At 37.8% G+C, this 57671-nt stretch carries 53 protein-coding genes, 2 tRNA genes and 1 rRNA gene (1 of these 56 cut by a window edge); 34 read left to right on the top strand and 22 right to left on the bottom strand.

Translation table 11 applies throughout. The features are described 5' to 3' along the window. Positions 1-63: 63 nt before the first annotated feature. The 4 genes from ACJJVW_RS04645 to ACJJVW_RS04660 form a co-directional block, all read right to left on the bottom strand. A tRNA-Ala gene (locus ACJJVW_RS04645) sits at positions 64-140 on the bottom strand. Positions 141-314: 174 nt separating this feature from the next. Beyond that, a tRNA-Ile gene (locus ACJJVW_RS04650) sits at positions 315-388 on the bottom strand. A 213-nt stretch (positions 389-601) separates the two neighbouring features. After that, a 16S ribosomal RNA gene (locus ACJJVW_RS04655) occupies positions 602-2125 on the bottom strand. Between the two features lie 985 nt (positions 2126-3110). Beyond that, positions 3111-5057 carry a putative porin gene (locus tag ACJJVW_RS04660; RefSeq protein WP_405250899.1) on the bottom strand — a complete coding sequence of 649 codons (1947 nt, stop codon included), beginning with the start codon at positions 5055-5057 and terminating at the stop codon, positions 3111-3113. A 108-nt stretch (positions 5058-5165) separates the two neighbouring features. On the opposite strand from ACJJVW_RS04660, the gene ACJJVW_RS04665 reads away from it, so the two are divergent. Both ACJJVW_RS04665 and ACJJVW_RS04670 read left to right on the top strand, forming a co-directional pair. Next, a complete protein-coding gene (locus tag ACJJVW_RS04665; protein WP_379952799.1) occupies positions 5166-5804 on the top strand; it encodes a ribonuclease HII in 639 nt (212 codons plus the stop codon). Positions 5805-5897: 93 nt separating this feature from the next. Then, positions 5898-8354 carry a hypothetical protein gene (locus tag ACJJVW_RS04670; protein WP_405250900.1) on the top strand — a complete coding sequence of 819 codons (2457 nt, stop codon included), beginning with the start codon at positions 5898-5900 and terminating at the stop codon, positions 8352-8354. Positions 8355-8364: 10 nt separating this feature from the next. Here the strand turns inward: ACJJVW_RS04670 and lipB are convergent, their stop codons facing one another. The 3 genes from lipB to ACJJVW_RS04685 all read right to left on the bottom strand — a co-directional run bounded on the left by lipB (position 8365) and on the right by ACJJVW_RS04685 (position 11025). Continuing rightward, on the bottom strand, positions 8365-9090 hold the full coding sequence (gene lipB, locus ACJJVW_RS04675) for a lipoyl(octanoyl) transferase LipB (protein ID WP_339847002.1): 726 nt from the start codon (positions 9088-9090) through the stop codon (positions 8365-8367). 919 nt (positions 9091-10009) lie between these two features. Continuing rightward, positions 10010-10864, bottom strand: coding sequence for a hypothetical protein (locus ACJJVW_RS04680; protein ID WP_405250901.1), 855 nt, complete (start codon positions 10862-10864; stop codon positions 10010-10012). Between the two features lie 2 nt (positions 10865-10866). Further along, positions 10867-11025, bottom strand: a complete 159-nt coding sequence (locus ACJJVW_RS04685) for a YqaE/Pmp3 family membrane protein (RefSeq protein ID WP_013751129.1) — start codon at positions 11023-11025, stop codon at positions 10867-10869. A 183-nt stretch (positions 11026-11208) separates the two neighbouring features. Here ACJJVW_RS04685 and lysS point away from each other — a divergent pair, with 183 nt between their 5' ends. From lysS to ACJJVW_RS04710, 5 genes are all read left to right on the top strand, one after another. Continuing rightward, entirely contained in the window at positions 11209-12903 is a 1695-nt protein-coding gene (lysS, locus tag ACJJVW_RS04690) for a lysine--tRNA ligase (protein WP_405250902.1), read from the top strand. Positions 12904-13133: 230 nt separating this feature from the next. Further along, the gene (locus ACJJVW_RS04695) at positions 13134-14540 is read left to right on the top strand and encodes a T9SS type A sorting domain-containing protein (RefSeq protein ID WP_405250903.1); all 1407 of its coding nucleotides are present in this window, start codon (positions 13134-13136) and stop codon (positions 14538-14540) included. Positions 14541-14817: 277 nt separating this feature from the next. Continuing rightward, positions 14818-16785: a hypothetical protein gene (locus ACJJVW_RS04700; protein WP_405250905.1), complete on the top strand. Its 1968-nt coding sequence runs from the start codon at positions 14818-14820 to the stop codon at positions 16783-16785. A gap of 116 nt (positions 16786-16901) precedes the next feature. Next, complete coding sequence (locus ACJJVW_RS04705) at positions 16902-17168, top strand: hypothetical protein (protein ID WP_298329144.1); 267 nt, start codon at positions 16902-16904, stop codon at positions 17166-17168. Between the two features lie 16 nt (positions 17169-17184). Next, positions 17185-17988, top strand: coding sequence for a toxin-antitoxin system YwqK family antitoxin (locus ACJJVW_RS04710; protein ID WP_405250906.1), 804 nt, complete (start codon positions 17185-17187; stop codon positions 17986-17988). A 78-nt stretch (positions 17989-18066) separates the two neighbouring features. Here the strand turns inward: ACJJVW_RS04710 and ACJJVW_RS04715 are convergent, their stop codons facing one another. Beyond that, positions 18067-19110: a flavin-containing monooxygenase gene (locus tag ACJJVW_RS04715; RefSeq protein WP_405250907.1), complete on the bottom strand. Its 1044-nt coding sequence runs from the start codon at positions 19108-19110 to the stop codon at positions 18067-18069. Between the two features lie 283 nt (positions 19111-19393). Between ACJJVW_RS04715 and ACJJVW_RS04720 the strand changes: the two genes are divergently transcribed. The 10 genes from ACJJVW_RS04720 (at position 19394) to ACJJVW_RS04765 (ending at position 26460) form a co-directional block, all read left to right on the top strand. After that, the gene (locus ACJJVW_RS04720) at positions 19394-20416 is read left to right on the top strand and encodes an adenosine deaminase (RefSeq protein WP_405250908.1); all 1023 of its coding nucleotides are present in this window, start codon (positions 19394-19396) and stop codon (positions 20414-20416) included. A 146-nt stretch (positions 20417-20562) separates the two neighbouring features. Beyond that, positions 20563-21123 (top strand): hypothetical protein, encoded by a 561-nt coding sequence (locus tag ACJJVW_RS04725; protein ID WP_405250909.1) that lies wholly within the window; start codon positions 20563-20565, stop codon positions 21121-21123. Between the two features lie 192 nt (positions 21124-21315). Then, entirely contained in the window at positions 21316-21879 is a 564-nt protein-coding gene (locus ACJJVW_RS04730) for a TetR/AcrR family transcriptional regulator (RefSeq protein ID WP_013751120.1), read from the top strand. A 66-nt stretch (positions 21880-21945) separates the two neighbouring features. Then, the gene (locus tag ACJJVW_RS04735) at positions 21946-22497 is read left to right on the top strand and encodes a carboxymuconolactone decarboxylase family protein (protein WP_405250910.1); all 552 of its coding nucleotides are present in this window, start codon (positions 21946-21948) and stop codon (positions 22495-22497) included. Positions 22498-22568: 71 nt separating this feature from the next. Then, a complete protein-coding gene (locus ACJJVW_RS04740; protein WP_013751118.1) occupies positions 22569-23297 on the top strand; it encodes an SDR family oxidoreductase in 729 nt (242 codons plus the stop codon). A gap of 29 nt (positions 23298-23326) precedes the next feature. Then, positions 23327-23641 (top strand): EthD family reductase, encoded by a 315-nt coding sequence (locus tag ACJJVW_RS04745; RefSeq protein WP_405250911.1) that lies wholly within the window; start codon positions 23327-23329, stop codon positions 23639-23641. Positions 23642-23651: 10 nt separating this feature from the next. Continuing rightward, on the top strand, positions 23652-24473 hold the full coding sequence (locus ACJJVW_RS04750; protein ID WP_405250912.1) for a hypothetical protein: 822 nt from the start codon (positions 23652-23654) through the stop codon (positions 24471-24473). 13 nt (positions 24474-24486) lie between these two features. Beyond that, positions 24487-25155 (top strand): hypothetical protein, encoded by a 669-nt coding sequence (locus tag ACJJVW_RS04755; protein ID WP_405250913.1) that lies wholly within the window; start codon positions 24487-24489, stop codon positions 25153-25155. A 7-nt stretch (positions 25156-25162) separates the two neighbouring features. Beyond that, positions 25163-25807 carry a DsbA family oxidoreductase gene (locus ACJJVW_RS04760; protein ID WP_298329177.1) on the top strand — a complete coding sequence of 215 codons (645 nt, stop codon included), beginning with the start codon at positions 25163-25165 and terminating at the stop codon, positions 25805-25807. A gap of 269 nt (positions 25808-26076) precedes the next feature. Next, on the top strand, positions 26077-26460 hold the full coding sequence (locus ACJJVW_RS04765) for a thiol-disulfide oxidoreductase DCC family protein (RefSeq protein ID WP_298329179.1): 384 nt from the start codon (positions 26077-26079) through the stop codon (positions 26458-26460). 79 nt (positions 26461-26539) lie between these two features. Here the strand turns inward: ACJJVW_RS04765 and yiaA are convergent, their stop codons facing one another. Next, positions 26540-27001, bottom strand: coding sequence for an inner membrane protein YiaA (gene yiaA, locus ACJJVW_RS04770; RefSeq protein ID WP_405250914.1), 462 nt, complete (start codon positions 26999-27001; stop codon positions 26540-26542). Between the two features lie 330 nt (positions 27002-27331). Beyond that, entirely contained in the window at positions 27332-28471 is a 1140-nt protein-coding gene (locus ACJJVW_RS04775; RefSeq protein WP_405250916.1) for a hypothetical protein, read from the bottom strand. Positions 28472-28622: 151 nt separating this feature from the next. Between ACJJVW_RS04775 and ACJJVW_RS04780 the strand changes: the two genes are divergently transcribed. The 3 genes from ACJJVW_RS04780 to ACJJVW_RS04790 all read left to right on the top strand — a co-directional run bounded on the left by ACJJVW_RS04780 (position 28623) and on the right by ACJJVW_RS04790 (position 33316). After that, entirely contained in the window at positions 28623-30095 is a 1473-nt protein-coding gene (locus ACJJVW_RS04780; protein ID WP_405250917.1) for a hypothetical protein, read from the top strand. Positions 30096-30158: 63 nt separating this feature from the next. Beyond that, entirely contained in the window at positions 30159-32633 is a 2475-nt protein-coding gene (locus ACJJVW_RS04785) for a zinc-dependent metalloprotease (RefSeq protein WP_405250918.1), read from the top strand. Between the two features lie 233 nt (positions 32634-32866). Further along, the gene (locus tag ACJJVW_RS04790; protein WP_405250919.1) at positions 32867-33316 is read left to right on the top strand and encodes a hypothetical protein; all 450 of its coding nucleotides are present in this window, start codon (positions 32867-32869) and stop codon (positions 33314-33316) included. Between the two features lie 86 nt (positions 33317-33402). Here the strand turns inward: ACJJVW_RS04790 and ACJJVW_RS04795 are convergent, their stop codons facing one another. The 5 genes from ACJJVW_RS04795 to ACJJVW_RS04815 form a co-directional block, all read right to left on the bottom strand. Then, positions 33403-33909 carry a hypothetical protein gene (locus ACJJVW_RS04795; protein WP_405250920.1) on the bottom strand — a complete coding sequence of 169 codons (507 nt, stop codon included), beginning with the start codon at positions 33907-33909 and terminating at the stop codon, positions 33403-33405. A gap of 62 nt (positions 33910-33971) precedes the next feature. After that, positions 33972-35255 (bottom strand): glutamate-1-semialdehyde 2,1-aminomutase, encoded by a 1284-nt coding sequence (gene hemL, locus ACJJVW_RS04800; protein ID WP_405250921.1) that lies wholly within the window; start codon positions 35253-35255, stop codon positions 33972-33974. 76 nt (positions 35256-35331) lie between these two features. After that, entirely contained in the window at positions 35332-36165 is an 834-nt protein-coding gene (locus tag ACJJVW_RS04805) for a glucosaminidase domain-containing protein (protein WP_298329205.1), read from the bottom strand. A 4-nt stretch (positions 36166-36169) separates the two neighbouring features. After that, positions 36170-37078, bottom strand: a complete 909-nt coding sequence (locus ACJJVW_RS04810; protein WP_405250922.1) for a 1-aminocyclopropane-1-carboxylate deaminase/D-cysteine desulfhydrase — start codon at positions 37076-37078, stop codon at positions 36170-36172. Positions 37079-37081: 3 nt separating this feature from the next. Continuing rightward, positions 37082-37408 carry a hypothetical protein gene (locus tag ACJJVW_RS04815; protein ID WP_298329211.1) on the bottom strand — a complete coding sequence of 109 codons (327 nt, stop codon included), beginning with the start codon at positions 37406-37408 and terminating at the stop codon, positions 37082-37084. Between the two features lie 118 nt (positions 37409-37526). On the opposite strand from ACJJVW_RS04815, the gene ACJJVW_RS04820 reads away from it, so the two are divergent. The 3 genes from ACJJVW_RS04820 to ACJJVW_RS04830 all read left to right on the top strand — a co-directional run bounded on the left by ACJJVW_RS04820 (position 37527) and on the right by ACJJVW_RS04830 (position 40379). After that, positions 37527-37700 carry a DUF5522 domain-containing protein gene (locus ACJJVW_RS04820; RefSeq protein ID WP_162533589.1) on the top strand — a complete coding sequence of 58 codons (174 nt, stop codon included), beginning with the start codon at positions 37527-37529 and terminating at the stop codon, positions 37698-37700. 115 nt (positions 37701-37815) lie between these two features. Beyond that, positions 37816-39801 carry a urocanate hydratase gene (locus ACJJVW_RS04825; RefSeq protein ID WP_405250923.1) on the top strand — a complete coding sequence of 662 codons (1986 nt, stop codon included), beginning with the start codon at positions 37816-37818 and terminating at the stop codon, positions 39799-39801. Positions 39802-39812: 11 nt separating this feature from the next. Next, positions 39813-40379: a DUF4136 domain-containing protein gene (locus ACJJVW_RS04830; protein WP_339846927.1), complete on the top strand. Its 567-nt coding sequence runs from the start codon at positions 39813-39815 to the stop codon at positions 40377-40379. Positions 40380-40454: 75 nt separating this feature from the next. Here ACJJVW_RS04830 and ACJJVW_RS04835 read toward each other — a convergent pair whose 3' ends face one another. Further along, a complete protein-coding gene (locus tag ACJJVW_RS04835; RefSeq protein ID WP_405250924.1) occupies positions 40455-40964 on the bottom strand; it encodes a hypothetical protein in 510 nt (169 codons plus the stop codon). 118 nt (positions 40965-41082) lie between these two features. Further along, on the bottom strand, positions 41083-41832 hold the full coding sequence (locus ACJJVW_RS04840) for an enoyl-CoA hydratase/isomerase family protein (protein ID WP_405250925.1): 750 nt from the start codon (positions 41830-41832) through the stop codon (positions 41083-41085). Between the two features lie 161 nt (positions 41833-41993). Here ACJJVW_RS04840 and ACJJVW_RS04845 point away from each other — a divergent pair, with 161 nt between their 5' ends. Together ACJJVW_RS04845 and ACJJVW_RS04850 are read left to right on the top strand one after the other, a co-directional pair. Beyond that, the gene (locus ACJJVW_RS04845; protein WP_405250926.1) at positions 41994-43742 is read left to right on the top strand and encodes an aromatic amino acid hydroxylase; all 1749 of its coding nucleotides are present in this window, start codon (positions 41994-41996) and stop codon (positions 43740-43742) included. After that, entirely contained in the window at positions 43726-44037 is a 312-nt protein-coding gene (locus tag ACJJVW_RS04850; RefSeq protein ID WP_405250927.1) for a rhodanese-like domain-containing protein, read from the top strand. Before ACJJVW_RS04845 ends, ACJJVW_RS04850 begins: the two co-directional genes overlap by 17 nt. A gap of 7 nt (positions 44038-44044) precedes the next feature. On the opposite strand, the gene ACJJVW_RS04855 is transcribed toward ACJJVW_RS04850, so the two are convergent. Both ACJJVW_RS04855 and alaS read right to left on the bottom strand, forming a co-directional pair. Then, positions 44045-44992, bottom strand: a complete 948-nt coding sequence (locus ACJJVW_RS04855) for a GSCFA domain-containing protein (protein WP_405250928.1) — start codon at positions 44990-44992, stop codon at positions 44045-44047. A gap of 69 nt (positions 44993-45061) precedes the next feature. After that, positions 45062-47674, bottom strand: coding sequence for an alanine--tRNA ligase (alaS, locus tag ACJJVW_RS04860; RefSeq protein ID WP_405250929.1), 2613 nt, complete (start codon positions 47672-47674; stop codon positions 45062-45064). Between the two features lie 118 nt (positions 47675-47792). Between alaS and ACJJVW_RS04865 the strand changes: the two genes are divergently transcribed. Both ACJJVW_RS04865 and ACJJVW_RS04870 read left to right on the top strand, forming a co-directional pair. Next, entirely contained in the window at positions 47793-48764 is a 972-nt protein-coding gene (locus ACJJVW_RS04865) for a M23 family metallopeptidase (protein ID WP_298329244.1), read from the top strand. Then, entirely contained in the window at positions 48764-49093 is a 330-nt protein-coding gene (locus tag ACJJVW_RS04870) for a MerR family transcriptional regulator (RefSeq protein ID WP_108877080.1), read from the top strand. Before ACJJVW_RS04865 ends, ACJJVW_RS04870 begins: the two co-directional genes overlap by 1 nt. Here ACJJVW_RS04870 and ACJJVW_RS04875 read toward each other — a convergent pair. Beyond that, positions 49090-49263, bottom strand: coding sequence for a hypothetical protein (locus tag ACJJVW_RS04875; protein WP_013751097.1), 174 nt, complete (start codon positions 49261-49263; stop codon positions 49090-49092). The two genes, ACJJVW_RS04870 and ACJJVW_RS04875, sit on opposite strands and share 4 nt — an antisense overlap. Positions 49264-49455: 192 nt before the next feature. Here ACJJVW_RS04875 and ACJJVW_RS04880 point away from each other — a divergent pair, with 192 nt between their 5' ends. The 7 genes from ACJJVW_RS04880 (at position 49456) to ACJJVW_RS04910 (ending at position 55775) form a co-directional block, all read left to right on the top strand. After that, entirely contained in the window at positions 49456-50061 is a 606-nt protein-coding gene (locus ACJJVW_RS04880; protein ID WP_405250930.1) for a LemA family protein, read from the top strand. Further along, entirely contained in the window at positions 50062-50505 is a 444-nt protein-coding gene (locus ACJJVW_RS04885; protein ID WP_405250931.1) for a TPM domain-containing protein, read from the top strand. Beyond that, entirely contained in the window at positions 50505-51332 is an 828-nt protein-coding gene (locus ACJJVW_RS04890) for a TPM domain-containing protein (RefSeq protein WP_405250932.1), read from the top strand. The genes ACJJVW_RS04885 and ACJJVW_RS04890 overlap by 1 nt, the downstream gene beginning before the upstream one ends. 179 nt (positions 51333-51511) lie before the next feature. Next, positions 51512-51715: a dodecin family protein gene (locus ACJJVW_RS04895; protein ID WP_013751093.1), complete on the top strand. Its 204-nt coding sequence runs from the start codon at positions 51512-51514 to the stop codon at positions 51713-51715. A 146-nt stretch (positions 51716-51861) separates the two neighbouring features. After that, positions 51862-53901 (top strand): thioredoxin domain-containing protein, encoded by a 2040-nt coding sequence (locus tag ACJJVW_RS04900; protein ID WP_405250933.1) that lies wholly within the window; start codon positions 51862-51864, stop codon positions 53899-53901. Positions 53902-53967: 66 nt separating this feature from the next. Then, on the top strand, positions 53968-54813 hold the full coding sequence (locus tag ACJJVW_RS04905; RefSeq protein ID WP_298329265.1) for a mechanosensitive ion channel family protein: 846 nt from the start codon (positions 53968-53970) through the stop codon (positions 54811-54813). 143 nt (positions 54814-54956) lie between these two features. Continuing rightward, the gene (locus ACJJVW_RS04910) at positions 54957-55775 is read left to right on the top strand and encodes a mechanosensitive ion channel family protein (protein ID WP_298329268.1); all 819 of its coding nucleotides are present in this window, start codon (positions 54957-54959) and stop codon (positions 55773-55775) included. Positions 55776-55851: 76 nt separating this feature from the next. Here ACJJVW_RS04910 and tsaB read toward each other — a convergent pair whose 3' ends face one another. Then, complete coding sequence (gene tsaB, locus ACJJVW_RS04915) at positions 55852-56529, bottom strand: tRNA (adenosine(37)-N6)-threonylcarbamoyltransferase complex dimerization subunit type 1 TsaB (protein WP_405250934.1); 678 nt, start codon at positions 56527-56529, stop codon at positions 55852-55854. A 3-nt stretch (positions 56530-56532) separates the two neighbouring features. Next, positions 56533-57671, bottom strand: partial view of an efflux RND transporter periplasmic adaptor subunit gene (locus tag ACJJVW_RS04920; protein WP_405222497.1) — the 3' portion only. The gene runs 148 nt beyond the window's last position; the window shows 1139 of its 1287 coding nt (coding positions 149-1287); the start codon falls outside the window, past its right edge; it ends in the stop codon at positions 56533-56535.

The following is a 57671-nucleotide window of genomic DNA, read 5'->3' on the forward strand; positions in this document are numbered from 1 at the left end:
CTGTGTTTTTAAAAACTATATCCTTTATACCTAAGGATGATAATTACTATAAAGTAACTATCTTGGTGGAGAATATCGGAGTCGAACCGATGACCTCCTGCGTGCAAGGCAGGCGCTCTAGCCAGCTGAGCTAATCCCCCATTTTTATGAAATTCCGATGATGACATCAGTTTTCGAATGACGAAGTAATGATTCTCAACTTCTAAAATTTCCTTCAAAATGTAATAAAATGAACATCGCGATTTATTAAGCTTTCGCGAAAGCATAACTAACAATTAAACACATCTTTTAAAATATGTCTACTTATTAATTAGTAGTCTCAGGCAGACTCGAACTGCCGACCTCTACATTATCAGTGTAGCGCTCTAACCAGCTGAGCTATGAGACTGTAATTAAACAATCTATAGTCGTTAAGTAATAGTCTTAAGTATAAAACTATACACTAAAGTCTAACTACTATTTACTTGTTTTATTAAAATTAAATCGACAGCTATTGAAAACTAAAACTTATTTTAACCTTTCGGTCGTAAGTCGTTTGCTGTGTATTATTGGTATTGTTACATATAAATACATAACGCACAATAACAGGGACAAGCTCTAGAAAGGAGGTGTTCCAGCCGCACCTTCCGGTACGGCTACCTTGTTACGACTTAGCCCTAGTTACCAGTTTTACCCTAGGCCGCTCCTTACGGTGACGGACTTCAGGTACCCCCAGCTTCCATGGCTTGACGGGCGGTGTGTACAAGGCCCGGGAACGTATTCACCGGATCATGGCTGATATCCGATTACTAGCGATTCCAGCTTCATGGAGTCGAGTTGCAGACTCCAATCCGAACTGAGATAGGGTTTATAGATTCGCTCCTGGTCGCCCAGTGGCTGCTCTCTGTCCCTACCATTGTAGCACGTGTGTGGCCCAGGACGTAAGGGCCGTGATGATTTGACGTCATCCCCACCTTCCTCACGGTTTGCACCGGCAGTCTGGCTAGAGTTCCCGACATTACTCGCTGGCAACTAACCACAGGGGTTGCGCTCGTTATAGGACTTAACCTGACACCTCACGGCACGAGCTGACGACAACCATGCAGCACCTTGTAAATTGTCCGAAGAAAAAACTATCTCTAGTCCTGTCAATCTACATTTAAGCCCTGGTAAGGTTCCTCGCGTATCATCGAATTAAACCACATGCTCCACCGCTTGTGCGGGCCCCCGTCAATTCCTTTGAGTTTCATTCTTGCGAACGTACTCCCCAGGTGGGATACTTATCACTTTCGCTTAGTCACTCAGTCCGAAAACCAAACAACTAGTATCCATCGTTTACGGCGTAGACTACCAGGGTATCTAATCCTGTTCGCTACCTACGCTTTCGTCCATCAGCGTCAATATATTGTTAGTGATCTGCCTTCGCAATCGGTATTCTATGTAATCTCTAAGCATTTCACCGCTACACTACATATTCTAACCACTTCACAATAATTCAAGACATACAGTATCAATGGCAATTCTATGGTTGAGCCACAGACTTTCACCACTGACTTATATGCCCGCCTACGGACCCTTTAAACCCAATGATTCCGGATAACGCTTGCACCCTCCGTATTACCGCGGCTGCTGGCACGGAGTTAGCCGGTGCTTATTCTTATGGTACCGTCATCAGTCTACACGTAGACCTTATTCTTCCCATATAAAAGTAGTTTACAACCCATAGGGCAGTCTTCCTACACGCGGCATGGCTGGATCAGAGTTGCCTCCATTGTCCAATATTCCTCACTGCTGCCTCCCGTAGGAGTCTGGTCCGTGTCTCAGTACCAGTGTGGGGGATCTCCCTCTCAGGACCCCTATCTATCGTAGTCTTGGTAAGCCGTTACCTTACCAACAAACTAATAGAACGCATAGTCATCTTATACCGCCGAAACTTTAATGTCCAAATGATGCCATTCAAACATACTATGGGGTATTAATCTTCGTTTCCAAAGGCTATCCCCCAGTATAAGGTAGATTCTATACGCGTTACGCACCCGTGCGCCGGTCGTCAGCAAGTAGCAAGCTACCTCTGTTACCCCTCGACTTGCATGTGTTAAGCCTGCCGCTAGCGTTCATCCTGAGCCAGGATCAAACTCTTCATCGTGTATTGTAAATAAATTTAACTCCTCACGACTCGAAATATCTGGTCAATAATAAACTTCTAGTTTTCAAATTCTTTGTAATAATACCCGAAGATATTAATACGCGCTGTCAATTCAATAAATCNCGCCGGTCGTCAGCAAGTAGCAAGCTACCTCTGTTACCCCTCGACTTGCATGTGTTAAGCCTGCCGCTAGCGTTCATCCTGAGCCAGGATCAAACTCTTCATCGTGTATTGTAAATAAATTTAACTCCTCACGACTCGAAATATCTGGTCAATAATAAACTTCTAGTTTTCAAATTCTTTGTAATAATACCCGAAGATATTAATACGCGCTGTCAATTCAATAAATCAATGAACTTTCTCTACCACTATTAATAATAGAAAACTCTTGTAAATGCTAAGGATTCGAACCTTAAATTAGACTAACTAATCTTCCAAAACATCTCAATAAAAACTTTTGAACTTCGCTAGATATGTTACTGTTTCTCTAAGCGGGTGCAAATATACAACTGTTTTTTAAACTCACAACTTAATCTTAAAAATAATTGAAAATTTAATTTTCAACCCTTAAAAACTAAGCAACAATCGCAATGAACATAACTCCCAAATAACCTCCATTTGTTAGCGGCTGCAAAACTACAACCTTTTTCCTAATCACAAACTATCTTTTTAAAAATAATTTGAAGAAATAAAAACAAACTTTTTGAAGACATTTAAAAGAACAACCGCTTGCTGTTAAGCGGGTGGCAAAGATACACCGAAGTTCTAATCTGACAAGAATATTCTTAGGAAAATTTTAAGAAAAAATGCAACTCACTGTAAACTCAAGAAGTAGCTTTTAAAATAATTTCATTGACACCTCAACAACTATAAAAGAACCCTGTTTTACACCCCACAAACTCAGAGAAACTAGCAATTCCTACCTCAGCAACCATCAAATAGCTGCAAAAACCACCCTAGAAATTTTCGCGAAAGCGTAAACCATCTATAAGAAGAAGTTCCACACAATACCAAAACGTATATTAAAGTCTCTATATGGGTATCCAGGGGCACTGTAAAAGTCGCTTCCAGTAAAACTACTATTGAAATGTTCTGCTTTTATAAAAATTCGTGTTTGGCGGACTTTCATATTAATAAAGAAATCCAATAATGGAAAGTTACCTAGCTCCTCTGTGTTTTGCACATAAAACTCGGCTAAGATAGGATCATAGCCATTGAGGTTATACTTAGTAAAGTAGTTTGCTGTGATACCCGTCTGTAAAAACAATGCTTTCTTAAAGAGACGGTCTGTAAAGTAAAAACTACCTCTCCCTACGACATCTGGAACATTGAGCACACCCTCTGCCCCTGTTACGTTTTGATAGGTAGCCGTGAGATCAAGGTTGAATTTACCAAACTGGATATCTCTATTTGCACTTATCTTTAAATGATTTACCGCTTCTCCAGATTGACGAGACGCTACAAGCCCATCTTCCCCAAGTCCAAAATATGCGTAGTCCTTTATAGTAGACGCAGACGCCTCAAGATTTACAAGACTCTTTGCGTCTAGTTGTGCTGCTAGCGTATTTGTTTTTACAGTAGCATAGTTGTCTTGATTAGACCAGTTATAGTTTAAATAATTACTTTGAAACAGTAAGTGATTAAAACTAGCTTGTCTTGCATTACTAAGAATGCTTACAGAGAATCGCTTATCATCTGCTATCGAATATCCCGCTTCTCCATATATATTGTACCCATCAAAATCACCCACCACATTTACCTGCGCCTCTCCTTCTATATCAAATCCTCCAATCCTATTTTTGTAGGCTCCACCCACAGCAATATTTGTCCCCTGTAATCTATTAGGCACACGCTCAGAAACACCATCCCCATCTGCATCTTGAATAAGCACTGCGTTATATCCATAATCATAATACAAGGCATTTGCTTGAAACTTAAGTTGCCCTAGCTTTTTATCCTCATAAACAGCATTAATCTCATTGTAGGTTTCTTCATGATCTGTTCTATCTGAAAAACTGGTCTGACTAAACGCCTCACCAAAAATTGCATTTGCCGCATCTTGTCTATAAGTATAGAACTTATTCTCACTATTAAAAATATGCCCTACTCTAAGACTATAATCCTTGAGACTATCTTTTTTCTGTACAAGGTTATAATGATGATTCACATATATACGTGTGCCATCAAGTATATTTTCTGCATCCTCAAAGTTTACAGGTAATCTTGACCTATCACTAAAGTCTCCTTCACCACTATTAAACTGCTCTATACCTTGCTCTGTTAGTCCGCCGTTTTCTTGATTTAATAAATCTTGTGCAACCCAGTGTCCTCTTATATGATATCTATCGTTTTTAGTACGATAGCTACTTGCAAATCTAAAGTTACCAGAACTCGTTAAGGCATTTTGATATTTACCTAAACTACGCACTCCTTTATATGCAATAGACATATTAAGTCGTGGATGTATATTTAAGGTAAAGAATGCATCTAGCTGCTGCCCTTGCTCAAAGGCACTTCTGTAAAACAATTCTGTAAGCGGCGTAGGCAGATGATAGTAATTAATATCTTCTACCTCCATATATGCAAAATGTCTAGCCTGCGCTATATATCCTGGTGTAGTACGTCTATTATTAAAGTTATAGATGAGCGTGTTATTAGTTTGCCCAGTGTTTGCAAATGGCAATAAGCCATATCTATCTTTACGCAAGTAATTAAATTTGTAATCCTTCTTTATATTAAGTGTAGTATCTACATGCGTAGTATCTCTAGCAATTGATATGATTTTATAATCCTCGACGGGTGGTCTTTCAAACTTCTTGATGTTAGTAGAAGAAACCTCTCTGGCATTAAGAGGATCACTATTATCGTCTTGCTGTATAATACCTGTAGATGACCCTTTAGTAGGAATTCGAGAAATTTGTGCAAAAAGCATGGTTTGCAACAGGCAAAATAATAAAATCAAAACTCCTCTCATACAAAAAAATTATAGCGTCAAAATTACATTTTTATCCTCGAACCTCGTATTTTCAGATCCACAAAGATGCTTAAACTCAAATATCATACTCATCTCATAGAATGTGGCACGGACGAAGCTGGCCGTGGCTGCCTCGCAGGCCCTGTTACTGCTGCTGCCGTAATGCTTCCAGACAACTTCATTAACGAGATACTTACAGATTCTAAACTTCTCACAGAGAAGAAACGTGAATTACTCAAACCTATTATAGAAGAAGAAGCAATTGCTTACGGATTTGCTCATGTTATGATGAGTGAGATAGACGATATTAATATCCTTAATGCTTCCATCTTAGGAATGCACCGCAGTATTGAAAGTATGATAAGTACGCTTTCGCGAAAGCAAAAAAAACCTCAACACATTCTTGTAGATGGCAATCGATTTAAACCTTTCCCTAAGATTGACCACACCACAGTAATAAAGGGCGACGGAAAATACTTGCCTATTGCTGCTGCGTCTATTATTGCAAAAACTGCTCGTGATGAATATATGAATCTCATACACGAAGAGTTCCCTATGTACAATTGGAAGAAAAACAAAGGATACCCCACCAAGGAACATCGAGAGGCTATACGCAGATATGGTATTACAAAGTATCATCGCAAGAGCTTTAAGTTACTTCCAGAACAATACGAACTAGATTTTACGTTTAAGAATAACAGCTAATCCCTTGTTTAAAAAGTAGTCAATAACAATATGAGGTTCTCAAGAAGTTCTCAAGACTGAGGTTGTATTTTTGAACCCACCTTAAGCGCACTTATGAAATCTTTCTTTTACATACTTTTTAGCCTTGTTATTCTCGCTAGTTGCGATACTACACCAAAGGCATCATCTTCTCTTACTAAATATATACCTCGCAAAGCGGCGGTTGTCATAAAGACTAATGACTTTAAGGATCTTAAAAGTGCACTTGTAAATAATGACCTTATACAAGAGCTAGCTCCTACGGCACTTTATAAAACCCTAGTTAAAGGGCAGACATTGTTTAAAGACATACAGCCAGATGGCGAGACCTTATTATGTTATACAAAACTAGGTCGTAATGACTATGACATTAGTATGATCACAAAAGCGCATGCTTCTCTTTTTAAAGGAGACTCGTTACTAATGAAAGAAGCAGCACTTAAGGATCCTACTATTAAAACATTAGGCGGAACTGCACATTATCTTATATATAAAGACGTGCTCATTGCTAGTACATCAAAAATCCTTTTAGAAAATGTATTAAGAGAGGATAACACAGAGATCTATGAAGATGACCTTTTTGAAAAAGCATACACCTCTTCTAGCAATAGCGCTACGGCTTCTATATTTGTAAGAGGATCAGAAGGTGCTAGCTTGTATAAGAGTCTATTTCCTAATGCAACAGCAAATGCGCTTAAAAATTCGTTTTCTTGGACTGCGGCAGATGTTGACTTGGATAACAATGACATCAGACTGAGTGGTGTTGCGCTGGTGCAAGATTCTACATCACAAAGATTAAGCTTACTTAAAGACACACAACCGGTAGTGAATAGAATTGCATCTATTACTCCTACCGCTGCAATTGCTGTAGAGGCTATCACCTATGACGACTGGCAGCAGTTTAAATCTAGTAAAGCAGATTTTTTAAAACTAGACCTCTCTAAATACACGCTTGCACGTGAAGATCTTTTTGCTAGTTTCTCAGAGGTAGGAATGATTCATCTGCCTAAAGGAAAAGTAATAGTAGGAGTTTCTACAGATATTACGGTTACTGGCAATGAACTCGCGAGCGCTTCAGAAAAAGCTGAGTTTAGAAAGGTTTCCATCTATGCGATTAATATGGGTTCCGCTTTCGCGAAAGCGTACTCACCTCTACTCAATCTTTCATCTCCTACTTTATACGCATCTATAGATGACTTCTATCTTTTTGCCGAAAATCAAGAAGCGCTAGAAACTGTAATTGCCAACTATCAGAATAAAGCAACCTTATCTAACAGCGCTACCTTCCAGAACACGGAAAGCACTTTAAGTCGTGCGTCTAGTTATTTACATATTTCTAGTCTGAGCAGTAATGCATATAAAGAGCTCGCCTCAGAAGATGGTCAAAAAGTATTAAAAGATATCACTCTGGATGGCTATGATTATAGCGCGCTACAGCTCATACAAGAAAAGGACTACTTGCTACTAAATATGGCAATTCTCAAGAACGACGAGGCCACTACAGATGCAAATATTGCTCAAATTGCCAATGTGAAACTAAGTGCAGACATCACAATGACGCCGCAGCTAGTAACAAATCATCGTACTAATGGGAAGGATGTAGTGGTGCAAGACATAAACAACACGCTATACCTAATAAGTAATGCAGGAAAAGTATTGTGGCAAAAAGACCTAGATGGTCAAATACTAGGTAACGTGCAGCAGATAGATTTATATCGTAATGGCAGATTGCAACTCGCTTTTACGACGCCGTCTTCATTTTATGTGTTAGATCGTAATGGTAAAGAAGTGAGTCCTTATCCGCTCTCTTTTAAAGATAACATCACGCAACCGCTTTCTATCTTCGACTATGACAATAACAGTAATTACCGTTTTGTCATCGTACAAAACGATAAAGTACTGATGTATGATAAAAATGCAAAGGCTGTTTCTGGATTTACCTTTAGAGAAGCAGGAAGTACGATTTTATATCCTCCAGCACATATGCGCATAGGTAACAAAGATTATATCACAATTGCCGAAAATAGCGGGAAGCTGCATATCTTAAATCGCACAGGAAAAACGCGAATTGATGTAAAAGAAAAAATCAACTTTGGAGATACTCCTATATATAAGTATGGCAACAATTTTGAAACCTTTACAGTTAATGGTGAGAAAGTGAGCATTAATACCTCTGGGAAGCTTACCCAGAGTATTTCAGATTTTCAATCGGATTCAAAAATCGCTATTGAGGATAAATTGAAAGTAGGTTTGAGAGAAAACAAACTTGTGGTAAATGGTAAGAAGAGAGAAATTGCCTTTGGCACCTATACTTCACCTAGCATCTCAAGCACTGGAAAATCACAATACATTGCTATCACCAATACAGAATCTAGCGAAGTCTATATCTATGATAACAAAGGTGTATTACTACCTAACTTTCCTATCTATGGAACTTCTAAGGCAGATGTTGGCTTTTTACGAAGCAATAAGTCTCTAGGTTTTGTAACTCAAGGAGGCAGTAACTCGGTATTGATTTACAAGATTAACTAGCGCGTCGTCCTTATATATATTCCGCGCCCGCTTCTGGAGTTATAAAGTTGGCTTCAAAGAGCGCTGTAAAGTGTTTGAGTAATTTCTCTTTCACTTCGGCTTCGTTTACGGTTGCTTTACCTAGCTCTACATTGAGAGAAGTCACTGCTTTGTCTTTTATCCCGCAAGGAATCATAAGATCAAAGTAGCCTAAGTCTGCATTTACGTTTAATGCAAATCCGTGCATGGTTACCCAGCGGCTAGCGCGTACACCCATGGCACAAATTTTACGTGCAAACGGAGTTCCCACATCAAACCACACACCCGTTTCTCCAGGAGAGCGTTCGGCTTTGAGTCCGTATTCGGCTAGGGTGAGAATTACCATCTCTTCTAGCAATCTCAGGTATTTGTGAATGTCTCTAAAAAAGCTATCAAGATCAAGAATAGGATATCCTACAATTTGTCCCGGACCGTGATACGTGATATCTCCGCCGCGATTAATCTTATAAAAACTAGCTTTTTTCTCGGCAAGCTCCTTTTCGCTAACAAGCAAATTAGAAAGATCACCACTCTTGCCTAATGTAAAGACATGAGGATGCTCTACAAACAAGAAATGATTAGGAGTTACCAGTCCTGCGTTTTGTCTACGGTTTGCGATTTTCATATCCACCGTTTTCTTAAAAAGCGTCTCTTGGTAGTCCCAAGTTTCCTTATAATCTCGATTTCCGAGGTCCTGTAAAATGATATTTTTATTCACGGCGCAAAGGTACGCAGAAACATAAAAAAATATCTCAACTTTTAAAATCCCTTTTTCTTAAGAAGTGAATACAACGATTTTTCTTTTCCCCGCCCTGGAGGGTGGAAAAATCTTTATTTGACAAGAGCTGATTGTAAAAACCTACTCTAGCTTTCGTAGGTGTGTGTGAGTACTCTTGTGAAACATCTCCCCTAGCCCCTCTTCAAAGAGGGGAACACTCAAATGAGAATCGCAACGAAGTTGCAAAAAATGAAAGCCCCTCTTCGAAGAGGGGTTGGGGAGATGTCCGCGAGTTGTGAGAAATAAAAAGTCTCCCTTTAAATACGGGGAAAGCTTTTTGGAAAACAACGATTTTTCTTTTCCCCGCCCTGGAGGGTGGAAAAATCTTTATTTGACAAGAGCTGATTGTAAAAACCTACTCTAGCTTTCGTAGGTGTATGTGATTACTCTTATGAAACATCTCCCCTAGCCCCTCTTCAAAGAGGGGAACAATCTTGTGAAAAAAGCCACCCTTTAGGGTTGGGAAGGCTTTTTGAAAACATCTCCCCACAAACAGAAATACTCACATAAAAATTGCAACGAAGTTGCTAAAATTGAAGCCCCTCTTCGAAGAGGGGTTGGGGAGATGTTCGCGAGTTGTAAAAAAAGCCAACCATTAGGGTTGGGGAAAGCTTTTTGAAAACCCCTCCTCAAAAAGGGGAACACTCAAATGAGAATCGCAACGAAGTTGCAAAAATTGAAAGCCCCTCTTCGAAGAGGGGTTGGGGAGATGTTCGCGAGTTGTGAAAAATAAAAAAGCCACCCTTTAGGGACGGGGAAAACTTTAAAAATAAACCACCCTTCAGGGCTGGGGAAAGCTTTTAAAACATAAAAACCTCCTACCATATAGTAGAAGGTCTCTTATAAAAATTACCGTGACTTACTTATCCTCAAGAACCACCTCAAAGTTTTCTAAGGTTTTGTCTGTTCCTTCTAGTAGGGTTTTGTAATCTATAGAGAAGGTTACTGTTTTGCCATCTTCTGAGATTACTGCGTTTTCTTGAGATACGGAGATTACTTTTCTTGGGAATACGTATTCTAGTTGCATAGTAGATTGATCTAGTACTTCGTCCATACCTAGCACCATGTCTTTCATCATATTGTTTTCGGCTTCTCCATTCTCATCTTTAAAGACGGCATCCTCTACGTCTTGTCTTGTCTTTTCAGATAATTCGCTGCTGCCTTCTAGGTGTCTCGATAGCGCTTTAGGATCTGTTCTTCTAAAGGTATTATCGGTAAAAGTATAAATCACCTTGTTTGTACTTAGCATACTATTTGCTGGGCTACTACTCGCTTGCTCTCCGCCTGGTGTGGTTTTCTTTGCGCTTTCAAATACCTTATCCACATCATATGCGATGCGCTCTATCTCTTTAAACTCTTTGAAGTCTTTTATGACCGTGAGCACCATCACCCCATTCTCCTCGTCTATGTTCATATTCATAGCAAAGTCTTTAAGTGCTTTCACATTCTCCTGCTGTGCAGCTGGTAATGTGGCGATGCTATCCTTATAGATTTCTAGAAAGTCATTAAACACCATCGTGGTGTCCATTTTCTCCTTCTTCTTTTCTGGATTACTCGCTCCACTTTGAGCAGCGATTGCCATGATTTGTGATAGGTCAAACTTAGACTCATAACGACCTCCCATGTCTTCATTAAACACAATACGCTCATGCATACTACAACTTACTAGTAACACTAATAGCACTACTAGAAGTGCATAAACCTTTTTACTCATTCCTATTTTTTTGGATTATTTAATATTACGAGTGCTGCAATGACGCCAGGCACCCAGCCACAGAGCCAAAGTAAGAAAACTATTAATACAGACCCACATCCTTTGCCTATTACAGCTAGTGGTGGAAAAAAGATGGCAAGTAAGACGCGCCAGATACTCATAAGTGAAGTTTTTTTGATCCTCTCCTTCGGTTGGAAAGGTTGATTGATGTACTTAATAAGACGACATAATTTTCAGATTGTTACAATGTTGATTTCTGAGCGGGCTATTACTATCTTTGCGCCGCTCTACCGCTATTTATGCGTAGCGCTTATTTGCAAAAAATATAAAAGAATTATTACTGTATGCAACTGTCAGAACAAGAACAAGTACGCCGTCAAAAATTATCCCGCTTGCGCGAAATAGGAATCAATCCTTATCCAGCAGCACAATACCACGTTACTCATAGCTCTAAGAAAGCAATCGCAGATTATAAAGAGGGTGAGAAGGTAGTAATGGCAGGTCGCTTGATGCGAAAGAAGATTCAAGGTTCTGCATCTTTTGGAGAGATCCAAGATGGTGAAGGTCGCATACAACTATACTTTAACCGTGACGAGATTTGCCCGGGAGAAGATAAGTCTCATTATAACGAGGTATTTAAAAAACTACTAGATCTTGGTGATTTCATTGGTGTAGAAGGAACGTTATTCACTACACAAGTAGGTGAGATTACGGTATCACTTACTGGCTTCACGTTATTAAGTAAAGCACTTAAACCATTACCATTACCTAAAACAGATGCAGAGGGTAATACCTATGATGAATTTATAGATCCAGAAATGCGTTACCGCCAGCGTTATGCAGATCTTGCTGTAAACCCACACGTAAAAGAAGTATTTGTAAAACGCACCAAGCTTTTTAATGCGATGCGTAACTTCTTTAACGATGCAGGATATTTTGAAGTAGAGACTCCTATCCTACAGCCTATTGCTGGAGGAGCTGCAGCACGACCATTTGTGACGCACCACAACTCACTAGATATGCCATTATATATGCGTATTGCAAATGAGCTGTACTTAAAGCGTCTTATCGTTGGCGGATTTGAAGGGGTGTATGAGTTCTCAAAGAACTTCCGTAATGAAGGGATGGACCGCACGCACAATCCAGAATTTACCGCGATGGAAATTTATGTAGCTTATAAAGACTACAACTGGATGATGGAGTTTTGTGAGCAGTTACTAGAACACTGTGCGATTGCTGTAAATGGGACTACAAAGGCAACCTTTGGTGAGCACGAAGTAGATTTTAAAGCTCCGTATGCTAGAGTAACCATGGCAGATAGTATCAAGCACTTTACAGGATTTGATATTCTTGATAAAACAGAAGATGAGATACGCGCTGCGGCACAAGGCATGGGTATCGAGGTAGATGAGACTATGGGTAAAGGAAAACTCATCGATGAGATTTTTGGTGAGAAGTGTGAGGGTAACTACATACAGCCTACCTACATCACAGACTACCCTAAAGAGATGAGCCCGCTATGTAAAGAGCACCGTGATAACCCAGAACTTACAGAACGTTTTGAGTTGATGGTTTGTGGTAAAGAGATTGCAAATGCATACTCAGAGCTTAACGATCCTATCGACCAGCGTGAGCGTTTTGAGGCACAGCTAGAACTTGCAAAGCGTGGTGATGACGAGGCAACAGCTTCTATAGATTATGACTTCTTGCGTTCATTAGAGTACGGGATGCCTCCTACCTCAGGAATGGGAATAGGGATGGACCGTTTGATTATGTTCTTGACTAATAACCAGTCTATACAAGAAGTACTGTTTTTCCCTCAGATGAAACCAGAAAAGAAGGCACTTGATCTTAACGAGAACGAAAAAGCAATTTACGACCTCCTTAAAAAGGAAAGCCCACAAGAACTTGGCGCACTTAAAACGGCAGCAGGTTTAAGTAACAAAGGATGGGACAAAGGTCTTAAAGGCCTTACCAAACTAGGCGCTGCCAAAGTTTCTAAAACAGACGAAGGTTTATTTGTAACCATTGCAGACTAACCCCACCGTCTTACTATAAAAGACAACCTAAAAACCGACTATCAAATCCCTGCTTTTTAAGTGGGGATTTTTTTATGCGCTTTCGCGAAAATTTGAATTGGTTACTTCGAGGCTGTTAGCCCCCAAACTTATCTTCAAGACTCGAACACCACTTTTTAGTAAGATATTGATAAGAAAATAGCCTAATATTTTTCGTTGAATTTTAAATTATATTTGCCGAAAATCAAATTATGAAAATTACTTGCATTTTATTGTTTGCTATATTTTTTACAAATAATCTCATTGCACAAGAATGGGAAAGAATTGCAGAAGTTGTTGATACAAATGGTATGCTATTAAGCAACAATGGTGAAATTCTCCACGAACACAAGGGATCACCTTCACGCTACAATTTTTATAATGTATTAGATGAAGAAATTTCTTTTGATTATACCGTTGAAGTAGAACGTCGTGGTCAGTTTTCCCAGAGTACTGATGTGTTTGTGACATTAACAGAAAATGCAGAAGAAATTAATGTCTATTCTAACGATAATGGAAACCTAAGTCTTTCCCAGACTATAGAATATGAGTATTCTGGTCAATCTATTTATCATTTTTATCAAATATCTGGTGATGGCTCAAGTATTTTGGTTTTGAGTAATGTAGAATGGATTCAAAATGAATCACTTGAAAATAGAATCACCAAATATAGTCTTATAAATGACGAATATACTTTTGATGGTACGTTTACTTATACAATGGGAGATGTATATAACGCTGGCACTGAATTTTCGGTAAGTCATGATGGCAATCGAGTTTTGATAAGCTCTCCTGGACCAGGTTCCAATAATGGACTAAATGGAGAGACAAGGATTTATGAAAATATCAATGGAGCTTGGAGTCAGGTGGGTAATACGATAACTGCTTATGCTGATGAATCACGAGTAGCACGACAAGATTTAAGTGCTGACGGTAATAGAATTATTATGACATATTTATTCGACGATACTGTAGCAGAGGATGCGGGTGCAGCACGCGTTTTTGAATATGATAATAGTTCTTGGAACGAAATCGGATCATTTTTCGGAGAACAAGCTTTTGATGCCATGGGGCAACGTGTGCAAATCTCTAATGATGGAAAAACGATTGCTGTACAAGCACTTCAAAACAATAATATTGAAGATTCAAGAAGAGCTTACATTGAAGTTCACGAAGAAATTAATGGCACTTGGTCTCAAAAAGGGACTACATTTTATAATCCAGACATTAATAGATTTTATTTTTATGGCTTTGGCTTTACCCTTTCTGAAGATGGACAACGCTTAGGAATTGACAACTCTTTTGACAATACTGATCCGGATTACGTAGGCACGTACAATGTGTATCAATTTAATGAAAATCTAGGGATTAATAATACGTCTTCACTTAGCCATAGTGTACATCCTAATCCAAGTAGTGGGAATTTTAAAATTGAATTCAAAGAATCTCAAGAGTCAGCAACTCTAAATCTTGTTGATATTTCTGGGCGAATCCTATATACTTTTTCCATTACGCAATCTTCACATTTTACAGTAAACGAAACCCTTCCTGCAGGTATTTATTTTCTTAGTATAGAGAGTGGAGGATTATCATCTGTAGAAAAAATTATAATAGAATAAACTGGTTCCTAATTTGGCTCAAGTTAGAATAGCAATTTATCATACCTACAATTAGAACGCTTACTTTTTTTAAGCTTAAGTATATCCCTGCTTTTTAAGTGGGGATTTTTTTATGCGCTTTCGCGAAAATTTGAGTTGGTTACTTCGATGCTGTTAATTATACATATTTATTGCATTAATTAACCCAGAGTAAGGCAAACCGTAAATGAGGTGTGTTAAGATGTTGTATTTTAGATTTTCAATATTAGTTCCAAATCATTCCAAAACAGAAAAACTAGTGCATAGATCTGACTTAAATAGAGTTGTGTTTCACTCAAAAGAAGACTTGATGGGTGGGCATCAACTTCGTAAAGGAGAACCAATTTTAAGAGCCGAAATAAAATCAGAATACAGCGACATTAATGAAGTCTTAGAACTTTACAATATAAAGAAGTTTATTGACATTGATTATTTTTTAAATGACTGGACTACTGAAGATATTTTGGTATTCAAAAACAAAGCAACTGAATTTGGAAAAATTATTGGAAGATTTATATCACAAATTAATGACTTAAATGTTATCGACTTGTATCATAATACCCTCAGAAATTATATTAATTCATTTTGGGAATTAGTTAATAATCAAAATGTATTCAAACGTATTTCTGAAGAAAACTTTCAAAAATTATTATTAGACGAATCTCACTTAATTCATATTATTTTAAATCATAAAAATATTGTTGAAAGATACAATGTAACTATAAGAGATTTTCTTCTAACCTATCCTCAGTCTGCTGAGATATTACTTTCCATTTACGAGGTAAAGGATGATTTGAAAAAAAAACAAAAAACTCTTCCTAAAAGTCTCACAGCTATAGACAAAGAAGCTATAATCTTAAATTACTTAAATTCTAACGGAACAAACTTAAATTATGTCGAATTGATACAAAATTTCAGAAACAAAAATGACTTTAAAATTTTAGATAAAACTAGACTAAAAGCAAAACGTTTACTCAAAAAAGAAACTGATAAATTATTTGCAAACCAACAAGGACTAAACTACGGGGTAAAAATTAGTTTCCCTGAAAATCTTAATAAAATCAAAGATGGATTTGTTGATGATAATCTCATAGCTAATTATTCTTATAGTCTAGATTTTATAAAACAAAATAGAGGTACTTATCAATTGTTTCTTAATTTCAAATACTTATTCGAATATCTCGATAATCAAAATAGAATAAATCTTGTCAGTAAGAGAAGTGAAATGGGAGTATTGGAGCGTATAATGGGCGTTCATTCGCAAAATGAATATAGAGGTGGAACATCATTCTCGTTATCTGAAGTGACTTCACACAGCCAAATTTATACTTATAGCCAAGTTCTCAATAATTTAAGTAATTCATTAGAAAATATTCTTCACCTTATATTTACAAACGTATTTCAAAAAAAATACTCTTTTGCTGACAATGCCAGATTTTCAACTCCAACCGCAACATCATACTTCGAAAAAGTCAGATTATTAGCACCTGAGTTTGAATCCGCGTTGAAACAATTTAAACTCTATGTTGAAGACGGAATTATTGATTTTGAACTTCTGCAAATATCATCTTCACCATCAACCATAAAAGATATTCCCAGTCTAAATTCAAAAAAATATATTTATTTGAATGAAACTAGTGAAGTGATGGTTGGCTGTTCAAATATATTTTTTTCAGACCAGACTCTTTTAGCCTATGTTGAACCATTCAAGGAAGACAAGTACAGTAACTTTTTTGACCTACTAGCAAATGAAGAAGTGAAATTCACTAGTTACGAAGAATATCAAAAACCTAGATTGAACTATCTTATCAAAAACGGATTTATCAGAGTTGATAAAAATAATTTTATACAAATGGTAAATCCTGCTAGGGTTCTAATATTAAAAGATTTATATGAAAATGATGTTGGTTCATATTATAATTACCCAATAGATTTTCAACGAGAAGCTCAAAGAATGGATTTAGAGGATATTATCAATTTTGAAAATTCATTATTCTCAAAAACTGAACAAGATTATTTTAATTATTTTTTAAACAAAAGCCAGTTTACAAATGGATTAGATTTGAGAAATAGTTACCTACATGGAACTCAAGCCGACCCAAATGAAATCGAAAAGCACGAATACGCATATTTCACATATTTAAAATTAATCTTCTTAGCCTTTTTAAAAATAGATGATGATTTAAGTGTTTATCGTGCTACAAAAAAACAGAACGCAGAAGGCTAATTCGGAATTCAATGCTCATTTAAAAAGTTTGAGAAATTTTAAATTGGTCTTATTAAACGAAAATTACTTTAAGAAATTAGGATCAGTTTTAAACTAACGTTTATTTTCACCCAAAAATGAAAGCCATCAAACCCATACTATATATACTACTCATACTTTCAGTGTTCGCTGCAATTAGAGCCTTGCTAAGTCTTGGTTATTATGCACTAGATTGCACAAGTGCTGCTTGTAAGGAGTTTGGGATGATTTTTATCTATATCCTTAGCTTTGTAATTACTTTAAGTATCATTTACATAGCAGATAGACTTAAAGGTGATAAGCGTAAAACAACCTTTATCATTATAGCACTAGCGAGTATCGCTATCAATATAATATTCAGATAAAAAATATCACGTCATAATGCGTCCACCTTACTCCTACCTCATCATCTTCCTCCTACTCCTAAGCACTCACATCACCAGCGCTCAAGAAAAACAAGTAGTTGAGTATTTCAATTCAGGTGAGAAAAAAAGTGTAGGGCTTAAAAATGCTGCTGGCTTCCCTACGGGTGATTGGGTTTACTATAGAAAGGATGGAGCGATAGATACTAAGCTCAGCTTTAATGGCTCAGATAATCCAGTAGGCCCTTTTGAAATGTATTACCGCAATGGGCAGCTGCAAACTAAAGGTTCTTATGCGAGTGAAGGTTTCTATAGTATGGATGGCCCTTACGAGGATTATTACAGTAATGGCCAACTAAGATCTAAAGGAGTTTATAAAGAGAATCGAAGTGTTGGCAGTTGGATGGGGTATTGGGAGAATGGCCAACTCAAATCAAAAACCACCTATAGCAGCGAAGGTGTGATTATAAGTAATACAGAATATCACAACAATGGCAACTTGAGACTAGATGCTACCTATACTGATAAAGGCGACTTTACCGGCAACCTCAATATTTATTATGAAGATGGAACGCTATTTACCTCTCAAGAATTTGATACGCTAGGTAACAAGAAAGGCGTGTACACTTCTTTCTACAAAAACGGCAGTATCAAGGAGCAAGGTGAATATGCAGGCATTGATTACTTTAAGAAAAAAGGCGCCTGGAAATCTTTCTACAAAGATGGCACACTACAAATGATGGTTACCTATGACAATGAAGGAAATCGTCTAGAGATTAAACGCTATGACACTAACGGTGATTTGATTCCTGAGAAGGAATGATATAGGAGCTATTTTCGCGAAAGCGATATTAGTAGCTATCTACTAGTTATAACATTGCGATAAATGGAGTTAAGTTAGTTACCCCTTTGCATCAATTAAGTCTGCGAGATAAAGCGCATCCTTAGACACTCCGCCTAAGGTTGCAGATCCGCGAGTGTACATCCACGGTAGGCCTAAGAAGTACAAGCCATCGATGTTGCTTACACCTCTGCGGTTTTTTGGATAGCTATCTGCATCAAGCTCTAAGCCCTCTATCCATTGAAAATTAGGGCGATATCCAGTTGCCCATATGATGTTTTTAATACTAGCTACTTTCTTGTTTTCGAAGATGATTTCCTCATGCATGGCATCTTTAGTTCTACCGCTTATAATGACGTTCTCTCTAGAAAGAATTTCTTTAACATCTGTGCCTATAACGGGCTGCGTAAACGCGCTTATCCTCTTACCCATCCAGCTATACTTATTAAAACTTAGAAATCCAGTGATGGTAAACCACCACCATAATGACTTGCCTAAAATATGCTGCGGTAGGGATTTTACCGTAGTATCTCCAGAGAAAAAGACCGTCCTGCGACCATCTTTTGAGAGTTCGTTTAAGATTTGATAACCAGAATCTCCTCCACCTACTACAAGTGCATCGCCCTCTTGTAATTGATCGAGTCCTTTGTAATAGTTACTGTGCATCTGTGTGATACTGTCTGCAATTTTAGTATTACAAGGTGGCGTGTATGGCGTGTGAAAAGGACCTGTGGCAACCACTACATTTTTTGCCTCAAGATCACCATCCTTATGTGTGAGAGTAAATCCCTTTGCTGTCTTAGTTATAGAAGTAATTAATGTATTGAGTTTTACAGGGATCTCAAAAGTCGACACATAAGACTTAAAATAATCTGCTACTTCATATTTACTTGGGTAATGTCCTTTAGGAGTGTCAAATTTTAAACCTGGCAGATGATTGTATTCGGTAGGGGTAAATAGTTTTAAGGAATCCCATCTGTTTAACCACGACGCTCCTATTTCTTTATCACCATCTACCACCACGTAGTTCTTTCCCATCTTTTTTAAATGGTACGCCATAGATAATCCGGCTTGTGCTCCTCCTATTACTACATAATCTAACATCTGTTCCCCTTCTAATTTTTTGCAAAAATAGACATTAAGAATAGCTTTCCTCCTTTTTATAGCTTTCAATAAAATCAAACACTATAATCAGAATATTTTACCATAAATATTCCGCATCACAATCACTTTTTAGATTATTTTTCATTCGGGAAATGTACAATGTGGGTGGTTATGCTTTCGCGAAAGCGTACTTATCGCAAAGCTAGTTCACGTGTGGCTCAAGGAACATAAAACCACTTCTTACAAATAACCCTACCTTTGTAGCCACAAAAAAATAGCTACAATGAATAATACTCCCCTAAGAACCCTTGTACAAGGCATCCCAAAAACAGAACTTCACCTCCATATAGAAGGAAGTTTTGAGCCAGAATTGATGTTTGAGATTGCAAAGCGCAATAACATCACCCTTGCTTATGATTCTATTGAGTCACTTAAGAAAGCGTACACGTTTAATAACCTTCAAGAGTTTTTAGACATCTACTATACAGGTGCACAAGTACTCTTACACGAGCAAGATTTTTATGATCTTACGTGGGCATATCTTACCAAAGTACATAGTGAGAACGTGGTACACGTAGAGGTGTTCTTTGATCCACAAACACACACAGATCGCGGTGTTCCTTTTAAAACAGTAATCACTGGGATTTACAATGCGCTTGAGAAAGCAAAAAGTGAATACGGTATTACTTATAAACTTATCATGTCTTACTTGAGACACTTAAGCGAGGAAGCTGCTTTTAAAACGCTAGAAGAATCACAGCCATATAAAGCGTGGATAGATGGCGTAGGGCTTGACTCTTCTGAGCAAGGAAATCCTCCTAGTAAATTTAAAAACGTATTTGAAGCCTCGGCAAAAGAAGGTTACAAACTAGTTGCACACGCCGGTGAAGAAGGCCCAGCCGATTATATCTGGGAAGCACTTGACGTACTAAACGTTGTGCGTATAGATCACGGTAATCGCTGCCTAAGTGATGACGCACTTGTGGAGCGTCTTGTAAAAGAGCAAATTCCGTTAACGCTTTGCCCTACTAGTAATGTAGCGCTTAAGGTGATTGACAAGATGGAAGAACACCCAGTAGCACAGATGCTAGATAAAGGGATTCTTGCGACGATACACTCTGATGATCCAGCATATTTTGGCGGGTACATGAATGAGAACTACTACCAGACAGCAAGTGCCTTAAACTTATCTAAGGAGCACATCATGCAACTTGCCATCAATGGTTTTAAAGCAAGCTGGCTTACCGAAGATGAGAAAGAAGCACACATCACAAAGGTGAAAGCATACTTTGCTTCCATCGATTAAGTATTTTAATAAGGTTGCGCTTTTGCAAGAGCGCAACCTTATTTCTATCGTTCTGTAAGGGACATCTTACCACCAATCACCACCACCTAAGAGACTGATAACTCAATCTTTATAGCTATTTTTGAACCAACTTAAATAGGAATACTATGGAGGTAATAAAAATTATATTCTTTGCGCTTGGCACTTTCTTTGGCGTTGAAGACAGTACCATTATGGCAGAAGAAACTGCGGTACACATTGACATTACAGAGCAAATTATAACGGTAGATCAACAAGATATTTTTGCCCTAGTGAGCAATGAGAAAGACAGCCTAAAGATCAGAAACACCCTCTACAGAATAGGAAACGCACAAGCACAAGAAAAGCGACTTACCTTAAAAGAAAAGTTTGACACCTACGCTTGGTCCACTTCTGAAATAGTGAGCCGTAAAGAAGCAAAGCAACTTGATATTAAACTCAAGTTCAAATATGTTAGTAAGGAGCAGCTTAAAGATTTTGGAATAGATTACGTAGAAAAAGATAGCTCCTATGCTATGATTAATATCCCAGCGTGGAATATTAAAACCACTACTGGAGCACTGCGAGATAATTACTGGTACTTTAAGGATAGTATTTCCTTTACCCTTTCGCCCGCTAAGGATATGCCTAAAAAATACCTTCCTCTTAAGAAAGGCTTGTATAATTACTGGGAGCAGGTAAAACCATAAGCATAGATTTTAAGAATTATTGTTACGCTTTCGCGAAAGCGTAATTACCCACCATCACTACCTATTACCTACAATCCTCATCATCTATATGATGGGGATTTTCTATTTATAATACGGCCATTACATAAATAATTGTTAAACCCTTTTTAATTACTAAACGGTTGGTTAGTTTTGCACAGTAATAAGAAACAAGTGGCTAGAAAAAAGAATTATGATGAGCGTGAAGTAGTCGAAAAGGCTATGAATCTGTTCTGGAAAAATACCTACGAGTCTACCTCTATGCAAATGCTAGAGAAGGAGATGGGTATTAATAAATTCTCCATCTATGCGAGTTTTGGAAATAAGCACGGTCTGTTTATGGCAAGCTTAGCTTATTACAAAGAAAAGGTAGGCGCTATCATTAAGAAGTTTGCTAGCGGTACAAACGGAGTGCAAGATATCAAGCAGTTTTTTATAGACTCTGTGACCATCATTGACCGTGATGGATCGCGCAACGGATGCCTGCTTACAAATACCTATAACGAGTTTGCAGCAAGTGAAGACGCTGTGATTCAAGAAGAGATGAATTCCTTTATGAGTAGTATAAAGGAGCTTTTTATTGAAAAACTGAGAATGGACGGTAGTAAAGATGAAGAAACCATTATGCGAGAAGCAAATTTTCTTTTATTAGCCAAACATGGCCTAGCAGCTGCCTCACGAGTAAATACAACACAAGAGATTGAAGATTACATAGAGATGACGTTTAAAAACATCTAACTATTTTTTTACCCTAAAACTAAACGAACGTTTAGATATAATTAACATACATTAAAAATTGCTATTATGACAACATTAAAAGTTCACAACATCGAGAGTGCTCCACAAGAGAGTAAGCCATTATTAGAAAATTCTTTAAAGTCTTTTGGGATGCTTCCAGGATTACACGGAGTGCTTGCTGAGTCTCCACAGATCTTAAAAGCATACCAAGAACTACATGAGTTATTTACAAACTCTTCATTTAACGAAGATGAGTTAACGGTAGTGTGGCAAACAATTAACGTAGAGCATGCATGTCACTATTGCGTACCAGCACACACAGGTATCGCAAAAATGATGAAAGTAGATGACGCAATCATCGAGGCTTTACGTAACGAGACTCCACTAGAAGATGCAAAACTAGAAGCACTACGTACATTCACTTTATCGCTTACACGTAACCGTGGTAACGTTTCTCAAGAAGATCTTACAGCATTTTATGCAGCTGGATATGGAGAAAGACAAGTACTAGATATCATCTTAGGATTATCTCAAAAAGTAATAAGTAACTATACAAATCACATCGCAAACACACCTGTAGATGCTGCATTTGAGAAGTTTGCTTGGGAGAAAAAATAAGTAACTCCCCCAACTTAATTAATAATAAGCCTTCCTCAATATTGCAGAAAGGCTTCTTTAAAACAAATCATATGAGTATTTCAATAGAAAATAAAGTAGCATTAGTCACTGGCGCAAATAGAGGTATTGGTAAAGCGATTGTGGAGTCATTTTTAGACCACGGAGCAAAGAAAGTATATCTAGCGGTGCGTGATACAAACTCTACAAAAGAACTAGAAGAAAAGTATGGTGATAAAGTAGTCACTTTACAAGCAGATGTGTCAAACACAGCCTCTATAAAAACACTAGCAGAACACGCTACAGATGTAGATGTAGTAGTAAACAATGCAGGTATAGGGACACCACAGTCTATCATAAGTGATGATGTAGAAGAAGATTTTCTTAATCAGCTACAGGTAAATGCTTTTGGATTAGTGCGTGTTGCAAACGCTTTCGCGAAAACTTTAGAAAGCAACAAAGGAGCGCTTGTACAATTGAACTCTATTGCTTCTATCAAGAACTTCTCTCAACTCTCTACATACTCTGCATCAAAAGCAGCATCGTATTCTTTAACACAAGGAATTCGCACAGAGTTAAGTCCGCGAGGAATTAATGTACTAAGTGTACACCCAGGACCAGTAGATACAGATATGGCAGAAAAGGCAGGCTTTGAAAATGGAGCTACAACTTCTGAAATTTCTGAAGGAATTGTAAGCGCATTAAAAGCTGGAGATTTTCACTTATTTCCAGATGACATGGCAAAGCAGTTTGAAAAAGAATATCAAAACTTTTCTGACAACATCGTAACTTCAGATTTTTAAGAAGTACCATCACACTAAAAACATAGATCATGATAAAAGTATCTGTAATGTACCCTAATAGTGAGAACGTCAAATTTGACACCGACTATTATAAAAATAGCCACTTACCTATGATTCAAGAATCACTAGGTGACGCACTAAAGGGATTAGAACTAGAAGTAGGAATTGCTGGAAGAGCGCCTGGAGAGCTTGCACCTTATGTAGCGATTGCTCATTTAAAATTTGATAGTGTTGCTTCTTTCCAAGAAAGCTTTGCGCCACACCAAGAGAAGTTTGCAGCAGATGTTGAAAACTACAGCAACGTGCAAGGAGAATTACAAATAAGTGAAATCATAGCTTTGTAACACACCTCTCTTGAAAATAAAATTTTTAAATATTATAGTTTGTGTACTTCTATTATCATGTGGAGATAATAGAAGTACTCAACAAACTGAAGAGTCAAAAGAATCTGTAGTGATTTTTGATAACAAAGGCCATGAGTTGGTGTATAATATGGTTCAAAAAGTAGGTGACTACAGAAGCCTATTAGACAAGAAAGATGTCATCTATACATACACCTATAAAACTGCCGATGGTAAAGTAGATGTAGCTACAGAAAAATATTTATTTGACGGAGAGCTATCCTACGGTTTATATGATCAACATAAAAGGACAATTCCCCAACTAGAAGGAGCTATTGAGCAAGGATATGATGGGAATGAGTACTGGTTAAAACACGACGGAAAACTTATAACAGACCAACCTCTTATTGACAAGGTGATGTTCAATAGACCTACCAATTTATATTGGTTTGCGATGATGCCAAAATTACTAGATCCTAATGTAGTGTATCATTATATAGGAGAGACGGTAATTAATGAAGCAACGTATGACATCGTCAAGGTTTCATTTAATATACCTACTAAGGAGAATACAGATATATATCAAGTATATATTAATCAAGACTCAGGTCTCGTAGATCAGTTTCTTTTTACGGTCGCAGCATACAATGTTATTGATGTTCCTTATTTAATGGAACTCAAATACGAGTCTATAGACGGACTATTAATTCCTACTCAAAGAAAATATCAAAAATCAAACTGGGATGGTGTTATACTTAATGGACCTTTTACAGAGGTTACCTGGACTGACATCTCTTTCAACAATGGATTAACCATAAAAGATTTTAAAAAATAAAGTTGCTATCGCTATGGAAAAGTTAAGTGTCGACATAGAAGCAATAGCAAAAAATGCTATTAGAGATGTTTTTAGAACTGATACTAGCAAACCTGGTTTTATTCATATTGATTTAGGTGAAGAATCTTCCTCTAGCGAACTAAGAGCCACCATGGTTGCTCTTAAAAAAGAATTATCTAGCTACACAAAAGCGACTTACAATAGACCCTTGAGCTATCACTGGCTTGTTCGTTTTGACCAACAAGTGAACACACCTTTCCATGTAGATAACGCTGCAAATCAATCTTTTTTGATGCTGGGTTATGAACCCACACCTATACAAAGTGAGCTATATATAGGAGACTATCACAAGTATGCTAGAGAATGTATAGATGCTCCAAAAAGCTATCTTAAAGATTTTACTCCAGTTTTTGAAAATAATCACGAGCATCTTAAACCGTACATTACAAAAGTGGATACCTTGTCAAATAATTCTTATAGTATTGTATTGATAAATAATAGTGTTCCTACTAATCATAAAGAAACATTAGGTGCGTTTCATAAAGCAACAATGCGTTCTCAAGATCTCTCAAAAGAGAGAGTGGTAAATTCTATGATTATGAATATGCTTGCTGAACATGAAGAAGCACTTAATGAACCAGATGAACAGCGCTTTATTACAACTAGCGAAATAAGTAAATAGCAAAGAAATGAAAGAAAAATTAAAAATAGATATTGTCTCAGATGTAGTTTGCCCATGGTGTACCGTAGGTTACAAACGCTTAGAAAAAGCAATATCAGAACTTGGCATTGAAGACCAAGTAGAGATAGAATGGCAACCGTTTGAGTTAAATCCTCAAATGCCTGCCGAAGGTCAAAATGTAGATGAGCATATTACAGAAAAATATGGATCAACTGCAGCGCAACAAAAAGAGTCTAAACAACGACTAGTAGATGCTGGAAATGAGCTTGGTTTTACGTTTGACTATTTTGACGATATGAGAATTGTAAACACTTTTGATGCGCACGTACTATTAGAGTATGCAAAGAAATTTGACAAGCAAACAGCATTAAAAATGCGACTTACCGCTTCTTACTTTAGTGAGCGTAAGGATGTATCACAAAGAGAGGTCTTAAAACAAGCACTTCTCGACGTTGGCTTAAATGCAGAAGAAGGTATGGCCTTACTTGAAAATGAAGAAGCTCGTTATGAAGTAAGAACACAGCAAGGTTACTGGAAGAACTTAGGTGTAAATTCAGTTCCTACCATTGTTTTTAATCGAAAGAGTGCGGTTACTGGAGCACAACCTGTAGATTTATTTAAGAAAGTACTCTCAGAACTTATTGCAGAATAAGAGAACAAACATACTACTCTTTGAAATTCGCTTTTCCCTAAAAGCATTTTTAAAGAACATAGAACCCGTACATAATGCTCAAAAAGCATCTTGTGCGGGTTTTTACTTTTGATGCTGCGTGGATGTATTCAAGTAATTACGCTTTCGCGAAAGCGTAACAATACCACTACCCTAGTACTTCCACTCAATTTTTAAAACTATTTTCTCTTCTCCATGAAAAGAAACCACCTCAACTCCGACCTATAGCTGAAGAACTTAATATCATCGCTATGGAACCTTTACAAGAAAAAAGCATAATTATATTTGACGGAGCTTGTAATCTCTGCAATGGTGTTGTGGGCTGGCTCCTTAAATTTGCACCAAGCGAATTGTTTGAATGTATCGCCTTTCAATCTCCAAAAGGACAGCATATTTTAAAAGAATATGGAAGACCTACAGATCGATTAGATACAGTAATGCTTATTGAAAATCAAGAACTACATACACATTCTGATGGGTTTTTAAAGATCATTTCTAAAATCCCAAAATGGAAATCGGTAGCAGCACTACTTGCATTTATCCCAAGAATCATACGTGATTTCATTTACAATACTGCTTCTCGTAATAGACTTAAATGGTTTGGTGCTTCTTCATCTTGTACCATCAATATTTAATATAGAAACCCAACACTCCCTAAGAAGCATTGGGTTTCATCAAACAACAAAAAGCGACACCCGTAGGTGTCGCTTTTTGCTAGTTGTCATTAATACAATCTATAAATTTTACATCTCTCGTATTCTTTTGCACCGCTATGGCTGAAAACAGACTTAATGTAAAAGACATTCCATAAAATCCTTTCTCACTTAATTCTAGATCTGCATTCCATAAACCTACAACGAGTAATAAGATCGAGACGATGGTGACAAACCAACTTATACCATAATAAATATCTGTTACTGGGACTCCTTCTAATCTATCTCTCACGCTTTTTTGTACAGATACTACGGCAAATAGTCCAAATAATAATACCGTAAAGTAATACCCCTTTTCATTAAGGTACATATCTGCATTCCAAAGTCCAATACAAAAGGATATCATCCCGACAAATAATGCACTCCATGATGCACTTATAAAAGCTCCCGTAGGCTTGTTTGAAAATGGTTCTTGTTTTTTATTCTTCTTTTCTGTTACTGGTGTTTCAAATTGATTTTCCATAATAGTTGTTGTTTGTTGTTGTTTAATTGGTAATTCTGATATTCTAAAAAGCTTCCCCCATCCCTAAAGGGTGGCTTTTTCTAATTGCAAACCTGATTTCCACCCTTTAGGGTTGGGGTAAAAAAATGTGATGTTCTAAAAAACTTTCTCCATCCCTAAAGGGTAGCTTTTTCTAATTATAAACCTGATTTTCTCCCTTTAGGGTTGGGGTAAAAAAATCTGATGTTCTAAAAAGCTTCCCCCATCCCTAAAGGGTGGCTTTTCTAATTGTAAACCTGATTTTCTCCCTTTAGGGTTGGGGTAAAAAAATGTGATTAATGATTTCACGCTTTAGGATTGGGGTGAAATATTATCTTTAATAATCTCCCCTTCAATTTTCTCTTCCGTTGTTATCTCCATAATGTGATCTCCGCAAGAGTAGCAGTGTGGTAGGTGTGCATAATTTGTAGTTTCACAGCTGTTACAATCTTTAAAGAGTTGGAGACCGCAGTGGCGGCAGTAGTTGGTTACTTTTAGACTTCCCGCCACTCCTTTTTTACCTCCGCTCTGGTGGAACTCATTAATAAGGTAATCTTTACCACAGCTAGGGCACATATGGTTTTCTAATGCTTTCTCGGCAACTTCTTCTTTTATTTGCTTTGATCGCTCTTGAGTAGATTGTTGTAAGTCTTCCTTCTTGCGTTTTATAAATGATTGTAGCGATCGTATTGCATACACTCCTAAAAAGATGGAAAGCAGGATACCGATTGTAAATCTCACATAACCTCCGTAGCTAGGTAAGTACGGCACTAGACCTACAAAAAAACCGTAGAAAGAAAAGAATACAAAACCACGATATAGCGGCCAGTACGTATGCTTTCTTTTCTTTACAAGCATCCATAAACCTAGCAGCAGTATAGGAAGCACAAATAGTAGACGTTTTAAAAAAATGCTCAGCTCATAACTTCTCACGGCATCATCGTGTAAATTGTACACTACCTCCATAGCCTCCTGCTCTTGCAAGCTATAGACTGCCTGTGTATTTCTTAATGTTAAGATAGCGGCTGCATAAGCAGATTTTTCTTTCTCATAAGATTGTATCACATCTTGAATGGAATCCATCGTTAGGTTGCGCTTTCGCACCTCGGCATCTACTGTAGATGATTGCGTAGCTGTACGTGTAGAAATCCAAGATTTAAAAGAGCGCTGCTCTTGAGATAAGGTAGTTTTGTCTAACTCAAGATTTATTTCTAAAGCTTCCTGACTACGGTATTGTTCATTAATTGAATCTTGTACGGTGCTGTATAGCTTTCTGTAAGTAGCGACATCTGTTTGCGATTCAAAATTTTCTATCGTAGGACGATTATCAGATTCATCAATATCCCAGATAATTCTATTTGCAAGTCCTATTAAAAATGCAGCCAGTAATATACTTATGACGTAGTGTACTACGGTTGTCGTTCTTGACAGTTTTTTGTTGTTAAATTCCATGACCTTGTTGTTTGATTACAGGGCAAAGATGCAGTGATGTAGCAGATAATAAAATCTAACATTTTAATATTACTTATGATATAAATAGAAATACATATCATTAAATACCTATATTTATTAATCTTTGAACAAATAAAACTTACGATTTAAAATGGATATAACAGCTATTATACAATCTTTCTCTACAGAGGACAGTAAGTTATTCAAGGCCTATTTACGTTCAAAAAACAGAAGAACAGACACAAAGAATCTCACATTATACAACCTTATAAGAAAGGGAACTCCTCTCAAGGAGATAGATATTCTGCTCTATGGGAGTGCAAATCGTAATGCGTATCATGCGCTATCAAAAAGGCTACAAGACAGTCTCATTGATTTTATAGCCACTCAAAATTTTGAAAATGAAACCTCAGATGATATGCAGGTTTTTAAATGGATACTCGCGGCTCGTATTCTTTATGAGCAAGATCTCCATAAACCAGCTCAAAAACTTTTAAAAAAGGCAACTCAAAAAGCAAAAGAGCTTGATCTGCACACGGCACTTATTGAAAGTTATCACACCCAGTTCCAGTACAGCCATCTTCATCCAGAGGTAGATTTACAAAAGCTCACGCAAGCCGCACAACAAAACCAGCAGCGATTTATACAGCAAGAACAACTCAATATGGCATATGCACACATCAAGCGTATACTCATATTTGACGAGCATCTATTAAAGAAAGGGATCCAGAAAACGGTAGAAGAGATACTCGCTGCTTTTCATATTGAAATCAACGAGACGTTCACCTTTAAATCCCTGTACCAGCTGCTTGAAATCATAAATACTGCAGCGCATTTAGATCACAATTTTGGGGACGCTCTACCTTTTATCACACATACCTACAATCTGATAAAGAAAAAAGACATCATTCAAGAAAAGCAGCGCTTTTATCACATCCAAGTGCTCTACTTTATGGCAAATGCTCACTTTAGAGTGCGCGATTTTGAGCAGGCAACGCATTACCTCTCGTTAATGAACACTGAGATGAATGCCGAAAATGGAAAGTGGAAATCCCGCTTTCGCGAAAATTTGCTTCTCATCAACTCCTTCGTTTTAAATTACAGTGGCAACTCCTCCCTGGCAATTGCAGATATAGACAACCACATCTCAACAACAAAACAGAAAGTTGATCCAGATATATTGCTCGCACAAGTAGTGTTTCTCACACAGCAAGGTGAGTACAAAGCTGCTTTAAGTACGCTCAATAAATTTAAACATACCGATAGCTGGTATGAGGAACGACTAGGAATAGACTGGATGATTAAAAGAGATTTACTCTCATTGATTAATTATTATGAGCTAGAATATATTGATCTAGTTCACTCACAACTACGTAGCTTCAAAAGAAAGTATAAAAAAATCATCCTTTCCGAAGTGAGACTGGAGCGCTTTATAAAAGTATTTAGCCAGATTTTTAATGATCCGACTATTGTGAAGAAGGCAAATTTTCGCGAAAGCGTAATGAGTCAATTTACTGTAGCGTCCTTAAAAGATGAAGATATTTTTATGGTGAGTTTCTTTGCTTGGATAAAAGCTACGCTAGACGGCACAAAACTTTATGAGACCACACTTGCCATGTTGTGATTTTCTTAACAATATAGGGAGTCGCTGGTCTGTACCTTTTACCCACCAAAAAAGGTCAACCGAATGAAAAGAAAATTATCCTATGTGATGGCAACCCTATTTGCCATTACTATCGCAAGTTGTAGCACGTCACAATCTAAAGTTGCCAGCAAGGCAAGTGCTTCAAAATCAAAAGCAAAAGACAGTAAAAATGCCATTAAACCTTATGGCAAAGTCATCACAAAAGATGCAAAGACTGATGAAGGTCTTTTTACCGTACACAAACTAGACGACAAATATTTTTATGAGATTCCAGACTCACTTATGGGTCGTGAGATGCTCATGGTTACTCGTATTGCAAAAACTGCTGGAGGCTTAGGCTTTGGTGGTGGAAAGCAAAACACATCTGTGTTACGCTGGGAAGTAAAAGACAAGAAAGTATTATTACGTGTGGTATCACACCAAGTATATGCTGCAGACTCACTCCCTATCTCTGAGGCTGTAAAGAACAGTAACTTTGAACCTGTATTATATGCTTTTGACATTAAAGCGTATCATAAAGACAGTGTTTCTGGTTCTAGAAACACAGTAATTGATGCAACTGGTCTTTTTGAGAGCGATGTGAAGCCGCTAGGTTTACCACAAAGAAGCCGTAAAGGATTAAAAGTAACAAAACTAGATACTAAGCTTTCTTACTTAGATACTATAAGAAGTTACCCAGAAAACATAGAAGTACGTAGTGTAAAAACGTACGCTTCTTCTGATGCACCGTCTAATAGTGCTACGGGAGTAATCTCTCTATTGATGAGTAACTCAATGATTTTACTACCTAAAGAGCCTATGCAACGTCGTATGTTTGACGAGCGTGTAGGATGGTTTGGACGTGGTCAAACAGATTATGGAATTGACGTTCAAAAAAGTAAAACAGTGCGCTACCTTGACCGCTGGAGACTTGAAGTAAAAGACGAGGACATGGCTGCCTTTAATCGTGGCGAACTTGTAGAGCCTAAAAAGCAGATTGTTTATTATATAGATCGTGCGACTCCAAAGAAATGGATTCCATTTATCAAGCAAGGTATAGAAGACTGGCAAGTAGCTTTTGAAGCTGCAGGTTTTAAAAACGCCATCATCGCTGCCGATCCTCCATCTGTAGAGGAAGATCCAGACTGGAGTCCAGAAGATGTACGTTATAGTGTAGTACGTTACCTAGCTTCTCCTATTCCTAATGCAAATGGACCTCACGTAAGTGACCCACGTTCTGGAGAGATTTTAGAGAGTGATATTAACTGGTACCATAATGTAATGACATTATTACACAACTGGTATTTTGTACAGACTGCGGCTATCAATCCAGAAGCTCGTAGCAACGAATTTAAAGATGAAATCATGGGACGATTAATTCGTTTTGTGAGTTCGCACGAAGTAGGTCACACACTCGGACTTCCACACAACATGGGAAGTAGTGTTGCTTATGCGGTAGATGATTTACGTGATCCTGAGTTTACTAAAAAATATGGAACTGCACCATCTATCATGGATTATGCACGTTTTAACTATGTAGCTCAACCAGGAGATGGTGATGTAGCTTTAATGCCTAACATAGGTATTTACGATAAATATGCTATCAACTGGGGTTACCGCCCTATCCCATCTGCAAAAAGTGCAGAAGACGAGAAGAAAACACTAGATAGCTGGATACTTGAGCATGCTGGAGACCCTATGTACCGTTTTGGGAGACAACAAAGAGGAGTTATTGATCCTAGCTCACAAACAGAAGATCTAGGTGATGACGCTATGAAAGCAAGTGCATATGGTATTGCAAATCTTAAACGTATCGTACCTAACCTTATCGAGTGGACGGCAGAAGAAGGTCAAAACTACGATGAGCTAGATAAAATGTATGGTCAAGTATTATCACAATACAACCGTTACATGGGCCACGTTGCTGGTAACGTAGGTGGTGTATATGAAATGTACAAAACGTATGATCAAGAAGGAGCGGTATACACACATGTACCAAAAGCAAAACAAAAAGAAGCATTAGATTTCTTACAGACACAACTCTTTGACACACCAGAGTGGTTACTTGACAACAACATTTTTGACAAGATTGAAAATGCTGGAAGTGTAGAACGTGTAAGAGGTTTCCAGACTAGAACACTTAACAACCTTCTAGACTTTGGACGTATGGCTCGTATGCTTGAAAATGAAGCTATGAACGATACAGATGCATACTCACTGGTTACTATGATGTCTGACTTAAGAGCTGGTTTATTCTCAGAGTTGAGAAGCCGCCAGGCGATAGATATTTACCGTCGTAACTTACAGCGTGCATATGTAGAACGTCTTGAGTTTATCATGACAGAAGATCAAAGCGGTGGTCGTTTCTTTAGCGGGACTAGAGTAAATGTAGGTCAGAGTGATATACGTGCCGTAGTACGTGCAGAGCTTAAAGATCTTAAACGTGATTTACAAAACAACCGACTTAGAGACCGCATGAGCCGCATACACTCAGAAGATCTTGTAGAGCGTATCAACATGATACTTGATCCTAAGTAATAATTACAACAGCTTATTTATTGAAACAGCCAGCAATCATTTGATTGCTGGCTGTTTTTTTTGGTTCATTTTTAGGATGTCAATTTCTTATTAAAACAGATGATTAATAGGGTTACGCTTTCGCGAAAGCGTGCTTTGATAAAATCATAATAAAGTCACAAAAAAGTATAATCATTAAACCTTCCTCTTTTTTTAGGGTCATATAAGTGTTCAACAATTAAAAAATAAAAAAGATGAAAAAGTTAATGATGATGTTTCTAGTACTTGCGACCGTATCAATGTCTGCACAAAGAGGTCCAAGATATGGAGAAGAAAGAAGAGGTAATGACATGACTACAGAGCAAGTTGCTACACTAAGTACAAAGAAGATGACACTTGCACTTGCACTAGACGATAACCAGTCTAAAAAAGTGTACACAGTACTTCTTGATCAAGCAAAAGATCGCAAAGCGATGCAAGCAGAGCGCAAGGCAAATAAAGAAAAGCCAGAGCTTACTAAAGAGCAACGTTATGCAAAGAACAATGAGCGTCTAGATAAGCAGATTGCTATGCAAGAAAAAATGCAAAGCATCTTATCTGAAGATCAGTTCAAGCAGTTTAAAAAAATGAATGCTAAGCGAAAAGGAAAGCGTGGTGACAAAGGAAAAAAAGGTCACAAAGAATCACGCAGAGGAAATAAATAATTTTGATTGATTGGTTTATTTTTAGATTGAAAACGGCATCCTTGATTGGGATGCCGTTTTTTTGTTATAATAATTTTGATAAATGATTAAGGTTGTTCTCCTTCCAAAATTGTTAAGAAGTCAGATATATCTGCTTCTGTATATTCTCCAACTCTCAACATAAATGAACCCTTTTCATTAATCATCATAAGAGCATAACAATGTCTTCCACTTTTTAAGTTAAACGTTTTGGTGAAAAAATCATCCTTGTCCTCATAAAAGTCTTTTCTAGACTTTGTAAGCTTTCTTAATAGATTATCTTCAAGCGAGATGTAAATATTTGTGACATTTTTCAATGCTAATTTCCTATAAAACTCATCATTCCAATCATTATCAATTACTCGATATTGATTGCGCGGACAAGTACTTAAAAAAGTTTTAAAATTAATAATAAGCTTGGTTTCTGCTTTCCAATTATAGTTTTGCTTCAGAAATGCCAGTTTATGTTCAGGTATGGAACCTTCAAAAACAAATTCACTTCTTCTATCTACTTGTGCATGGCCTTCAATTGAGAAAGAAAACAATACAAGAACTAATACGATAATATTTTTCATGTCTATAAAATGAGATAAAAAACTTATTTAAGATTGAGAGCTACACTTTTAATGATTACGTCTTACAATGTCTTCCCCACCTTTGCTACTGCAGCAATTGTCTCATCAAGATCTTCATAAGAAAGAGCGTCATTTAAGAACCAGCTTTCATAGGCACTTGGTGCTATATAAATACCCTCTTCAAGTAATCCATGGAAGAATTTCTTAAACGTATCATTATCACCCACCGCAGCCGATTTGAAATCTGTCACTGCACCTTCGGCAAAGTGTACAGAAATCATTGAGCCAATTCGGTTTATAGTAAAGGTAACTCCGCTATCAGTTAAGGCCTTATCTATTCCTTTATGTAGGTACTCGGTTTTCTTTGCTAAGCTTTCAAAAACATCGCTATTATTTAACTCTGTAAGCATGGCTAGTCCTGCAGCCATCGCCAGCGGATTACCACTTAAGGTTCCTGCTTGATATACTGGTCCTTCTGGAGCAAGGTGACTCATGATTTCTGTGCGAGCTGCAAAAGCTCCTACAGGTAACCCTCCACCTATTACTTTTCCGAAAGTGACAATATCTGCACGAACATTCATAAGCTCTTGCACACCGCCTTTTGCTAGTCTAAAGCCTGTCATCACCTCATCAAAAATGAGTAGCGCACCATGTGCGTCACATAGCTCACGTAATCCTTGTAAAAATCCTTCGGCTGGGAGAATACAACCCATGTTACCTGCAACAGGCTCTATAATAATTGCTGCAATCTCCCCTGAATTTGCTTCAAAAAGTTCTTTTACATTTTCTAGATTATTATAATCTGCAAGTAAGGTATCTTTTGCCGTACCAGCGGTTACTCCTGGACTATTAGGAGAACCAAAGGTTACCGCACCACTTCCTGCTTGAATAAGAAATGAGTCTGAGTGACCGTGATAACAACCTGCAAATTTGATAATCTTCTCTCTTCCTGAGAATCCGCGAGCAAGACGCACTGCACTCATGCAGGCTTCTGTTCCACTATTTACAAAACGTATTTTATCAATTCCGGGAACCATAGAAATGGCAAGCTCGGCTATTTTTGTTTCTATCTCTGTAGGCATTCCAAAGGAAGTCCCTTTTTGTGCTTTTTCTACAACAGCATCTACCACAGGTTTATGCGCATGACCTAAAATCATAGGACCCCATGAAGCGATGTAATCAATAAGTCTGCGTCCATCCTCATCATATAAATAAGCTCCCTTTGCTTCTTTTACAAATACAGGATCTCCTCCTACAGATTTAAAAGCTCTTACGGGACTATTTACTCCTCCTGGTATTACTTTTTGAGCTGCTACAAAAAGCTCACTACTTCTTTTATAAATCATCTAAATATGCTATTTGTTGTCTGTACATTTTACACTGTACAATCTTGTACTATATTTTATTCAAGGATCTAATGTCTTAATACCCTCTATCAAATGGTTTGATAAAAAGCACTTGACCTTCAAAGATTTGATCACCATCAATACCATTCCATTTTTTTAGTTCTGGCACCGTTACATCATACATGCGAGATAGACGGAAAAGCGTTTCGCCCTTTTGCACAGTATGTTGGTTATTATTATCTGTCACTTTTTTATAGTCTGCAACATCTTTACCTAGTACTTCACCGTCATAACGATATAGCTCATAACGTTCTACTAGGCTAATTAATTTTTGAGGATACTTCTTATCTGTTGCATATCCTGCAGCACGTAACCCATTTGCCCATCCTTTATAATCATCTTTAGGAAGTTTAAAAAGATCTGTATAGCGCTTTCTTCCTGTTAAAAATAAGGAATGATCTCTGTAAGAAAACTTAGCCAAACTATACTTTCTAAAACATTCTCCCTTCGTATCATCGTCATGATAAACGGTCTGACCTTTCCAGTCGTGACATTTAATACCAAAGTGGTTATTTGCTTTTTGTACTAGCTCTCCTTTTCCGGCACCAGACTCAAGAATTCCCTGTGCTAGTGTGATGCTTGCTGGGATTCCGTATAGCTCCATTTCTTCTTTTGCGATATCTGCAAAGTCTTCTATATAACCGTTTACGCCACCCTTAGGAACTGGATTAACTCCATTATCAAGATTGTCATCTGGAGTTGCTGCCTCCTCAACTTTTGGAGAAGGTTGTCTTCTCTCGACGGTACGTGTAGTTTTTGTTCTTTTTTTAGAACGTGTGGCTTTTTTAGAACCACCACAACTTACAGACAGTATTCCTATTAATAAAAGTATGGTAAAACGTTTGAACATATAATTAATGTATGAGTGGGAGTCCTTTTTTGGCTAACTGGATATTCATTCCTGCAATTCCTTGTAAACCTCCCGTATGAACGGCTAAAATACGAGAATTCTCGCGGAAATACCCACCTTTCATAAGCTCTGAAATACCATAAAGCATCTTACCCGTATAAATAGGATCTAGTAAAACGTGATGCTCAGCGTGAAATTCATTTATAAAGTTAACGAGATCACCATTCACCTTTGCATAACCACCAAAATGATAGTCGGCAATAATCTCCCACTGCTCGTTCATTGCATATTTTCTCACCTCATCTGCTACCCAATCTCCTTTAAGAGCTGGAAACCCTAATGCCTTCTGGTGGGGCTTCAGGCTATTTATGATACCAGAAATTGTACCTGCTGTTCCTATGGGGCAGCATATATAGTCAAAGTCTGTATCATCATCAGTTAAGATTTCTTCACAACCTTTAATAGCGAGATTATTGGTTCCGCCTTCGGGAATTATAAACGGATTATTAAAGGTTTTTGTTATGCTTTCGCGAAAGCGTAACTCATCTTTCTCACGGTATTCTTGCCTTGATATAAAGTGAAATTTCATCCCACACTTATGTGCAAATCCCAACGTGGGATTACTTTCAAGCGTCTTAGCAAGATTAACACCTAGCTCTTCTCCTCGTATAACTCCTATGGTTTTGAAACCTTCTAACTGTCCGGCTGCTGCTGTCGCCGCAATATGGTTTGAGTAAGCGCCTCCGAAAGTGAGTAGCGTATCATAACCTTCTCCTCGGGCTTGTATAAGGTTATATTTAAGTTTTCTAAACTTATTTCCAGACACTGTAGGGTGCAACAAGTCTTCCCTTTTAATAGAAAGGGAGCGTCCATTTGTTTCTGAAATAAATTGATTTTCTGATGTAAGATTCACGGGTTAAAGATACGCTAGAAAACTCCAAAAAGGACGTTTTTCTAGATAGCTAAGCTCGCACTCACGAGCATAAGCCTCTCTTTCAAAACTGATATTAAGGTAAGCCACATAGTTGTCTCTATACTGTATAAGTCTTATAAAATACTCTATTACATACCATATAAAGAATGGCAGCACAAGCATTTCTGCTTGCTGTCTAATGTGGATTTTCTCGTGATTAATAAATACAATATCCTCCTTAAGTTCTGGAGTACGCATCACTATAAATGGCCAGAGAGTAACTCCCACAAAGCGTTTGCGCAATAAATATTTATTTACAATTAGAAACATAGGTCAAAAATAAATTAATTATAACATCTAGCATCTTAAGATCTCCTTAATACTTGTACGTTATTACTAATACTATAGACGTTATTCAAAGTCTATGCCGTATCCTTATCTTTGTCTTATGTCCTACTTAAAAAAACATATTCCTATAGAAGACGGCGATTATTACCTAACGCCAGAAGGCTATAAATGTTTTACAGAGCAATACCACCTTAAAAGAGGTTATTGTTGTGAGAGTGGCTGTCGTCATTGTCCATATGGATATAGTAAGAAAACAAACAAACAAGATGGATAGTAGGCTTAAACATTATAGAAAGCGTACTTATAAATCCTATCATCGCGTAGATATACGTTACCCTTAGTGAGTAGAAGCAATTTGTAATCATTGTTTCACTTAACACTCACATCTTATGACTTTTCAAGAACAAATTTTAATGGGTATTCCTGCTAACTTACCACCAGCAAAGGAGTACAACCCATCGATTAATCACGCGCCAAAACGCAAAAAAATACTCTCTCCAGAAGAGGAGAAACTGGCTTTAAAAAATGCACTCAGGTATTTTGAACCTCAACATCATGAAGTACTCCTTCCTGAATTCAAAAAAGAGCTAGACACCTACGGCCGTATCTACATGTATCGTTTTCATCCAGAATATGATATTTATGCAAGACCTATAGATGAATACCCCTCGCAATCTAAAGCGGCAGCGGCAATCATGTTAATGATACAAAACAATCTGAATCATGCGGTTGCACAGCACCCTCACGAACTCATTACCTACGGAGGTAATGGCGGTGTGTTTTCAAACTGGGCACAGTATCGTCTTACGATGCAATACCTCGCCCAGATGAATGATGAGCAAACGCTCGCTATGTACTCTGGTCACCCTATGGGTTTATTTCCTTCCCATAAAGATGCTCCACGAGTGGTGGTAACTAACGGGATGATGATTCCTAATTATAGTAAGCCAGATGATTGGGAAAAATTTAATGCCCTTGGTGTTACTCAATACGGACAGATGACAGCAGGAAGTTTTATGTATATCGGCCCGCAGGGAATTGTGCATGGAACTACAATCACGGTTCTTAATGCGTTTAGAAAAATAAAGAAATCTCCTTTAGGTGGTCTCTTTGTAACCTCTGGACTGGGCGGTATGTCTGGAGCACAACCTAAAGCTGGTAACATTGCTGGTTGTATCACGGTATGTGCAGAGGTAAATGAAAAAGCGGTACACACAAGACACTCGCAAGGATGGGTAGACGAAGTGATAACAGATACTGACACGCTTGTAACTAGGATAAAACAAGCTAAGCTTGATAAGGAAACCGTATCTATCGCTTACCAAGGAAACGTAGTTGAAGTCTGGGAAGCTTTTGACACGCACAACATCACCATAGATATAGGCAGTGATCAAACTTCTTTACATAATCCATGGGCTGGTGGTTATTACCCTATGGGATTTACTGTAGAAGAGGCAAATGATATGATGGCAAATGATGTAGACCGCTTTCGCGAAAGCGTACAAAGCACTCTCAAGCGTCATACTGCAGCCATCAATGCTCATACAGCAAAGGGCACTTACTTTTTTGATTATGGGAATGCCTTTTTATTAGAAAGCAGCCGTGCGGGAGCAGATGTCTTTGCCGAAAATGGTATTGACTTTAAATATCCTAGTTACGTACAAGATATTATGGGACCTATGTGTTTTGATTATGGATTTGGTCCTTTCCGCTGGGTATGTGCTTCTGGAAAACAAGAAGATCTCTTAAAAACAGATCAAATAGCTTGCAGCGTTCTTGAAGAACTTGCCAAAGATGCTCCTCCAGAAATCCAGCAGCAAATGCAAGACAATATCACTTGGATAAAAGGAGCGCAAGAAAATAAGCTAGTCGTAGGATCACAAGCTCGCATCCTCTATGCAGATGCAGAGGGAAGATCAAAAATAGCACAAGCTTTTAATGATGCAATCGCACGTGAAGAAATAGGTCTTGTGATATTAGGACGCGATCATCATGATGTGTCTGGTACAGATTCTCCATATCGTGAGACGAGTAATATTTATGATGGAAGCCGCTTTACGGCAGACATGGCGATACAAAATGTAATAGGCGATAGTTTTCGCGGTGCTACATGGGTAAGCATACACAATGGTGGTGGCGTAGGCTGGGGAGAGGTTATAAATGGAGGTTTTGGTATGGTAATTGATGGTAGTAAAGAATCTGAAAGACGCTTACAGTCAATGCTTTTCTGGGATGTAAATAACGGAATTGCTAGACGAAGTTGGGCTCGTAACGAAGGTGCTGTTTTTGCAATAAAACGAGCCATGGAAAATGAACCTAATCTTACAGTAACATTGCCAAATTTTGTGGATGATCACTTATTAAATAATCTTTAAAACAAACTACTATGAAAGCACTTAGACTTTTACCATTGCTAGGAGCCGTACTCTTATTGGCTTCATGTAGCACTGTGCGCGTAGCTTCTGACTACGACAAAGAAACAAACTTTAGCGAGTACAAAACGTTTGCTTTTTACAAACCAGGAATAGACAAAGCAGAGATTTCTGATCTAGATAAAAAACGTGTGCTCCGCGCTATTGAATCTGAGATGATGGCAAAAGGTTTTACAAAATCTGAAAATCCTACGGTGCTTGTAAGCATATTTACAAAAGCTAAAGAGCGTATTGATGTATACCAAAACAACTTTGGCTTCCGTGGGGGCTGGGGTGGTTTCTGGGGACCATGGGGAGGCCCTTGGGGCTGGAACGGTGGATTTAATAACAACACCGTTGCAAGATCTACTCAGGGTACTTTATACATTGACTTAATAGACGCAAATAAAAATCAGCTTATCTGGCAAGGTCAAGGTACAGCACCACTAGTTACTGGAGATGTAGATAAGCGTGAAGAACGCATTAACCTAATTGTTCAAGAAATTTTAGGTGTATATCCTCCACAAGTAGCAGGAAAATAAAACATTGTTTGAATTAGCCCTTAAACTTAAAAAGCACCCCAAGGGGTGCTTTTTTAATATATAAAGCTTCTCTACCTATCTATTCAAAATAAAACCAAATTGCGTAATTCTTGAATCCTCAAAAGCTACCATAGCCTTGACTACACCAGGAGTTTTATCTTTAGACATACACATGCCTGGAAATGGACATATAAGCTCTAGCCCCTCAACTAAAAGCACTTCATTTTCAGTTATATCTTTCGTGATTTCAACATTGTTGATTAAGAATTTCCCTTGAAAAGTTTTCGCAGAAACATTTTCATCTCCATCCCAATTAAAATTTATGCTCATAGAAATTATAATTCCAGAGATTACGTTAAAGCTTAGACCGTTATCGTAAATATAAATTCCACCATCTACTTTTTCCACAAAAGTTGACTCTTGGCCTATCTCATTTGCTATAACTTCAAAAGACGTATTACTAGTAATCTCAAGATCATTTAATTTTAAATTATTATTCTCGGAAAATGTAATCACAAGATTATCCTGTGAATGTCCGAGCTGAAATGAAAACAACACGAGTGTTAAAATTTTTAAATATTTCATATTTCTTTTTTAATTGAGTTCTTAGTTTTAAAAATGAGAGTAAATTATTTCTTTTTAAATAGTGCCTAGAAGACTACTTCTTCTGTCTTTTCTAATTAAATTTTCACTTTACGCTCAGTTACAACGCTCCCAGTGTATCTTTTGTAAACTTACTCAACACTAAAGTACCACTCATCTCAGCACGTTCTTCTAAAAGTGATGGCCAGTGATCTGTACCTTCCCATAATGCTTTTTTCATAGCAGCTACCGCTTCTGGGTTGTATGAAGCAAGTTTTACAGCTAGCGCTTGTACTGCTTCATCCATTAAAATTGAGGTTTCAAAAAGTGCTGCATACAGTCCTTTTTCTTTTGCCCACTCTGGGCTATAAAATTCTGTTGCATTCAGTGTCAAGTCGCTTAGTGCATTTAATCCCATCTTACGCTCAACTGCAGGAGCTATTACAAATGGACCTATACCTATGGTGAGTTCGCTTAATTTTATACTTGCATACTTAGTAGCGTAGCAATAATCTGTTGCAGCGGCAAGACCTACGCCACCTCCTACTGCTTTACCTTGAATGCGACCTATGATAATTTTAGGACAAGAGCGCATAGCAAGAATCACCCGTGCAAAACCCATAAAAAATTCTTTTCCTTCTACACTATCTTCTATGCTTTTGAGCTCATCAAAGCTAGCGCCAGCACAAAAAGTGCGTTCTCCTCCACTTTGTAATACAATTACTTTCACATCTGCATCTTGACCACTGTTGTTTATAGCATTTTCTAAATCTGACAACACTGTACTAGGCATGCTATTGTGTGACGGATGAAAGAATGTGATGGTAGCGATTCCGTTTGCTTTTAATGTCTTTACGTATGGTTGTGTCATTTTATATAGCTCAAATTAATGTTAGGTAAAAATAGGTAAATAGAGAAGAATGCATGTTTTGCCAACTCACATTTTCGCGAAAGCGGGTACCCAAAAATAAATTAACGCAAACGATTTAGGAATGCATTTTATTCACGACCAATTCTTCGTAAATTTACTTTATGGAAATACCAGTTACATCAAACCCGTTATTAGATCGCCTGCCTAAGCATTTAGGGCAATACATCAAGGCGCAAGATTATGATCAATACACTCCTATCAATCAGGCGGTGTGGAGATATGTGATGCGTAAAAATGTAGCACATTTAAGTCAGGTGGCTCATGAGAGCTATATGTCTGGTCTTAAAAAGACAGGGATTTCTATAGATAACATCCCTTCTATGTACGGGATGAATCGCATTCTTAAAGAAATAGGATGGGCTGCTGTTGCGGTAGATGGTTTTATACCTCCTAATGCTTTTATGGAATTTCAAGCATACAAGGTGCTTGTGATTGCTAGTGACATTCGCCAACTAGAAAACATAGAATATACACCTGCACCAGATATTATTCATGAAGGTGCTGGTCATGCTCCTATTATTGCAAGTCCAGATTATGCAGAGTACCTGCGTAGATTTGGAGAAATAGGTGCTCGTGCGATATCTAACGCACATGATATGGATATGTATGAAGCAGTGCGCAAGCTATCTATTTTAAAAGAAGCCGAAGGTATTGCTCAAGAAGATATAGACGCCGCCGAAGATGAGGTAAACCGCCTGCAACAAATGACGGTAGAACCATCTGAAATTGCACTTATAAGAAACCTTCACTGGTGGACCGTAGAGTATGGGCTTATAGGAACACTAGAGGATCCAAAATTATATGGCGCTGGTTTATTATCATCACTAGGTGAGAGTAAACACTGCCTTACAGATGCTGTAAAAAAACTACCTTATAGCATAGATGCTGCTTATCAAGAATTTGATATCACGCAAATGCAACCTCAGCTATTTGTTACTCCAGATTTTGGGTACTTAATGGAAGTACTAGAAGAATTTGCAGAGACTATGGCACTTAGACGTGGAGGATGGCGTGGTGTTCAAAAACTCATAGACTGCAAGCAACTGGGCTCTATCGAGCTTAACACGGGGCTGCAGGTAAGTGGGAATTTTAGTAATATGATTCAAGATGAAGACAACCGTGTTGTTTATTTTGAAACTCATGGTCCTAGTGCACTTTCTTACAGAGGTAAGGAACTTATAGGCTTAGGAACAGATCATTTTAGAAAAGGATTCTCTTCTCCTCTAGGGAAGCTCAAGCGTAGCTCTATGGCTATCGAGAATATGAGCCCAAGAGATCTTAAGGCATTTGAAATTTACGAAGGCGGCATTAACTCTTTTGAGTTTGAAAGTGGCATTACCGTAACAGGAATGATTACCACCGGAACTCGTAGTGTAGACGGAACCTTACTCGTAGTTCACTTTGATGGCTGCGAGGTATCATACAAGGGCGATAAGCTTATCTCACGCAAGAACGGACCTTTTGATATGGTTATAGGTAGCTCTGTAGTTTCTGCTTTTGCAGGAGCGGCAGATCATCACTCGTTTGACGTAAAAAGTAAAGTGAGCAGTACAGCAACCATTCACAACGAACTATCTGAAGAGGATAAAAAACTTAACGAATATTACAAGGAAGTAAGAGACCAGAGAGAAGCAAAGTCTTCACAAGAAACTGCGTTACTTACCATATTCAAAATTGTAAAGGAACAATATCCTACAGACTGGCTTTTATCACTTGAGATATTTGAGCTTACGCGAAATAAGGAAGTGCTAGCACACCTAGAATCTCTCATGATTTCTAGAGCAAATATTGCACACCTCATAAAAGACGGACTAAGTTTAGTTATGGAAGATAATGGGGTTATTCAGTAGTTTTTTCGGTAAGAAACAGCGGAAACTTGATGACTTCTTTAGTAGAGAAGCCATAATCATAGACGTGCGATCAAAAGCCGAATATGATAACGGCGCTATACCTGGTTCTAAACATATACCACTACAAACAATAGCTACCAATGCTGTAAAAATCAAGAGTTGGGATGCACCTATAATATGTGTTTGTGCCAGTGGCGCAAGAAGGGCTTCTGCCACGGCAATTTTAAAGAGCAAAGGGATTGAAACAATGAATGGAGGTGGATGGCTTTCACTTTATAAAAAAATGAACACTTAAGCTTTCATTAAAATCTCATCCAAGGAAATTCTTCAAGTAACTCTTCTTTTTGACTGTCTAACTTTGCTAAGAATTTTTGGTGCTGCTCTCCTTCGGCATTAAAAGGTTTATGAGTAATTCCTTGTTGTACTTTTGAGACTTTTTTCATTGTTTGTTGCGCTTTCGCGAAAGCGTATACCTCAACAAATCGTTCCCAAATATAATCTACCGCTTGTGCTGAAGGGTGAATCATATCTACACCATAAAAGCGATAATCACGTAACTCATCCATCATGATTTCATAAGAAGGGAAGTAAGAAACAGCGCTCTTGTCAACTAGTTCATGAATGGCAGAAATCAAATGAGATTTACTTCGGGTGTTTTCTATGAATCCATCTTTTATGTGACGCACTGGAGACACTGTAAAAGTGATGTGAATATCAGGATTGAAGTTACGTACAAGTTTTACTATGCTAGATAGGCTTTGTACAATATCATCTATAGACAAGAGCTCTTTTGCGAACTCCTTTTGAGGCACCTTATGACAGTTGGCTACTACCTCATCTCGTTCAAGATGTCTATAAACCCAAGCAGTACCTAATGTGATAAAGAGATGGGAAGCACTTTTTAGTTGCCCCCTAAGTAATTGCTGTGCCTCTTGAAGATGTATTACAGCTCCTAGCCTACTCAAAGCATTTTTATCACTATGAGCATAGTATGATTTCCAGATACCATCAAGTTCAAAAACATCTTCCTCGGTATATGTTTTATCTTCAATCGCATCTTGTATAAGGCGCTCAATCGCTATAGGATTAAATATAATCCCAAACGGATTTGTAACCGATTGGAATTTATAGTAGTCAAGTTTATCCCCTATGTTTTCTGAAAAACAAGAACCCAACAGCAGCAGCTTATCATCATACCCAAACGGTGTTGATGATGCAGCAAGTGGCAACTGAGTCTGTAACTTTATCATAACACAAGAAGCATTCTTTATAAAAAACCATCCACTTATTAAGTTAATAAGCAGATGGTTGTATGTGTATTAAACCAAGTAGTTTTTTACTTCGGCAATTGCGGCGTCTATTCCTGCTGGGTTTTTCCCTCCTGCAGTTGCAAAGAAAGGTTGTCCACCACCTCCACCTTGGATGTGCTTTCCTAGTTCGCGCACCACAGTACCTGCATTCAATTTCTTAGAAGCTACAAGCTCCTTTGAAATGTAGCAGCTTAGCAATGCTTTACCGTCTTGCTCTGTTGCAAAAAGGATAAACACGTTGTCTTTATTTTCTCCTAGCTTAAATGCAAGATCTTTTATTGCTCCTGCATCTAGGTCTACTTTTTTGGCAAGGAAATCAACACCATCTATATCTGTAAACTCCTTAGCAAGGTCACCGCTTAAGTTTTGAGCCTTCTCTCTTATGAGTGCTTCTACTTGTTTTTTTAATGCAGTATTCTCATCCAGTAAGTTAGTAATTGCTTTTACTGGATCTTGTGCATTTTTAAGTGTAGCTTTTACATTATTGTAAGCCTCCGTCTCTGAAGTAAAATAATCTTTTGCAGCATCACTTGTGATTGCTTCTATACGACGTATTCCAGATGCAACAGCACCTTCTGAGGTAATCTTACAATGCCAGATTTCTCCAGTACTTGGTACGTGAGTTCCTCCACAAAGCTCCATAGACTTACCAAAACGGATAGTTCTAACCGCATCTCCATATTTTTCTCCAAATAATGCAATCGCACCTTCTTGTACTGCCTGATCATAAGGAATTCCTCGCTGCTCTTCTAGTGATAGATTTTCGCGTATGCGTGCATTTACAAAATCTTCTACCTCCTTAAGTTCCTCTTTAGTCACCTTAGAAAAGTGAGCAAAGTCAAAACGTAAATTCCCGCTATGTACCATACTACCCTTTTGCTCTACGTGCGTACCTAGTACCTTACGTAAACCTTGGTGTAATAAGTGTGTCGCAGTATGGTTTGCAGCCGTGCGGCTACGTTGTTTTGCGTCTACCACTGCCTTAAACGTTCCATCTGTAGATCGCGGAAGATTTTTAGCAAGGTGTATAATTAAGTTATTCTCTTTCTTAGTGTCGATAATGTAAACTACCTCTCCGTTAGGAGTCTCTAGATATCCTTTATCTCCTACTTGTCCTCCACCTTCTGGATAGAACGGCGTAAGATTAAATACTAGTTGGTATAGCTCTCCGTCTTTTTTACTCTCTGTCTTACGGTAGCGAGTGATTTTCACCGGTGTTTCTAATGTATCGTATCCTACGAATTCTTCTTCGGCATCTTCATGTAAGATATTCCAGTCGTCTGTCTCTACCTTGGTTGCTGCACGAGAGCGGTCTTTTTGCTCTTTAAGAGCTGCTTCAAAACCTTTCTCATCAAGCTTTAAGTTTTTCTCGCTAAGTATAAGTGCTGTAAGATCTATTGGGAATCCGTAGGTATCATAAAGCTCAAAAGCTTTATCACCAGCAACAGTATCACCCTTAGTCTCCGCAATTACATTATCAAGTAATAGTAATCCTTTATCTAGCGTACGTAAAAAAGAAGCTTCTTCCTCACGTATCACATTTGTCATTAAGTTCTTTTGTGATTTAAGCTCTGGAAATGCGTCACCCATTTGCTTCACAAGTGTTGCCACAAGCTTATAGATAAATGGTTCCTTCGTGTCAAGAAACGTAAACCCGTAACGAATTGCACGTCGTAAGATTCTACGGATTACATAGCCAGCTCCAGTATTAGAAGGTAACTGCCCATCTGCAATTGAGAATGATACAGCTCTTACGTGATCTGCGATTACTCGTACTGCAATATCTATTTCTTCATCATTACCACACTTTGAGTTTGTGATGGTTTCTATCTCACTCATTAGTGGAGTAAAAACGTCTGTATCATAATTAGACTGTACTCCTTGAAGTACCATACATAAACGCTCAAATCCCATTCCAGTATCTACATGCTGGTTAGGTAGCTTCACAAGCGATCCATCTGCAAGACGATTGTACTGCATGAATACGAGGTTCCAGATTTCCACAACATGTGGATGGTCCATATTGATGAGTGTCTTCCCGTCTACTTTTGCTTTTTCTTCGGCAGATCTTATGTCTACGTGTATTTCTGAACATGGTCCACAAGGTCCTTGCGCTCCCATCTCCCAGAAGTTATCTTTTTTATTTCCATCGATGATTCTATCCTCATCAATGCGTTGCTTCCAGATATCAAAAGCTTCTTGATCTCTATCTAATCCATCCTCCTTATCTCCCTCAAAAACACTCACATAAAGACTGTCCTTATCAATCTTAACTACTTCCGTTAAGAATTCCCAAGCCCATGATATTGCTTCTTCTTTAAAGTAATCACCAAAAGACCAGTTACCCAGCATCTCAAACATCGTGTGGTGATAGGTGTCTTTACCTACTTCCTCAAGGTCATTATGCTTCCCTGAAACACGCAAACATTTTTGAGTATCTGAGAGTCTTGTATTTTTTGGCGTGGCGTTTCCTAGAAAATATTCTTTAAAAGGCACCATTCCCGCGTTTGTAAACATTAACGTGGGGTCATCCTTTAAAACCATTGGTGCAGAGGGCACTATGGTATGTTTTTTGGATTCAAAAAAGTCTAGAAACTGTTTACGTACCTCTTGAGATTTCATACGATGGATGGTGTGGATAATTTATTTTATATTTGAACGTTGTTGAGGTTTTAAATCACGCTTTCGCGAAAGCGTACTAAACCCCATAAACAAACCCCAAAAATAAGCATTTTAACTTATGTCTAAGGTAAAATATTACTACGATAGTGAGACACTATCCTACCGAAAAGTAGAGAGAAAAAAGGGACGCACCTTTGGCGCAGCATTGATATTCATTGCAGCAACCGCTCTTATGGGACTTCTTATAACGATTGCTGTGTTTAACTCTGGTGTCGATACTCCTAAGGAACGAAAACTAGAACGTGAGCTGGCAAATATGTCATTACAGTTTGAGATTCAAGAAAAGAAACTTGACCAGATAGAACGCGTACTTGCAAATGTAGAAGAGCGAGATAATAATGTATACCGTGTATTATTTGAAGCTAGCCCTATTCCTGATGAAATAAGACAAGCAGGTTTTGGAGGTGTAAATCGTTATAAAGACTTAGAAGGGTTTGATAACTCTTCTATGATTACAGGAAGTGCAAAACGTATTGATCAGATCACAAAACGACTTGTAATCCAGTCAAAGTCTCTAGACGAAATCGCAAAACTAGCCGAAGAGAAAGAAGCGTTACTCAAAACAATACCAGCTATACAACCGGTTCAAAATAAAGACCTCTCACGAGTAGCCTCTGGATACGGAATGCGAGTGCACCCTATTTTAAAATACCGTAAAATGCACAACGGGATGGACTTTACAGCTCCTCCTGGTACGCCAATTTATGCCACGGGTGATGGAAAAGTCACTAAAGTAGGACTAGGAAGTGGTTATGGTAAAATGGTAATTATAGAACATGGTTTTGGCTATAAAACGTATTATGCGCACATGAGTAAGTACAAAGCTACCGTAGGACAGAATGTAAAGCGTGGTGAAATTATAGGATATGTGGGCAATACAGGTCTATCTTCTGGTCCTCACCTACACTACGAAGTATGGAAAAACGGCACTGTAGTTAACCCTGTAAACTTTTACCATAATGATCTTACTCCAGAGGAATATGATCTTATGCTAGCTGCGTCATCTATAGAAAATCAATCACTCGATTAATGTATATAGACCTTCCAGAAAAACTGTATTATACTATAGGTGAAGTCTCAAAGGCATTTGATGTAAATGCATCTTTGATACGTTTCTGGGAGAAAGAGTTTGATGTAATCGCTCCTAAAAAAAACGCTAAAGGCACAAGGAGATTTACACCAGAAGACATTAAAAATCTAGAGCTCATTTACCATCTGGTTAAAGAGCGCGGTTTTACACTTGAAGGTGCAAAAACACACCTCAAAGAAGGTAAAAAAGAAATTTTATCAAATTTTGATATTATAAGAAAGCTAGAGGCTGTAAAAGCACAACTACTAGAGATTAAGTCTAATCTCTAAAAACGCTTTCCTTTATAATAATCGCGATAAGCTAGGCCTATAAAAAATAAACTAGTGGTTATTGACAAGAGGCTCATTACAAGATACTGCCCAGACACGAGGTGATATACACCTGCAATAACACCTATAACTCCCATAGATGCTAGTAAATATAAAAGTTTTAAATCCATAACAATAATACACTACAAATGAGTGTTGCTTTTTTATTTGCAAAAATCAAGCTTATACAACTCTTAGACGGCGAGTTTAACAAAACCTTATTGTCTTCTTATAGTAATTCTTTTTCTTAACTTGCTACTATTGCACGTTACTTGTAACAAATCACAACAAACAACAACTAACTATCAAACCTATTTAATATTATGAAAAAAGGACTTATCGCTCTTATCGCCATTGTTGCTATACTAGTAATAGGAGGCTTATGGCTTGCTCGCACAAATAATAATCTCGTTCCTCTAGATGAAGAGGTAAGTGCACAATGGGGTAACGTAGAAAGCTCTTACCAACGTCGTGCAGACTTAATCCCAAATATTGTAAATACAGCCAAAGGCTATGCAGAGTTTGAGCAATCTACTCTTATAGGAGTTATAGAAGCACGTAGCAAAGCTACCTCAATAAATATTGACCCTTCAAACATTACACCAGCACAGCTTAGACAGTTTCAAGAAGCTCAGTCAGGTCTTACCTCTGCGCTTTCTCGACTTTTAGCTGTTTTTGAACGCTACCCAGATCTTAAGGCAAATGAAAACTTCAAGGAGCTAATCAATGAGCTGGAACGTACAGAAAACCGTATCAATGTGGAGCGTAATCGCTTTAATGAAAAGGCAAAAATCTTAAACTCTGAGATACGTATGTTTCCTACTAACCTAGCTGCAGGAATTTTAGGTTTTGATAACCGTGCATACTTTGAGGCAGATGCAGGATCAGAAAATGCTCCAGAAGTAGAATTTGATTTTGGCACAAAATAAATGGCATCTACGGTAGAAGACTTTTTAAGTAAAAATGACGAACAAGCCATTGTTGAGGCCATTAGACAGTCTGAGACTCGTACTTCGGGGGAAATCCGTGTGCACCTAGAGCATCACTCTAACACAGAGGATGCGCTCATACGTGCTCAAGAATTATTTCATTTACTTAAAATGGATAATACTAAGGAAGAAAATGGAGTCCTTATTTACGTTGCTGTAGATGATCATAGACTGGCAATTTGCGGTGATGCTGGCATCAACAAGGTAGTCCCTCCAGATTTCTGGGAGTCTACTAAGGATGCTATGATTGCTCAGTTTACAAAAGGAAACTTCCGCGATGGCCTCATCCAGGGAGTACAGTCTGCTGGAGAGAAACTAGCTGCATTTTTCCCATGGAAGCATGGTGATAAAAATGAACTCCCTGACGAAATAAGCACCTCTTAATGCAAGAAAAAAAATATTTTTTAGGTTCACGCTTTCGCGAAAGCGTACTCTTCTCTCTACTTTTATTGGTACTGAGTATTCCTGCATTTGGGCAATTTAATATTCCTGAAAAACCGACAAAGGCAAATCCTGACGCAGTTTATGATTACATAGGCTTATTATCTGCAGGACAAAAGAGTGCTTTAGAAAACAAACTTATTAAATACAGTGATAGTACCTCAACACAAATTGTGATTGCTATTATCTCTACTTCCAATGGAGAAGGACTTGATATGGTAGGCGCAAAGTGGGGACAGCAATGGGGAATAGGCCAGGCAGATGAAGATAACGGCATCCTGATTATTCTCGCAAAAGATGATCGCAAGGTAGATATCAATACGGGTTATGGAATAGAAAGCATCATTTCTGACCGTGATTCAGAGCAAATCATAAATAGAATAATGATTCCTCAGTTTAAACAAGGGAATTTTTATGCTGGCCTTGATCAAAGCGCAGATGCCATCTTTGATGGTTTGCAAGGAAACTTTAAAGGAACGAGACAAGGTAACGATGGTTTTCCCATACAAGGGATTCTCATGTTTATCTTTTTTATCATCATTCTCATTATCATAAGTCGCAACAATCATCGCGGTGGCGGTCGTAATGGAGGTAAGCGCAGTGTAGGCGGCTCGCTACTAGACGTTATCATACTCAGCAATATGGGACGTGGTGGCTTTGGTGGTGGTGGATCTTTTGGCGGTGGTGGAAGCTTCGGTGGAGGCGGTGGCTTTGGAGGAGGATTTGGTGGCGGTGGCTTTGGAGGTGGTGGTGCTTCCGGAGGATGGTAATTACATCAAAAACAAAATCTCTTAAAATAGCTTTAACACCTACGCTCATCTACACATAACTATCGTTATTATTCAGACAGACAGTAATTATAACATTTATAAAAACATTTGCATTCTTATCTAATGAATTGCGTAACTTTCAGGAAACAACTAATTATTAACACATTAAAACCAATAAAATGGCAGTATTAAAAGTTATAGAAGTATTAGCAAGTTCTGAGAAAAGCTGGGAAAATGCAGCAGAAAACGCACTTAAACATGCTAGCAAGTCCATCAAGAACATCAAATCTCTTTACGTAAACGAGCAAAACTGCGTAGTAGGTGATGATGGAAAAATAAAAGAATATCGCATGAACTGTAAGATTACTTTTGAAGTGAAGTAAATCTCTTTTTAAAATATTGATAAAAGTCCCATCTCTAGATGGGACTTTTTTTGTTTGTATTTTTACAAGACTACCCCATTTTACAAACACACTTACATCTATAATTACACTCCTTTTTTCAATCGGCAAGCGCTAAAATTCCCACTATGGAACATCCTTATACTAATGATCTTATACAAGAGACTAGTCCTTATCTCTTACAACATGCCCATAACCCTGTAGACTGGAAACCATGGAATGAGCAAACGCTGGCTCAGGCTAAAAAGGAAAACAAACTCTTATTGATAAGCATAGGTTACTCTTCATGCCACTGGTGTCATGTCATGGAGCACGAGAGCTTTGAAAATACAGAGGTCGCACAACTTATGAACGCGCATTTTATAAATATAAAAGTAGATCGTGAGGAGCGTCCAGATGTGGATAATGTATACATGAATGCTGTGCAACTTATGACAGGCAGAGGTGGCTGGCCTCTTAATGCCATTGCATTACCAGATGGAAGACCAGTATGGGGAGGCACCTATTTCCCAAAAGAGGAATGGACAAGCGCACTTGAGCAAATTGCCAAACTCTATCAAACAGCACCAGAAAAACTCATTGAATATGCAGAAAAGCTTGATCAAGGCATGCAAGAAATGGATGCAATTATCCCGAATGATAGCAATCCAGATTTCCAGCTAGAAACCTTACAAAATGCCATTAGCCAGTGGTCGAGGCAGTGGGATACTAGACAAGGTGGCCTTAACCGTGCGCCTAAGTTTATGATGCCTAATAACTACCTGTTTTTACTTAGGTATGCTCATCAAAACCAAGATCAAGAAATTTTAGAATATGTAAATACTACGCTAGAACAAATTGCCTTTGGTGGAGTTAATGATCACGTAGGTGGCGGTTTTGCCCGTTATAGTGTAGATACAAAGTGGCATGTACCGCACTTCGAAAAAATGCTTTATGACAATGCACAGCTAGTTAGCCTATACGCACTAGCCTACACAAAGACTAAAAACCTTTTATATAAGGAAACTGTCTATCAAACCTTGGCATTTATAGCCCGCGAGATGACGACAGAGGATGGAGCCTTCTATAGCGCTATAGATGCAGATAGCTTAACTGCAGATGGAATTCTAGAAGAAGGTGCTTATTATGTGTGGACTAAAAACGAGCTACAAACTTTGATAGGTGATGACTTTGATCTTTTCAAAGAATACTACAACATCAACTCCTATGGAAAATGGGAGAAAGACAACTATGTACTCATTAGACAAGATACAGATCAAGATTTTTCTAAAGAGTTTGGTATTTCAATACAAGAAATCATTTCCAAGAAAAATAAATGGCATGAGGATTTATTACGCTTTCGCGAAAGCAATAAAGAAAAACCTCGCCTAGATGACAAAATCCTAACCTCTTGGAATGGATTAATGATAAAAGGGTATGTAGATGCCTACCGCGCTTTTAACGAGGAAGAATTTCTTACTGCTGCTTTAAAAAATGCAACTTTCATAAGTACTCATCTTATAAGAGAAGATGGCGGTCTCAATCGTACCTTTAAAAATGGAAAGAGCACTATAAATGGATATCTAGAGGATTATGCTGCCATAGTAGATGCCTTTATAGCACTCTATGAAGTCACAGCAGATAATCAATGGCTTAATAAGGCTAAACAACTTACCGATTACACCTTTAAACATTTTCAAAATCCAGAAAATGATTTGTTCTTCTTTACATCAAACCAAGATCCTAGCCTCGCAAGTCGGAACACAGAGTTTTATGATAACGTAATTCCGTCCTCAAACTCCATAATGGCGAAGAACATTTTTATGTTATCTCATTACTATAGCGATAATACTTATGGTGATACGGCTAAAGCAATGCTTCATAACATTCAGCCATCTATTGAGCAAAGCCCTACTAGTTTTTCAAACTGGATGGATGGGATGCTTAACTATACCATGCCTTTTTATGAGCTTGTTATCGTGGGAAAAAATGCGGAAGTCCTAAGACAAGAGTTCGACAGCTATTACATTCCTAATAAATTAATTGCAACTAGCACTATCAAAAGTGATCAAGACATCTTTAAGGGGCGATACCATGATGATAGGACATTTATCTATGTATGTGTGAATAATACTTGCCAACTCCCCGTAGAGACTGTGAAAGCCGCGTTAAAACTCATGGAAGTTTAACAGAAGTTTATCCTAGAAGATTATGTAACATGTTTGCTTATATCCAATTTTGTAAAAAAATTAAATATGAGTAATCCTCTGGATCAAGTAAGCGAATACCAAGAACATATAGATCAGGCCATAAAATGGATATGGGACTTCATCCCAGGCTTTTTGAGTGCTATGGTTTTGTTGTTTATTGGTTTATGGGTCATCCGTATTATAAAAAAACTAGTAGCTAAGTTTTTCAAAAGAAAGGACTATGAACCTACACTTGAAAAATTTATTGCAGACCTCATTAACTGGACCTTAAAAATCGTGCTTTTTGTACTTGTGATTACACAAGTAGGTGTACAAACTACTTCTCTGGTAGCTATCATAGGAGCAGCTGGACTTGCAATAGGACTAGCATTACAAGGATCTCTCGCAAACTTTGCAGGAGGAGTTCTTATCTTATTACTAAGACCTTTTAAAGTAGGTGATTTTATAAAAGCACAAGGACAAGAAGGAACAGTAAAAGAAATTTCAATCTTCCAGACCAAGCTTAATACTTTTGGAAACCAACTAGCTATTATCCCAAATGGAAAGTTGTCTAATGAAACCATTGTAAACTTTACAGAAGAAGGTATACGTAAAGAAGCAATCACCTTTGGAATTGATTATGGTGATGATGTAAAACTTGCCAAAAACATTTTACTTACACTAGTCAATGAACAAGAACAAGTAATCCAAGAAGAAGGAAAAGCACCTATGATCGTTCTTGCAGAGCTAGGAGATAGCAGTGTAAATCTATCGCTAAGATATTGGGCAAAAAATGAAGACTTCTGGAATTTACGCTGGTTAGTACTAGAGGAAGGAAAAGAACGTCTAGAAGCCGCAGGAATTACAATACCATTCCCTCAACGTGATGTGCACGTTCACAATGCTGAATAAGAAAAACTAGACAAGATTCCCTTTTGTATCGATTAACGATACATCCATGGTGATAATTATTATATAGAAACTCGCATATATTGATATATGCGAGATTTTCTATTTTTAGGCTACAAACATTAACAACCTAATAATTAAAACCAATGGAAGATTATCAAAAATGGATTGACCTCGCTATCGAAAAAGGATCAGAATACGGACTCAAAATCCTTATGGCATTAGTCATATGGGTCGTAGGTAAATGGGTTATTGGAAAACTAATGAAGGTTTTCAAGAAAGTGCTCGAGAAAAATAAGAATATGGATAAGACACTTGAGAAGTTTTTATCTAATCTCGTGAGAACTATTTTACTAGTTCTACTTATTATAGCCATTTTAGGACAATTAGGTATAGATACAGCATCTTTTGCTGCTATTCTTGCAGCCGCTGGTCTTGCTGTTGGTCTTGCGTTACAAGGTTCTCTATCTAATTTTGCTGGTGGTGTATTACTTATGCTTTTCAAACCTTTTAAAGTAGGTGATCTTATAGAAGCTCAAGGTGAAGTAGGAGTTGTATCTGAAATTCAAATCTTTACTACCAAGATAGCTACACCAGGAAATAAACTAGTTATTATACCAAATGGTGTTTTATCTAATGGTAATATCAAGAACTACACAGAACTAGGAGAACTACGTGTAGACCTTACAATAGGTGTATCTTACGATGCAGATATTAAGGCGACTAAAGAAGCTCTTATGCGCGCTATGCATTCTCAAGAAAATGTACTACAAGTACCTGCTCCATCTGTAAATATGGGTGAGCTTGCAGATAGCTCTGTAAATTATGAAGTACGTCCTTGGGCTACACCAGAAAATTACTGGGATGTATACTTCCAAACTATCGAAAATTGTAAAATTGAACTTGACAAAGCTGGGATTGAAATTCCTTATCCACATGCTGTCGAAATACACAAAGAAGCTTAAGAAGCTCTTTCTTAAAAGTAAAAATCCCGTGATACAGTATTGTATCACGGGATTTTTTTTTGCTTTAGTATTATTTCTATTTTGCTTTAGGCTTACCTGCAATAAAATCTTTGAGGTAGTACGGTTCAAAATAAGCTACATCTTCAAGATCATTAGCTTCAAATTTTGACTGTGCCATGGTTGCCATTTGAGTTGATGAAGGCAACTCTCCTATTACAAATCTTGCATTAGGATGCTCACATATCTCTTGGAATTTTTCTACACCATTACCCACAAAGTGAACGATTCCTTTATCTAAATATTCGGTAAAGGATGTTTCATCTAGTATTTGTGCTTGAGTTTCTCTGTGACGATTTCCACTATTATCAAAAACGGCACTATACACTTCCATACGTCGTGCATCAAGCATGGGTATAATGAGTTCGCCATCGTTTACAGTAAGCTTTCGCGAAAGCGCACCTAAAGTATCTACAGAGATAAGTGGTATATCTAGTGCTGCACAGAGTCCCTTTGTTGCCGAAACACCTATACGAAGTCCCGTATAGCTTCCTGGGCCTTTACTTACGGCAATTGCACTAAGTTTATCTTTAGTAATACCTGCAGCATCAAGCACCTCTTTGATAAATACATGTAATCGCTCTGCGTGAGAATACTTTTGAGCATTATCCTCCTGCATTGCAACTACATTTCCATTAATAGACAAAGCCACCGAACAATTTGTGGTGGCTGTCTCAAGACATAAAATATGTGTCATTGTTTATTCTTCAGATTCGTTTTTTTCTTCTCCTTTTACCTCAACTTTATCTCCAGTTTTGAGCGTTTTAGTTACAAGACTATAAGGGCCTATAATGATTTCATCACCTTCTTCTAGACCTGTTAAGATTTCAATTTTTGAGTCATCTTGTATTCCTGTAGTTACGACTTTCAACTTTGCTTCACCACCGCTCTTCACAAATACACATTCAAATTTCTCCTCTGCCGCTCCTGCACTTGTTGTAGACTTAGGCGAAGTGCTTCTTGTAGCACTCGTATCTGTCTTTACAACAATAGCACTTATAGGCGCTGCCAGAATATCGTTACGCTTTTTTGTAATGATATCTACCGTTGCTGTCATACCTGGCCTAAAAGGCGAATATGTATCCTTCTTACCTTCTAGCAAGTGCTTATATGATTCTTCAAGAATACGCACCTTTACTTTAAAATTTGTAACCTGATCTGCAGTAAGTGTTGCTTGAGCAGAGTTTGCAATTTCTGTAACAATACCCGAAAATTTTGTTTTCAAGTATGCATCAACCTCTACAATCGTTGAATCTCCTATTGCAATTTTTACAATATCATTTTCATTTACATCTACCTCAACCTCCATATTATTGAGGTTTGCTACACGTACAATTTCTGTTCCTGCCATTTGCGCAGTCCCTACTACACGTTCTCCCAGTTCTACATTAAGCATAGAGATTGTACCATCGCGTGGTGCAAAAATAGAAGTTCGTCCTAGGTTATCTGTAGCCTGCTTTACTTGAGCAGCTACACTCTGTACATTATAAAAAGCACTCTGACGATTTGCTTGTGCGATATCCAGATCAGACTGTGCTCTTTCAAAATCTGCTTTTGAAATTACTCCTTTATCAAAAAGGGGCTTATTACGATTAAAAGTAAGCTTGGCTTGGTTGAGACTTGCTTCTGCTTGTGATAATCCGGCACGGCTATTTTGTAACGCTGCACGACTCTGGCTTACTGCTGCTTGCACTAAGTCTGGATTGATTTTTACAAGTAGGTCTCCTTTTTTTACATCTTGCCCTTCTTTAATAGGAAGATCTATAATTTCTCCAGAAACTTCTGATGATAGCTTTACTTCTATCTCTGGCTGTATTTTACCGGTAGCGGCCACCGTCT

It is taken from the genome of Dokdonia sp. Asnod3-C12, assembly GCF_045063975.1.
In the GTDB taxonomy this organism is placed as follows: Bacteria; Bacteroidota; Bacteroidia; order Flavobacteriales; family Flavobacteriaceae; genus Dokdonia.

What these genes read in the sequence shown, in the direction of transcription:
- ACJJVW_RS04795 (WP_405250920.1), bottom strand. Translation starts at nt 33,909, where the DNA reads ATGAAAAATATTATCGTATTAGTTCTTGTATTGTTTTCTTTCTCAATT.
- tsaB (WP_405250934.1), bottom strand. Translation starts at nt 56,529, where the DNA reads ATGACACATATTTTATGTCTTGAGACAGCCACCACAAATTGTTCGGTG.
- ACJJVW_RS04900 (WP_405250933.1), top strand. Translation starts at nt 51,862, where the DNA reads ATGGAACATCCTTATACTAATGATCTTATACAAGAGACTAGTCCTTAT.
- lysS (WP_405250902.1), top strand. Translation starts at nt 11,209, where the DNA reads ATGCAACTGTCAGAACAAGAACAAGTACGCCGTCAAAAATTATCCCGC.
- ACJJVW_RS04715 (WP_405250907.1), bottom strand. Translation starts at nt 19,110, where the DNA reads ATGTTAGATTATGTAGTAATAGGAGGAGCACAAGCCGGATTATCTATG.
- ACJJVW_RS04835 (WP_405250924.1), bottom strand. Translation starts at nt 40,964, where the DNA reads ATGAAATATTTAAAAATTTTAACACTCGTGTTGTTTTCATTTCAGCTC.
- hemL (WP_405250921.1), bottom strand. Translation starts at nt 35,255, where the DNA reads ATGATTTATAAAAGAAGTAGTGAGCTTTTTGTAGCAGCTCAAAAAGTA.
- ACJJVW_RS04910 (WP_298329268.1), top strand. Translation starts at nt 54,957, where the DNA reads ATGGAAGATTATCAAAAATGGATTGACCTCGCTATCGAAAAAGGATCA.
- ACJJVW_RS04760 (WP_298329177.1), top strand. Translation starts at nt 25,163, where the DNA reads ATGAAAGAAAAATTAAAAATAGATATTGTCTCAGATGTAGTTTGCCCA.
- yiaA (WP_405250914.1), bottom strand. Translation starts at nt 27,001, where the DNA reads ATGGAAAATCAATTTGAAACACCAGTAACAGAAAAGAAGAATAAAAAA.
- ACJJVW_RS04745 (WP_405250911.1), top strand. Translation starts at nt 23,327, where the DNA reads ATGATAAAAGTATCTGTAATGTACCCTAATAGTGAGAACGTCAAATTT.
- ACJJVW_RS04725 (WP_405250909.1), top strand. Translation starts at nt 20,563, where the DNA reads ATGGAGGTAATAAAAATTATATTCTTTGCGCTTGGCACTTTCTTTGGC.
- ACJJVW_RS04855 (WP_405250928.1), bottom strand. Translation starts at nt 44,992, where the DNA reads ATGATAAAGTTACAGACTCAGTTGCCACTTGCTGCATCATCAACACCG.
- ACJJVW_RS04660 (WP_405250899.1), bottom strand. Translation starts at nt 5,057, where the DNA reads ATGCTTTTTGCACAAATTTCTCGAATTCCTACTAAAGGGTCATCTACA.
- ACJJVW_RS04890 (WP_405250932.1), top strand. Translation starts at nt 50,505, where the DNA reads ATGCAAGAAAAAAAATATTTTTTAGGTTCACGCTTTCGCGAAAGCGTA.
- ACJJVW_RS04695 (WP_405250903.1), top strand. Translation starts at nt 13,134, where the DNA reads ATGAAAATTACTTGCATTTTATTGTTTGCTATATTTTTTACAAATAAT.
- ACJJVW_RS04825 (WP_405250923.1), top strand. Translation starts at nt 37,816, where the DNA reads ATGACTTTTCAAGAACAAATTTTAATGGGTATTCCTGCTAACTTACCA.
- ACJJVW_RS04875 (WP_013751097.1), bottom strand. Translation starts at nt 49,263, where the DNA reads ATGGATTTAAAACTTTTATATTTACTAGCATCTATGGGAGTTATAGGT.
- ACJJVW_RS04740 (WP_013751118.1), top strand. Translation starts at nt 22,569, where the DNA reads ATGAGTATTTCAATAGAAAATAAAGTAGCATTAGTCACTGGCGCAAAT.
- ACJJVW_RS04905 (WP_298329265.1), top strand. Translation starts at nt 53,968, where the DNA reads ATGAGTAATCCTCTGGATCAAGTAAGCGAATACCAAGAACATATAGAT.
- ACJJVW_RS04755 (WP_405250913.1), top strand. Translation starts at nt 24,487, where the DNA reads ATGGAAAAGTTAAGTGTCGACATAGAAGCAATAGCAAAAAATGCTATT.
- ACJJVW_RS04820 (WP_162533589.1), top strand. Translation starts at nt 37,527, where the DNA reads ATGTCCTACTTAAAAAAACATATTCCTATAGAAGACGGCGATTATTAC.
- ACJJVW_RS04785 (WP_405250918.1), top strand. Translation starts at nt 30,159, where the DNA reads ATGAAAAGAAAATTATCCTATGTGATGGCAACCCTATTTGCCATTACT.
- ACJJVW_RS04815 (WP_298329211.1), bottom strand. Translation starts at nt 37,408, where the DNA reads ATGTTTCTAATTGTAAATAAATATTTATTGCGCAAACGCTTTGTGGGA.
- ACJJVW_RS04845 (WP_405250926.1), top strand. Translation starts at nt 41,994, where the DNA reads ATGGAAATACCAGTTACATCAAACCCGTTATTAGATCGCCTGCCTAAG.
- ACJJVW_RS04710 (WP_405250906.1), top strand. Translation starts at nt 17,185, where the DNA reads ATGCGTCCACCTTACTCCTACCTCATCATCTTCCTCCTACTCCTAAGC.
- alaS (WP_405250929.1), bottom strand. Translation starts at nt 47,674, where the DNA reads ATGAAATCTCAAGAGGTACGTAAACAGTTTCTAGACTTTTTTGAATCC.
- ACJJVW_RS04720 (WP_405250908.1), top strand. Translation starts at nt 19,394, where the DNA reads ATGAATAATACTCCCCTAAGAACCCTTGTACAAGGCATCCCAAAAACA.
- ACJJVW_RS04775 (WP_405250916.1), bottom strand. Translation starts at nt 28,471, where the DNA reads ATGGAATTTAACAACAAAAAACTGTCAAGAACGACAACCGTAGTACAC.
- ACJJVW_RS04670 (WP_405250900.1), top strand. Translation starts at nt 5,898, where the DNA reads ATGAAATCTTTCTTTTACATACTTTTTAGCCTTGTTATTCTCGCTAGT.
- ACJJVW_RS04780 (WP_405250917.1), top strand. Translation starts at nt 28,623, where the DNA reads ATGGATATAACAGCTATTATACAATCTTTCTCTACAGAGGACAGTAAG.
- ACJJVW_RS04735 (WP_405250910.1), top strand. Translation starts at nt 21,946, where the DNA reads ATGACAACATTAAAAGTTCACAACATCGAGAGTGCTCCACAAGAGAGT.
- ACJJVW_RS04850 (WP_405250927.1), top strand. Translation starts at nt 43,726, where the DNA reads ATGGGGTTATTCAGTAGTTTTTTCGGTAAGAAACAGCGGAAACTTGAT.
- ACJJVW_RS04830 (WP_339846927.1), top strand. Translation starts at nt 39,813, where the DNA reads ATGAAAGCACTTAGACTTTTACCATTGCTAGGAGCCGTACTCTTATTG.
- ACJJVW_RS04705 (WP_298329144.1), top strand. Translation starts at nt 16,902, where the DNA reads ATGAAAGCCATCAAACCCATACTATATATACTACTCATACTTTCAGTG.
- ACJJVW_RS04805 (WP_298329205.1), bottom strand. Translation starts at nt 36,165, where the DNA reads ATGTTCAAACGTTTTACCATACTTTTATTAATAGGAATACTGTCTGTA.
- ACJJVW_RS04870 (WP_108877080.1), top strand. Translation starts at nt 48,764, where the DNA reads ATGTATATAGACCTTCCAGAAAAACTGTATTATACTATAGGTGAAGTC.
- ACJJVW_RS04865 (WP_298329244.1), top strand. Translation starts at nt 47,793, where the DNA reads ATGTCTAAGGTAAAATATTACTACGATAGTGAGACACTATCCTACCGA.
- ACJJVW_RS04885 (WP_405250931.1), top strand. Translation starts at nt 50,062, where the DNA reads ATGGCATCTACGGTAGAAGACTTTTTAAGTAAAAATGACGAACAAGCC.
- ACJJVW_RS04665 (WP_379952799.1), top strand. Translation starts at nt 5,166, where the DNA reads ATGCTTAAACTCAAATATCATACTCATCTCATAGAATGTGGCACGGAC.
- ACJJVW_RS04895 (WP_013751093.1), top strand. Translation starts at nt 51,512, where the DNA reads ATGGCAGTATTAAAAGTTATAGAAGTATTAGCAAGTTCTGAGAAAAGC.
- ACJJVW_RS04840 (WP_405250925.1), bottom strand. Translation starts at nt 41,832, where the DNA reads ATGACACAACCATACGTAAAGACATTAAAAGCAAACGGAATCGCTACC.
- ACJJVW_RS04765 (WP_298329179.1), top strand. Translation starts at nt 26,077, where the DNA reads ATGGAACCTTTACAAGAAAAAAGCATAATTATATTTGACGGAGCTTGT.
- ACJJVW_RS04680 (WP_405250901.1), bottom strand. Translation starts at nt 10,864, where the DNA reads ATGAGTAAAAAGGTTTATGCACTTCTAGTAGTGCTATTAGTGTTACTA.
- ACJJVW_RS04880 (WP_405250930.1), top strand. Translation starts at nt 49,456, where the DNA reads ATGAAAAAAGGACTTATCGCTCTTATCGCCATTGTTGCTATACTAGTA.
- ACJJVW_RS04685 (WP_013751129.1), bottom strand. Translation starts at nt 11,025, where the DNA reads ATGAGTATCTGGCGCGTCTTACTTGCCATCTTTTTTCCACCACTAGCT.
- ACJJVW_RS04790 (WP_405250919.1), top strand. Translation starts at nt 32,867, where the DNA reads ATGAAAAAGTTAATGATGATGTTTCTAGTACTTGCGACCGTATCAATG.